This is a genomic window from Chromobacterium piscinae (assembly GCF_021129175.1).
GTDB lineage: Bacteria > Pseudomonadota > Gammaproteobacteria > Burkholderiales > Chromobacteriaceae > Chromobacterium > Chromobacterium piscinae.
The window spans coordinates 111,651-166,761 of the sequence record NZ_JAJOHV010000020.1 but is presented as its reverse complement, the minus strand read 5'-3'; the positions used below and the strand labels follow the sequence as shown (position 1 = coordinate 166,761).

Annotated in this window: 57 protein-coding genes and 1 tRNA gene (2 of these 58 only partly in view); 26 read left to right on the top strand and 32 right to left on the bottom strand. The window is 63.9% G+C overall.

Features of this window, described 5'->3' with window-relative positions; translation table 11 throughout:
- The 4 genes from gyrA to serC form a co-directional block, all read left to right on the top strand.
- On the top strand, positions 1-2,493 hold the 3' portion of the coding sequence (gyrA, locus tag LQR33_RS06885; RefSeq protein WP_221668933.1) for a DNA gyrase subunit A. 213 nt of this gene lie to the left of the window's left edge; the window shows 2,493 of its 2,706 coding nt (coding positions 214-2,706); the start codon falls outside the window, past its left edge; it ends in the stop codon at positions 2,491-2,493.
- A complete protein-coding gene (locus LQR33_RS06880; protein ID WP_021476766.1) occupies positions 2,493-2,960 on the top strand; it encodes a PaaI family thioesterase in 468 nt (155 codons plus the stop codon). The genes gyrA and LQR33_RS06880 overlap by 1 nt, the downstream gene beginning before the upstream one ends.
- Positions 2,957-3,397: a PaaI family thioesterase gene (locus LQR33_RS06875; protein ID WP_166439266.1), complete on the top strand. Its 441-nt coding sequence runs from the start codon at positions 2,957-2,959 to the stop codon at positions 3,395-3,397. Before LQR33_RS06880 ends, LQR33_RS06875 begins: the two co-directional genes overlap by 4 nt.
- 124 nt (positions 3,398-3,521) lie before the next feature.
- On the top strand, positions 3,522-4,616 hold the full coding sequence (gene serC, locus LQR33_RS06870) for a 3-phosphoserine/phosphohydroxythreonine transaminase (RefSeq protein ID WP_221665799.1): 1,095 nt from the start codon (positions 3,522-3,524) through the stop codon (positions 4,614-4,616).
- 115 nt (positions 4,617-4,731) lie between these two features.
- Here serC and LQR33_RS06865 read toward each other — a convergent pair whose 3' ends face one another.
- From LQR33_RS06865 to fliD, 4 genes are all read right to left on the bottom strand, one after another.
- Entirely contained in the window at positions 4,732-5,139 is a 408-nt protein-coding gene (locus LQR33_RS06865; RefSeq protein ID WP_166439264.1) for a hypothetical protein, read from the bottom strand.
- 308 nt (positions 5,140-5,447) lie between these two features.
- Positions 5,448-7,892, bottom strand: a complete 2,445-nt coding sequence (locus LQR33_RS06860) for a S9 family peptidase (RefSeq protein WP_231468090.1) — start codon at positions 7,890-7,892, stop codon at positions 5,448-5,450.
- Positions 7,893-7,978: 86 nt separating this feature from the next.
- Positions 7,979-8,962 (bottom strand): LD-carboxypeptidase, encoded by a 984-nt coding sequence (locus LQR33_RS06855; RefSeq protein ID WP_231468088.1) that lies wholly within the window; start codon positions 8,960-8,962, stop codon positions 7,979-7,981.
- A gap of 225 nt (positions 8,963-9,187) precedes the next feature.
- A complete protein-coding gene (gene fliD, locus LQR33_RS06850; protein ID WP_221665791.1) occupies positions 9,188-10,564 on the bottom strand; it encodes a flagellar filament capping protein FliD in 1,377 nt (458 codons plus the stop codon).
- A 345-nt stretch (positions 10,565-10,909) separates the two neighbouring features.
- On the opposite strand from fliD, the gene cysD reads away from it, so the two are divergent.
- Both cysD and cysN read left to right on the top strand, forming a co-directional pair.
- Entirely contained in the window at positions 10,910-11,836 is a 927-nt protein-coding gene (gene cysD / locus LQR33_RS06845) for a sulfate adenylyltransferase subunit CysD (protein ID WP_104947138.1), read from the top strand.
- Positions 11,836-13,269, top strand: coding sequence for a sulfate adenylyltransferase subunit CysN (gene cysN / locus LQR33_RS06840; RefSeq protein ID WP_231468086.1), 1,434 nt, complete (start codon positions 11,836-11,838; stop codon positions 13,267-13,269). Before cysD ends, cysN begins: the two co-directional genes overlap by 1 nt.
- A gap of 60 nt (positions 13,270-13,329) precedes the next feature.
- Here cysN and LQR33_RS06835 read toward each other — a convergent pair whose 3' ends face one another.
- Positions 13,330-15,450 (bottom strand): putative bifunctional diguanylate cyclase/phosphodiesterase, encoded by a 2,121-nt coding sequence (locus LQR33_RS06835; protein ID WP_231468084.1) that lies wholly within the window; start codon positions 15,448-15,450, stop codon positions 13,330-13,332.
- 215 nt (positions 15,451-15,665) lie between these two features.
- Here LQR33_RS06835 and LQR33_RS06830 point away from each other — a divergent pair, with 215 nt between their 5' ends.
- From LQR33_RS06830 to LQR33_RS06810, 5 genes are read left to right on the top strand one after another with little or no spacing between them, the layout of a single operon-like run.
- Complete coding sequence (locus LQR33_RS06830) at positions 15,666-16,697, top strand: PTS fructose transporter subunit IIC (RefSeq protein ID WP_221665788.1); 1,032 nt, start codon at positions 15,666-15,668, stop codon at positions 16,695-16,697.
- Positions 16,698-16,728: 31 nt separating this feature from the next.
- Positions 16,729-17,022 carry a PTS fructose transporter subunit IIB gene (locus tag LQR33_RS06825; RefSeq protein WP_021476778.1) on the top strand — a complete coding sequence of 98 codons (294 nt, stop codon included), beginning with the start codon at positions 16,729-16,731 and terminating at the stop codon, positions 17,020-17,022.
- A 44-nt stretch (positions 17,023-17,066) separates the two neighbouring features.
- The gene (gene ptsP, locus LQR33_RS06820) at positions 17,067-19,556 is read left to right on the top strand and encodes a phosphoenolpyruvate--protein phosphotransferase (RefSeq protein ID WP_231468082.1); all 2,490 of its coding nucleotides are present in this window, start codon (positions 17,067-17,069) and stop codon (positions 19,554-19,556) included.
- Positions 19,553-20,746, top strand: a complete 1,194-nt coding sequence (gene manA / locus LQR33_RS06815; RefSeq protein WP_166439256.1) for a mannose-6-phosphate isomerase, class I — start codon at positions 19,553-19,555, stop codon at positions 20,744-20,746. Before ptsP ends, manA begins: the two co-directional genes overlap by 4 nt.
- A 38-nt stretch (positions 20,747-20,784) precedes the next feature.
- Positions 20,785-21,603 (top strand): helix-turn-helix transcriptional regulator, encoded by an 819-nt coding sequence (locus LQR33_RS06810; RefSeq protein WP_231468080.1) that lies wholly within the window; start codon positions 20,785-20,787, stop codon positions 21,601-21,603.
- A 138-nt stretch (positions 21,604-21,741) separates the two neighbouring features.
- Here the strand turns inward: LQR33_RS06810 and LQR33_RS24190 are convergent, their stop codons facing one another.
- From LQR33_RS24190 to LQR33_RS06765, 10 genes are all read right to left on the bottom strand, one after another.
- Complete coding sequence (locus tag LQR33_RS24190) at positions 21,742-21,876, bottom strand: hypothetical protein (protein ID WP_269326213.1); 135 nt, start codon at positions 21,874-21,876, stop codon at positions 21,742-21,744.
- 316 nt (positions 21,877-22,192) lie between these two features.
- Positions 22,193-22,282 (bottom strand) — tRNA-Ser (locus LQR33_RS06805).
- Positions 22,283-22,328: 46 nt separating this feature from the next.
- Positions 22,329-23,999, bottom strand: coding sequence for a DNA repair protein RecN (gene recN, locus LQR33_RS06800; protein ID WP_231468078.1), 1,671 nt, complete (start codon positions 23,997-23,999; stop codon positions 22,329-22,331).
- A 19-nt stretch (positions 24,000-24,018) separates the two neighbouring features.
- Positions 24,019-24,894 (bottom strand): NAD kinase, encoded by an 876-nt coding sequence (locus LQR33_RS06795; protein WP_221665678.1) that lies wholly within the window; start codon positions 24,892-24,894, stop codon positions 24,019-24,021.
- Positions 24,895-24,903: 9 nt separating this feature from the next.
- Positions 24,904-25,578 carry a response regulator transcription factor gene (locus LQR33_RS06790; protein WP_021476785.1) on the bottom strand — a complete coding sequence of 225 codons (675 nt, stop codon included), beginning with the start codon at positions 25,576-25,578 and terminating at the stop codon, positions 24,904-24,906.
- Entirely contained in the window at positions 25,578-27,866 is a 2,289-nt protein-coding gene (locus LQR33_RS06785) for an ATP-binding protein (RefSeq protein WP_231468076.1), read from the bottom strand. Before LQR33_RS06785 ends, LQR33_RS06790 begins: the two co-directional genes overlap by 1 nt.
- A gap of 84 nt (positions 27,867-27,950) precedes the next feature.
- A complete protein-coding gene (gene msrA, locus LQR33_RS06780) occupies positions 27,951-28,481 on the bottom strand; it encodes a peptide-methionine (S)-S-oxide reductase MsrA (RefSeq protein ID WP_231468074.1) in 531 nt (176 codons plus the stop codon).
- A gap of 102 nt (positions 28,482-28,583) precedes the next feature.
- Positions 28,584-29,492, bottom strand: a complete 909-nt coding sequence (locus LQR33_RS06775; RefSeq protein WP_231468072.1) for a histone deacetylase family protein — start codon at positions 29,490-29,492, stop codon at positions 28,584-28,586.
- Positions 29,493-29,501: 9 nt separating this feature from the next.
- A complete protein-coding gene (locus tag LQR33_RS06770) occupies positions 29,502-29,717 on the bottom strand; it encodes a DUF1653 domain-containing protein (protein ID WP_166439191.1) in 216 nt (71 codons plus the stop codon).
- A gap of 61 nt (positions 29,718-29,778) precedes the next feature.
- Positions 29,779-30,234 (bottom strand): GNAT family N-acetyltransferase, encoded by a 456-nt coding sequence (locus tag LQR33_RS06765; protein WP_221665676.1) that lies wholly within the window; start codon positions 30,232-30,234, stop codon positions 29,779-29,781.
- A 66-nt stretch (positions 30,235-30,300) separates the two neighbouring features.
- Between LQR33_RS06765 and LQR33_RS06760 the strand changes: the two genes are divergently transcribed.
- Positions 30,301-31,248, top strand: coding sequence for a tRNA dihydrouridine synthase (locus LQR33_RS06760; protein ID WP_166439189.1), 948 nt, complete (start codon positions 30,301-30,303; stop codon positions 31,246-31,248).
- 203 nt (positions 31,249-31,451) lie between these two features.
- On the top strand, positions 31,452-32,984 hold the full coding sequence (locus LQR33_RS06755; protein ID WP_231468070.1) for a mechanosensitive ion channel family protein: 1,533 nt from the start codon (positions 31,452-31,454) through the stop codon (positions 32,982-32,984).
- A gap of 216 nt (positions 32,985-33,200) precedes the next feature.
- Here the strand turns inward: LQR33_RS06755 and LQR33_RS06750 are convergent, their stop codons facing one another.
- The 4 genes from LQR33_RS06750 to LQR33_RS06735 are packed head-to-tail and all read right to left on the bottom strand — an operon-like array spanning position 33,201 to position 34,718.
- Positions 33,201-33,347 (bottom strand): hypothetical protein, encoded by a 147-nt coding sequence (locus tag LQR33_RS06750; RefSeq protein WP_021476793.1) that lies wholly within the window; start codon positions 33,345-33,347, stop codon positions 33,201-33,203.
- A 16-nt stretch (positions 33,348-33,363) separates the two neighbouring features.
- Entirely contained in the window at positions 33,364-33,960 is a 597-nt protein-coding gene (locus LQR33_RS06745) for a LexA family protein (protein ID WP_166439187.1), read from the bottom strand.
- A gap of 38 nt (positions 33,961-33,998) precedes the next feature.
- Positions 33,999-34,220 carry a P-loop NTPase family protein gene (locus tag LQR33_RS06740; RefSeq protein WP_231468068.1) on the bottom strand — a complete coding sequence of 74 codons (222 nt, stop codon included), beginning with the start codon at positions 34,218-34,220 and terminating at the stop codon, positions 33,999-34,001.
- Complete coding sequence (locus LQR33_RS06735; RefSeq protein WP_231468065.1) at positions 34,221-34,718, bottom strand: ATP-binding cassette domain-containing protein; 498 nt, start codon at positions 34,716-34,718, stop codon at positions 34,221-34,223. It abuts the gene before it with no gap.
- Positions 34,719-34,900: 182 nt separating this feature from the next.
- On the opposite strand from LQR33_RS06735, the gene LQR33_RS06730 reads away from it, so the two are divergent.
- From LQR33_RS06730 to LQR33_RS06720, 3 genes are read left to right on the top strand one after another with little or no spacing between them, the layout of a single operon-like run.
- The gene (locus LQR33_RS06730) at positions 34,901-35,125 is read left to right on the top strand and encodes a ParD-like family protein (protein WP_021476798.1); all 225 of its coding nucleotides are present in this window, start codon (positions 34,901-34,903) and stop codon (positions 35,123-35,125) included.
- Positions 35,122-35,913: a type I methionyl aminopeptidase gene (map, locus tag LQR33_RS06725; protein ID WP_231468063.1), complete on the top strand. Its 792-nt coding sequence runs from the start codon at positions 35,122-35,124 to the stop codon at positions 35,911-35,913. The genes LQR33_RS06730 and map overlap by 4 nt, the downstream gene beginning before the upstream one ends.
- Before the next feature lie 3 nt (positions 35,914-35,916).
- The gene (locus tag LQR33_RS06720; protein ID WP_231468061.1) at positions 35,917-36,609 is read left to right on the top strand and encodes a helix-turn-helix transcriptional regulator; all 693 of its coding nucleotides are present in this window, start codon (positions 35,917-35,919) and stop codon (positions 36,607-36,609) included.
- Between the two features lie 10 nt (positions 36,610-36,619).
- Here the strand turns inward: LQR33_RS06720 and LQR33_RS06715 are convergent, their stop codons facing one another.
- The 7 genes from LQR33_RS06715 to LQR33_RS06685 all read right to left on the bottom strand — a co-directional run bounded on the left by LQR33_RS06715 (position 36,620) and on the right by LQR33_RS06685 (position 39,850).
- Positions 36,620-37,189, bottom strand: coding sequence for a type 1 glutamine amidotransferase family protein (locus LQR33_RS06715; RefSeq protein ID WP_221665669.1), 570 nt, complete (start codon positions 37,187-37,189; stop codon positions 36,620-36,622).
- Between the two features lie 151 nt (positions 37,190-37,340).
- Positions 37,341-37,904: a GrpB family protein gene (locus tag LQR33_RS06710; RefSeq protein ID WP_166439181.1), complete on the bottom strand. Its 564-nt coding sequence runs from the start codon at positions 37,902-37,904 to the stop codon at positions 37,341-37,343.
- Positions 37,897-38,322, bottom strand: a complete 426-nt coding sequence (locus LQR33_RS06705) for a GNAT family N-acetyltransferase (RefSeq protein WP_114072387.1) — start codon at positions 38,320-38,322, stop codon at positions 37,897-37,899. Before LQR33_RS06705 ends, LQR33_RS06710 begins: the two co-directional genes overlap by 8 nt.
- 9 nt (positions 38,323-38,331) lie before the next feature.
- On the bottom strand, positions 38,332-38,619 hold the full coding sequence (locus tag LQR33_RS06700) for a GNAT family N-acetyltransferase (RefSeq protein ID WP_231468166.1): 288 nt from the start codon (positions 38,617-38,619) through the stop codon (positions 38,332-38,334).
- Positions 38,567-38,851: a hypothetical protein gene (locus tag LQR33_RS06695; protein WP_231468172.1), complete on the bottom strand. Its 285-nt coding sequence runs from the start codon at positions 38,849-38,851 to the stop codon at positions 38,567-38,569. The genes LQR33_RS06700 and LQR33_RS06695 overlap by 53 nt, the downstream gene beginning before the upstream one ends.
- Before the next feature lie 4 nt (positions 38,852-38,855).
- Complete coding sequence (locus LQR33_RS06690; protein ID WP_231468059.1) at positions 38,856-39,617, bottom strand: alpha/beta fold hydrolase; 762 nt, start codon at positions 39,615-39,617, stop codon at positions 38,856-38,858.
- Between the two features lie 32 nt (positions 39,618-39,649).
- Entirely contained in the window at positions 39,650-39,850 is a 201-nt protein-coding gene (locus LQR33_RS06685; RefSeq protein WP_231468057.1) for a tautomerase family protein, read from the bottom strand.
- 295 nt (positions 39,851-40,145) lie between these two features.
- On the opposite strand from LQR33_RS06685, the gene LQR33_RS06680 reads away from it, so the two are divergent.
- Positions 40,146-40,514 carry a VOC family protein gene (locus LQR33_RS06680; protein ID WP_166439178.1) on the top strand — a complete coding sequence of 123 codons (369 nt, stop codon included), beginning with the start codon at positions 40,146-40,148 and terminating at the stop codon, positions 40,512-40,514.
- 48 nt (positions 40,515-40,562) lie between these two features.
- Here LQR33_RS06680 and LQR33_RS06675 read toward each other — a convergent pair whose 3' ends face one another.
- The 4 genes from LQR33_RS06675 to LQR33_RS06660 form a co-directional block, all read right to left on the bottom strand.
- Positions 40,563-41,117, bottom strand: coding sequence for a thymidine kinase (locus LQR33_RS06675; protein ID WP_031296276.1), 555 nt, complete (start codon positions 41,115-41,117; stop codon positions 40,563-40,565).
- Between the two features lie 56 nt (positions 41,118-41,173).
- Complete coding sequence (locus LQR33_RS06670) at positions 41,174-41,863, bottom strand: nitroreductase family protein (protein ID WP_221667152.1); 690 nt, start codon at positions 41,861-41,863, stop codon at positions 41,174-41,176.
- Positions 41,864-42,179: 316 nt separating this feature from the next.
- On the bottom strand, positions 42,180-43,028 hold the full coding sequence (locus LQR33_RS06665; RefSeq protein WP_221667151.1) for a 23S rRNA (adenine(2030)-N(6))-methyltransferase RlmJ: 849 nt from the start codon (positions 43,026-43,028) through the stop codon (positions 42,180-42,182).
- A gap of 12 nt (positions 43,029-43,040) precedes the next feature.
- Positions 43,041-43,790: a tRNA pseudouridine(65) synthase TruC gene (locus LQR33_RS06660; RefSeq protein WP_166439175.1), complete on the bottom strand. Its 750-nt coding sequence runs from the start codon at positions 43,788-43,790 to the stop codon at positions 43,041-43,043.
- 100 nt (positions 43,791-43,890) lie between these two features.
- On the opposite strand from LQR33_RS06660, the gene LQR33_RS06655 reads away from it, so the two are divergent.
- The 7 genes from LQR33_RS06655 (at position 43,891) to LQR33_RS06625 (ending at position 50,859) form a co-directional block, all read left to right on the top strand.
- Positions 43,891-44,496: a hypothetical protein gene (locus tag LQR33_RS06655; protein WP_231178216.1), complete on the top strand. Its 606-nt coding sequence runs from the start codon at positions 43,891-43,893 to the stop codon at positions 44,494-44,496.
- Positions 44,497-44,521: 25 nt separating this feature from the next.
- Entirely contained in the window at positions 44,522-45,526 is a 1,005-nt protein-coding gene (locus LQR33_RS06650; RefSeq protein WP_021476813.1) for a BMP family lipoprotein, read from the top strand.
- Between the two features lie 112 nt (positions 45,527-45,638).
- Positions 45,639-47,168, top strand: a complete 1,530-nt coding sequence (locus LQR33_RS06645) for an ABC transporter ATP-binding protein (RefSeq protein WP_221664444.1) — start codon at positions 45,639-45,641, stop codon at positions 47,166-47,168.
- Positions 47,165-48,256 (top strand): ABC transporter permease, encoded by a 1,092-nt coding sequence (locus LQR33_RS06640; protein WP_021476815.1) that lies wholly within the window; start codon positions 47,165-47,167, stop codon positions 48,254-48,256. The genes LQR33_RS06645 and LQR33_RS06640 overlap by 4 nt, the downstream gene beginning before the upstream one ends.
- Before the next feature lies 1 nt (position 48,257).
- Positions 48,258-49,223 (top strand): ABC transporter permease, encoded by a 966-nt coding sequence (locus LQR33_RS06635; protein WP_231468055.1) that lies wholly within the window; start codon positions 48,258-48,260, stop codon positions 49,221-49,223.
- A 128-nt stretch (positions 49,224-49,351) separates the two neighbouring features.
- The gene (locus LQR33_RS06630) at positions 49,352-50,527 is read left to right on the top strand and encodes a molybdopterin molybdotransferase MoeA (protein WP_231468053.1); all 1,176 of its coding nucleotides are present in this window, start codon (positions 49,352-49,354) and stop codon (positions 50,525-50,527) included.
- Positions 50,524-50,859 carry a 2Fe-2S iron-sulfur cluster-binding protein gene (locus tag LQR33_RS06625; protein ID WP_231468051.1) on the top strand — a complete coding sequence of 112 codons (336 nt, stop codon included), beginning with the start codon at positions 50,524-50,526 and terminating at the stop codon, positions 50,857-50,859. Before LQR33_RS06630 ends, LQR33_RS06625 begins: the two co-directional genes overlap by 4 nt.
- A gap of 73 nt (positions 50,860-50,932) precedes the next feature.
- Here the strand turns inward: LQR33_RS06625 and LQR33_RS06620 are convergent, their stop codons facing one another.
- Together LQR33_RS06620 and LQR33_RS06615 are read right to left on the bottom strand one after the other, a co-directional pair.
- Entirely contained in the window at positions 50,933-52,027 is a 1,095-nt protein-coding gene (locus LQR33_RS06620; RefSeq protein WP_221664440.1) for an AI-2E family transporter, read from the bottom strand.
- A 65-nt stretch (positions 52,028-52,092) separates the two neighbouring features.
- The gene (locus LQR33_RS06615; RefSeq protein WP_231468049.1) at positions 52,093-53,883 is read right to left on the bottom strand and encodes a protein-disulfide reductase DsbD; all 1,791 of its coding nucleotides are present in this window, start codon (positions 53,881-53,883) and stop codon (positions 52,093-52,095) included.
- Between the two features lie 221 nt (positions 53,884-54,104).
- Here LQR33_RS06615 and LQR33_RS06610 point away from each other — a divergent pair, with 221 nt between their 5' ends.
- Positions 54,105-54,908 carry an alpha/beta fold hydrolase gene (locus tag LQR33_RS06610; RefSeq protein ID WP_021476821.1) on the top strand — a complete coding sequence of 268 codons (804 nt, stop codon included), beginning with the start codon at positions 54,105-54,107 and terminating at the stop codon, positions 54,906-54,908.
- Positions 54,909-55,042: 134 nt separating this feature from the next.
- A protein-coding gene (pheA, locus tag LQR33_RS06605) for a prephenate dehydratase (RefSeq protein WP_221664438.1) crosses the window boundary here: on the top strand, positions 55,043-55,111 show its start. Its footprint extends 1,005 nt past the window's final position; 69 of the gene's 1,074 nt are visible here — the first part of the coding sequence; it begins with the start codon at positions 55,043-55,045; its stop codon lies beyond the right edge, outside the window.

Genomic DNA, 55,111 nt, shown 5'->3' with positions numbered 1-55,111 from the left:
GTTGGCGATGTGATCGGTAAATACCACCCGCACGGCGACACCGCCGTGTACGACACTATCGTGCGCCTGGCGCAGGATTTCTCGCTGCGCTACCCGCTGGTGGACGGCCAGGGCAACTTCGGCTCGGTGGACGGCGACAACGCCGCCGCCATGCGTTACACCGAAATCCGCATGGCGCGCATCGCGCACGAGCTCTTGGCCGACATCGAAAAAGAAACCGTGGATTTCGGCCCCAACTACGACGGCTCCGAGCATGAGCCGCTGATCCTGCCGGCCAAAGTCCCGAACCTGCTGGTCAACGGCTCCTCCGGCATCGCCGTGGGCATGGCCACCAACATCCCGCCGCACAACCTGAACGAGGTGGTGGACGCCTGCCTGGCCCTGCTGGCCAACAGCGATCTGACCATCGATGAGCTGATCGACATCATCCCGGCGCCGGACTTCCCGACCGCCGGCATCATCTACGGCACCGCCGGCGTCAAGGAAGGCTACCGCACCGGCCGCGGCCGCGTGATCATGCGCGCGCGCACCCACACCGAACCCATCGGCAAGGGCGACCGCGAAGCGATCATCGTCGACGAGATTCCGTACCAGGTGAACAAGGCCCGCCTGCTGGAGCGCATCAGCGAACTGGTGCGCGACAAGCAGATCGAGGGCATCTCCGACCTGCGCGACGAGTCCGACAAGTCCGGCATGCGCGTGGTGATCGAGCTCAAGCGCGGCGAAATGCCGGAAGTGGTGCTCAACCACCTGTACAAGATGACCCAGCTGCAGGACAGCTTCGGCATGAACATGGTGGCGCTGGTCGACGGCCAGCCGCGCCTGCTGAACCTGAAGCAGATTCTGGAAGAGTTCCTGCGCCACCGCCGCGAAGTGGTCACCCGCCGCACCATCTTCGAACTGAAGAAGGCCCGCGAACGCGGCCACGTGCTGGAAGGCCTGGCTGTCGCGCTGTCCAACGTCGACGAGATCATCGCGCTGATCAAGGCGTCCGAAGCGCCGCCGCAAGCCAAGGCCTCTCTGATGGCGCGCGCCTGGCGCTCGTCGCTGGTGGAGGACATGCTGTCCCGCGTCGAGGGCGACAAGGCGCGTCCGGAGAACATCGACCCGTCCTTCGGCATGAAGGACGACGGCTACCACCTGTCCGACACCCAGGCCCAGGCCATTCTGGACATGCGCCTGCAGCGCCTCACCGGCCTGGAGCAGGACAAGATCGTCGGCGAATACCGCGAGATCATGGACGTGATCCAGGACCTGCTGGACATCCTGGCCCGCCCGGAGCGCATCAGCCAGATCATCAGCGAAGAGCTGACCGCCATCCGCGCCCAGTTCGGCGACGCGCGCCGCTCGGAAATCGAGCCTTACGGCGGCGACATCAATATCGAAGACCTGATCACCCCGCAGGACATGGTGGTGACCATCTCGCATACCGGCTACATCAAGGCGCAGCCGATCGACGACTACAGCTCGCAGCGCCGCGGCGGCCGCGGCAAGCAGGCTGCGGCCACCAAGGACGACGACTTCATCGAGACGCTGTTCGTCGCCAACACCCACGACTACGTGCTGTGCTTCTCCAGCCGCGGCCGCTGCTACTGGCGCAAGGTGTACGACCTGCCGCAGGGCGGCCGCCAGAGCCGCGGCAAGCCCATGGTCAACGTGCTGCCGCTGGAAGAGGGCGAGAAGATCAACGCGCTGCTGCCGGTCAAGGAATTCCGCGACGATCAGTACGTATTCATGGCCACTGCCGACGGCACGGTGAAGAAGACGCCGCTGCGCGCCTTCTCCAAGCCGCGCGCGGCCGGCATCATCGCCATCAATCTGGATGAGGGCAACTATCTGGTGGGCGTGGCGCTGACCTGCGGCAAGAGCGTGGCGGGCCAGGGCGATGACGAAGATGAGGTGGCGTCCGAAGACGAAATCATCATCGAAGGCGAACTGATCGAAGACGCCCAGTCTGTCGAGGGCGATCAGGTGATGCTGTTCTCCGACGCCGGCAAGTCGGTGCGCTTCAGCGAAAGCCAAGTGCGTCCGATGGGCCGAACCTCCCGCGGCGTGCGCGGCATGAAGCTGGGCGAAGGCCAGAAGCTGATTTCCCTGCTGGTGACCAACTCCGAAGACCAGATGGTGCTGACCGCCAGCGACGGCGGTTACGGCAAGCGCACCTGCGTCGGCGATTTCCGCCGCACCAGCCGCGGCACCCAGGGCGTGATCGCGATGGACCTGACCGACAAGACCGGCTTCAAGCTGGTGGCGGCCAGCCTGGTGGAGGAAACCGACGACATCATGCTGATCACCACCGGCGGCGTGCTGATCCGCACCAAGGTGGCGGAAGTGCGCGAAACCGGCCGCTCTGCCCAGGGCGTGCGCCTGATCAACCTGGACGAGGGCGAGAAGCTGATCGGCCTGGAGATCGTGGCTGAATCCGAAGCCGAGTGCGCGGAAGGCGAGGGCGACGTTGACGGCGACGCCGCGGCGGAGCAGGGCGAGGCGTGATGATTCCGACTCCGGCCAATCCCCGGGTATTGGAGATGATGAGCCAGCTCTTCGTCTCTTTCCCGCACTGCGCGACCCTGGGTTTCGAATACGTCGGCACAGATGGGCGCAAGCCCACGCTGAAGCTGGCGTGGCGCGAGGATCTGGTCGGCAATCCGGCTACCGGCATCCTGCACGGCGGGGTGATCACCTCGCTGGTGGACACCTGCAGCGCCATCGCCGTCACCGCGCAGCTGGCGGAGGTGGAAACCATCGCCACGCTGGATCTGCGCATCGACTACCTGAAATCGGCGACGCCGGGCAAGGCCATCCACTGCACCGCCGAGTGCTACCGGCTGGCCAGCCAGATCGCCTTCACCCGCGCGGTGTGCTATCACGACGATCCGGCTGATCCGATCGCGCACGGCGTGGCCACTTTCATGCGCGAGTCCAGCCGCACGCCGATGGTGCAGGAGGGCGGGCAATGAGCGAATTCATGCAACGCTTCGCCGGGCTGCGCGACCGCAAGGCCTACGCAGAGGTCGTGGACGCGCTGCCCTACGTCAAACTGATGGGCACGGTGATGGCCGAGGACGAGCAGGGAGAGCTGCGCTTCGAGTTGCCGTTCCTCCCGCGCAATGTCGGCAACACCACGTTGCCGGCGCTGCACGGCGGCCTGATCGGCGGCTTCATGGAAAGCGCGGCGATGATACATCTGATGTGGAATCGCGAGTCGCTGGAAGCGCCGAAGATCGTGGACTTTTCCTTGGACTATCTGCGTCCCGGCCGGCCGCAGACGCTGTTCGCCCAGTGCGAGATCACCAAGCAGGGCAAGCGGGTGGCCCATGTGCTGATCGAAGCCTGGCAGGACGACCGCTCCAAGCCGGTGGCGGTGGCGCGAGCCCATTTCCTGCTGACCAATTGAACAGTTTGTTTGTACTGTCCGCAGACAAACCGGCGCATCCCTGGCGGGAGACGCCGGTTTTTTTATACACTCGTAGCGACGCAGCCCGGAGCAGGCTGACCCGATACACGCAAAGACACAGAGGATAGACATGGCCAAGGTGTACAACTTTTCCGCCGGTCCCGCCGTATTGCCGCACCAGGTGCTGGCCGAGGCGCAAAGCGAGTTGCTGGATTGGCACGGCTCCGGCATGAGCGTGATGGAGATGAGCCATCGCGGCAAGGAGTTCATGGAGATTATCCATGACGCCGAACAGGATCTGCGCCAGCTGATGGGCATTCCGGCCGGCTACAAGGTGTTGTTCCTGCAAGGCGGCGCGTCGCTGCAGTTCGCGATGGCGCCGTTGAACCTGTTGGGCGACAAGGACAGCATAGACATCGTCAATACCGGCCACTGGTCCAAGCTGGCCATCAAGGAGGCGAAGCGCTACGCCAAGGTCAATGTGGCCGCCAGCAGCGAAGACCGCAACTTCTGTTACATCCCGGAAGAGGCGAGCTGGCAGCGCGACCCGAACGCCGCCTACCTGCACTACACCTCCAACGAGACCATCGGCGGCCTGCAGTTTCCGTACATCCCGGCCGAACAGCACGGCGTACCGCTGGTCTGCGACATGTCGTCCGATTTCCTGTCGCGCGAGATCGACGTCAGCCGCTTCGGCATGATCTATGCCGGCGCGCAGAAAAACATCGGGCCGTCCGGCCTGACCGTGCTGATCATCCGCGAGGGCTTGCTGGGCAAGGCGCGAGCCGATATTCCGACCATGCTCAACTACCAGGTCCACGCCGACGCCGACTCGATGTACAACACGCCGGGCACCTATCCGATCTACATCGCCGGCCTGGTGTTCAAGTGGCTGAAGGAGCAGGGCGGGGTCAAGGGCATCGCCACCCGCAACGAGGAAAAAGCCGGCTTGCTGTACCACGTGATCGACAGCAGCGGCGGTTTCTACTCCACCCACATCGAGCAACCGTTCCGCTCCAAGATGAACGTGGTGTTCAAGCTGAAGGACGAGGCGCTGGACGAGATCTTCCTGCTGGAGGCGCGCAAGAATGGCCTGGCGCAGCTGAAGGGCCACCGCGCGGTGGGCGGCATGCGCGCGTCGATCTACAACGCGATGCCGATCGAGGGCGTGAAGTCGCTGGTCAACTTCATGCAGGATTTCGCGCGGCAATACGGCTGATCCGGCGCGGCCGAGGACGGGAGCTCTGGCTTGGCCGGGCTCCCGTTTTTTGCGTCTTAAAGAGGGGGAGTCGGCTGGCGCCATTGCGAGTCGCCGGGATTTTCGCTATTTGGCTTTAGGCTGCCGCCGGCTTGGGCAATTCGTCGCAGTCGGCGTCGGCGCGGACTCTCAGCGCCAGCCGTATGCCTTTGCTGATGTTTCCGCCTCCCAGCTCCATCGCGATATCGATGCTTTCGGCGTCGAGATAGACATTATGGCGCGCGCCGCCTTGCATTTTGGGAGGGGCTCCGGCATTAGTGCCGATGCCCAGCGCCATTTTCACCCGCCGCTGATCCAATGGCCGCAAGATGCCTGAATTGGCCATGCTGTAGATGCCGTTGCTGTATTTCCTGACCAAGGCGCCGCTTCGGCCGGCGAGAGTAATCACGCCTACCACTTCGTAACCGGGCAGGTCATCGAATTGATACAGCCTGGGACGGCCTGGCTGTTCGATGTGAAGGCGGTGGCCGCTGTCCTTGTGCATGGGATGTTCCGCTTTTACCGGCAAGCGTTATTAAAGCATTTCAATGCTCGCCATAATCAATTTTGTACACACAGAATCAAAGCGCAAGCTGAAATATGCATGGACGGCAGGGAAAACGCGGGCTGATCGATATTTTGCCGATTTCCAGGTTTGCCAAGACGGCAAAACAGGGTGGCGAATGAAAAGATAGCCAAAGTTCGCCGGTTTTGTTTGTAGAAAATCATAAAGCCCGGCAAGGCCGGGCTTCAGTTTTTTTGCCTTCGCGCCAGCCTGCCGGGTTCAAACCCATTGGCCCTGCGCCGATTGATTTACTGCGTTCCGGTTTCCTGAACGCGCGGTTTGGCGTGCTTGACGTATTGATCCAGCCAGCGGTCTTCTTCCCACAGCATGTGCAGGATGGATTCTCGGGCGCGGTAGCCATGGCTTTCCGCCGGCAGCATCGACAGCCGCACCGTGGCGCCCAGGCCTTGCAGGGCCTGGTACATCCGCTCGCTCTGGATCGGGAAGGTGCCGGGATTGTTGTCGGCTTCGCCATGAATCAATAATAGGGCGTCCTTGATCTGTTCCGCGTAGTTGAACGGGGACATGACTTGGTACACGTCCTTGGCTTGCCAGAAATTGCGCTCTTCCGACTGGAAGCCGAATGGCGTCAGCGTGCGATTATAGGCGCCGGAGCGGGCGATGCCGGCGCGGAACAGCCGGGTGTGGGCCAGCAGGTTGGCGGTCATGAAGGCGCCGTACGAGTGTCCGCCGATGGCGATGCGGTCGCGGTCGGCCACGCCCAGCCGCACGACTTCGTCCACCGCCGCCTGCGCGTCCATCTTCAGTTGAGGCAGGTAGCTGTCGTTGGGCTCCTGCTTGCCGGCGCCGACGATGGGCATGGATGGATTGTCCAGCACCGCGTAGCCGCGCGCCAGCAGCGCTTCAGGCCCCCAGTAGCCGACGCGGTTGAAGCGATACGGCGAGTCCGTCACCTGGCCGGCTGCGTCGGCGCTCTTGAACTCGGTGGGATAGGCCCACATCAGCATCGGCAGCGATCCGTCGCGCTTGGCGTCGTGGCCAGGCGGCAAATACAGCGTGGCGGTCAGGTCGATGCCATCTGCGCGCTTGTAGCGCAGCTGCCGCTTTTGCACATTCTTGAGCTGGGGCGTCGGATGCGGGAAGAAGGTCAGTTGCCTCAGCCCGCCGTCCTGGTCCAGGGCTTTCAGGTACAGATTGGGCGGCGCATCGGCCTGCTCGCGGCTGAGCAGCGCGCGTTCGCCGCCGTTCAGCACCGCCAGCGGGGTTTCGTACCATGGCGCTTGCGAGCGCCATAGCCGGGTGGTCTTGTTGTCGGCGAGACTCAGACGGTCGATGAAGGGGCGGTCGCCCTCGGGGCTTGCGCCGTCTCCCAGCAGGTACAGGCTGCCGCCATCCGGGCTAGTCTGCAGCACCGGCTGTCCATCGGCGTTACTCACCATCGCCGGATTGCCCAGATCGGCGTAGCGGTCCTCGGAGCTGCGCTGGCTCAGCAAGGCCGGCTCATGGCTCGGCTCGGCCGGACGCACGCGCCAGACTTTCAGGGCGCGCGTTTTCCACCAGTATTCGCTGACCAGCGCCAAGTCGCCGCGACCCCACTGGACATTGGAGAAACGGCTGGACAGCTCTTGCAGCTTCAGCGGCGGCTGCTTGAACGGCGCGGGCTGCAGGTATAGCGCGTCCCGCACTTTGGCGTTGACCGCAGGGTCGCCGCCGTCTTGCGCCTCTGCCCAGAACAAAGTGGCGGGCGCATCGGCGCGCCATTCCACTTCGCGTGGGCCGGTTTCCACCGCGTCGTTGCCGGACGGCATTCTTTCCAGCAGCGGGCGCTGGGCCACCAAGCTCACGCTGTGGCCTTGCAGATCCATCACCTCGATGCGCCGGGGAAAACGGTTGATCGGCACCAGCGTGGAATAGGGGCGCTGCAGCCGGGATGCCAGCAGATACTGGCGGTCCGGCGAGGGTTGGACTGTCAGGTAGCGGTCAGGCTTGCCGATCAGCTTCGATTTGCCGTTGATGTCCACCAGCGCCAGCTGGCTGCTCAGTTCATAGTCCAGCAAATCGGCGTCGTAAGGCGTTTTCAGCAGGTCGGGATAGGTCCGGGTTTGCGACAGCGCGCCGCCGGCGCTCTGCTGGATATTGGGGCCGGCCGGCGCGGCAGGCTTCTCCGGCGCCGGGCCTTGTCCGGCGGGGAGCCGTTTGACCAGCAGCTGTTGGCCCATCCAGGCGAAGCCGCGGCCGCTGGCGGCGTTCAGATGGAAATCGCCCAGCCGGCGCGCGCGGGCGCTGGCCGCGTCCAGCAGCCATAGCTCCACGCCGCGTTCTCCCCACAGGCTCAGCGCCACCTGCTTGCCATCCGGCGACCAGGCGTTGTCAGCGATCCGCGGCTTGGCCGGCAAGCCGGTGACGGCGCGGCTTTTGCCGCTTTTCACATCGAGCAGCGACAAGGCGTTGCCGAAGTCGAAGCGGCTGGCCGCGCGCATCTTGGGATTCAGCCTCAGCCCAGCCAGCTTCAGCTCAGGCTGGGCGACGTCGGCGATGCCGGGCAGGCCGGGGCGGTGCGTCTGCAGTACGGTATCGTTGCGGGGATTCAGCGACTGCAGCGGCGTGCGCGGGGTGTCGACCAGCGCGGCCAACTCGGGCGGCGGGGTCTGATAGCCTTCGGCCAGGGCGGTGAGCGGGACAAGCAGGCCGGCCAGCAAAGGGCCGGCCAGGAGATTCTGGCTGCGGATCATGCGATTTCCTGATCATTCATGCGATGGGCGGGACGCGGACAGCCAAATTGCACCAGCCTGGCTGTCCGGTCAAGCGGATGGCATTTTCAGATGGGGCGCTCGGCCAGCAATGCCGGAATCTGGATGGCGGAGGCGTCCACCGTGGGGTAGTCGAGGAACTGCAGCGTCACGCCGTCGCCTTCGGCCTGGAAACGAGCCGGGAAGCCCAGCGGCATGGTGGTTTTGGCGGCGATGTGGCCGAAGGGCAGCCCGGTGAACACCGGCACGCCGCTGATGCGCCGCAGCTCGGCCACCACGGCGTCGAAGTTGTAGTGCGGATCGTAGACGTCGACATGCCGCTGCATCGAGAAATCGCCAAGGAAGATGGCTTTCTGCTTGCCAAGCACGCCGGCCAGATGCAGCTGCTGCAGCATCCGCTCGACACGGTACGGCTGCTCGCCCACGTCCTCCAGGAATAGCAGGCCGCCCTTGATGTCGGGCAGGTAGGGGGTGCCGGCCAGGCTGGAGAGCACGCTGAGATTGCCGCCCCAGAAAATGCCCTCGCCGCGGGCTTGCGGCTGCGAGCCCGCGATGCGCAGGCTGCGCTGCGGCGTGGAGATGCCGGCGATGAATTCGTTGATCGCGTAGGCGTTGGGCGCGGCGCTGCCGAAATCGCCCAGCATCGGGCCGGCGAAGCTGCCGGCGCCGCTCTTGGCCAGCAGCGCCAGCTGGATCGCGCAGAAGTCGCTGTAGCCTATCAGCAGCGAGCGGGACTCCTTGAGCCGCGCGCCCAGCCGCGCTAGGTCCAGCCTGGGCAGCAGGCGCATCGCGCCGTATCCGCCGCGTCCGGCCATGATCAGCTGCGGCCATTGCGGCTGGTCCAACAGCGTTTGCAGATCGGACAGCCGTTCGGTATCGGTGCCGGAGAAGCGCTGGTAAACGCGGTTCAGCGCGGCGGCGTTTTCCAGGGAGAAGCCGGCGTGGGCCAGACGCGGCAACGCCAGCTGGCGTTGCTTCTCCGGCACGATGCCGGAGCAGGCGGTCAGATAGAGGCGGAGGCTGGCCTGGGAGGGCTGCGCTGGGGAGGACATGGAGCTGCATCCTTGCAATATGCCGGCGCCGGCGCCGAGGGCGAGCATCTGCAGCAGCTGGCGGCGGGATGGATTGATATCGGGAGTCATGGAAATCGGACGGATTGGCGGGGTTCAAGTTCCGGATGCCGCCCAAGGCGGTCCGGTTCGCACGAGTATACGCCAAAAGAAAAGGCGGCCTCCAGAAGGGATGCCGCCTGCAAGGTCCAGCATGGCCGGCCAGGATCAGCCGATCAGGTTGGCCATACTGGAGGAGGACTGTTCCATTGCGGCCAGCTCGCTGTTGAGGCTGGAGTACTCGGTCAGCAAGTTGGTCTGCTCGGTGCTCAGCTGGCTTTGCAGCTGCTGCTGCAACTGCTGTTCCGAAGTCACCTTGCTGTTGAGATTGTTCTGGTTGCTGGTGATCATGCCGCCTGGTCCAAGCAAGGAGTTGATAGTGCTGTTGAACACGTTGCCGATGCCGGTGTTCTGGGGGTTGCCGAACAGATTGCTTACCGCGGACGGATTGGCTGCCAGCGCGGCGTTGAAAGCGGTGGTGTTCAGCGACAGCGTGCCATCGGCGCCCTGGGTAATGCCCACCTGCGCCAGATAGGCGTAGGAGTTGACCGGGTCCACGCCCGCCACCGGCGTGCCGAGCAAGCCCGCCAGCCGCTCGTGCAGGCCGGTGAGGTCGGAGCTGATGTCGGTATTGGCCGGTTTGCTGCCCACGGTGGTGGAGCTGGTGGTGGCCGAGTTGGTGGTGCTGACTACCTGGTTGTAGGCGGAAATGAAGCTTTGCAGCGTCGACGCGATGCCCGATGTGTTCTGGCTCATGTTGATGGTGGTCTGGCCCAGCTTTTCCAGCGTGATGCTGGCGCCGTTGACCACGTTGGTCACGGTGTTGCTGCTGGACGAAACATTGACGCCGTTCACCGTCATCAGCGCGTTCTGGGCATTGGTCGACTCGCTGGCCGCGGTGCCGCTTTGCTGCAGGCCGGCAAGCGTATTGCCCGAAGTGTTGTTGCTGTCGGTGCCGCCGGACGTGATCGAAAAGCTGTTGCTGGTGCCGCCCTGGGCCGAGCTGAGCACCAGCGAATAGTTGTTGTTGTATTGCACGATGGAGGCATTGATGCCGATGCCGGCGCCATTGATGCTGCTGGCGATCGACGACAAGGAGGCGTTGCTGCCCAGTTGGACCGTGCTGCTGGTGCCGCCGACATTGAAAGTCAGAGAGGACGGCGCGCCGGCCAGGGTGGCGTTCTGGTCTGTGATGGAGGCGCCGCCGGAGGTCTGGTCGAATACCAACTGGCGCGACCGCGCCATCTGCGTCACGTTCAGCGCGTAAGTGCCTGCCGCGCCGCCTGATGTGGTGGTGACGGCGGCTACGGTGGTGTCGGACGAGGCGGCGGAGAATTGCTGCAGAAAGGTGCCGGACGATAGCGTCGAGGCCGCGCTCTGCAAGCTGGACAGCGCCGAGCTGACCTGGCCTATCGTACTGAGTTCGGACTGGAAGTTGCTGACGCGCTGCTGGCTTTGGGTAAGCGGCTGCGAGTCGGCCTGGATCAGCTGGCTGACAATGGATTGCACGTCCAAGGGACCTGCGCTGGCGCTGATGGATGACATGACGTCGTCTCCCGGGCCGCCTGATCTGCCGTCAGGCGGGCATGTTGCTATTTAGGGCGGGTTGCCAAGCTGTCATCACGGTTGCGGTCTTGCGCCGCGGTCTTTTGGGTATGGCAAGGTGTGGTAGCCACCACTTGCTGCTCTTATCGACATCGTCTGGGGAAACTTTAATCGACTGTCTGCATTGATCTTACACTGTTGTTTGATAACGGGCTTGTGCCAAATCCATATTCCAGCTTTGAAGTTTTTAAGATTTGCTAAGCTTATATTGATATATCCAATCGGTTTTGAATGCCTGCGAATATTTCCGGTAGATTGGCTGCAACCATAGAACAGGCTGCAAGCATGGATATCGATCAAGCAAGGCTGACCCACCTCCAGCAACTGGAGGCGGAGTCCATCCACATCATCCGCGAGGTGGCGGCGGAATTCGAGAACCCGGTGATGTTGTATTCCATCGGCAAAGACTCCGCGGTGATGCTGCACCTGGCGAAAAAGGCGTTCTATCCCGGCAAGCCGCCGTTCCCGTTGATGCATGTCGACACTACCTGGAAATTCCGCGAAATGATCGCGCTGCGGGACAAACAGGCCAAGGAAAACGGCTGGGACCTGATTGTCCACGTAAACCAGGATGGAGTGGACGCCGGTATCAACCCCTTCACCGCCGGCAGCGCCAAGCATACCGATGTGATGAAGACCGAGGGCCTGAAGCAGGCGCTGAACAAGCACAAATTCGACGCGGCCTTCGGCGGCGCGCGCCGCGACGAGGAAAAAAGCCGCGCCAAGGAGCGCGTGTACTCGTTCCGCGACAAGAACCATCGCTGGGATCCGAAAAGCCAGCGTCCGGAGCTGTGGAACATTTACAACGGCAAGATAGACAAGGGCGAGAGCATCCGCGTGTTCCCTTTGTCCAACTGGACCGAGCTGGACATCTGGCAATACATCTATCTGGAAGGCATCGAGATCGTGCCGCTGTATTTCGCCGCCGAGCGTCCGGTGGTGGAACGCGACGGCATGCTGATCATGATCGACGACGACCGCATCCTCGAATATCTGACGCCGGCCGAAAAGGCCAGCATCCAGACGCGCAAGGTGCGTTTCCGCACGCTGGGCTGCTACCCGCTGACCGGCGCGGTGGAGTCCGAGGCCGCCACGTTGCCGGAAATCATTCAGGAAATGCTGCTGACCAAAACCTCTGAGCGGCAAGGCCGACTGATCGACCATGACAGCGCCGGCTCGATGGAAAAGAAGAAAATGGAAGGGTATTTCTGATGTCTCACCAATCCGAACTGATCGCCGGGGATATCCTGGAATACCTGAGCCAGCATGAGAACAAGGACATGCTGCGCTTCATCACCTGTGGCAGCGTGGACGACGGCAAATCCACGCTGATCGGCCGGCTGCTGCACGATTCCAAGCTGATCTTCGAAGACCAGCTGGCGGCGATCGAGAGCGACTCGAAAAAGTACAACACCACCGACCAGGAGATCGACCTGGCGCTGCTGGTGGATGGCCTGCAGGCCGAGCGCGAGCAGGGCATCACCATCGATGTCGCCTACCGCTACTTCAGCACGGAGAAGCGCAAGTTCATCATCGCCGACTGTCCGGGCCACGAGCAGTACACCCGCAACATGGCCACCGGCGCGTCCACCAGCAACCTAGCCATCATCCTGATCGACGCGCGGCGCGGCGTGCAGACGCAGACCCGCCGCCACAGCTATATCGTCAGCCTGCTGGGCATCCGCCACGTGATCGTCGCGGTCAACAAGATGGATCTGGTGGATTACAGCGAGGACGTGTACAACCGCATCCGCGACGAATACCTGACCTTCGCCGAGCATCTGGACATCCCGGACATCCATTTCGTGCCGATCTCCGCGCTGCGCGGTGACAATGTGGTCAGCCGCACCGAGGCCGCGCCGTGGTACAAGGGCGCGACGCTGATGCACCTGCTGGAAACGATACAGATCGGCCACGACGCGCCGCTGTCCGCCTTCCGTCTGCCGGTGCAATACGTGAACCGGCCCAACCTGGATTTTCGCGGCTTCTGCGGCACCATCGCCAGCGGCGCCGTGCATCCGGGCGACGCGGTGGTTGCGCTGCCTTCAGGCAAGGAAAGCCGGGTCAAGGACATCGTCACCTTCGACGGCCGTCTGTCCCGCGCCTGCGCCGGCCAGGCTGTGACGCTGACGCTGGAAGACGAGATCGACATTTCCCGCGGCGACATGCTGGTGCGCGCCGACGAGGCGCGGCCGCAGGTGTCGCGCAGCTTCGACGCCCATCTGGTGGCGATGGGGGAAGAGCCGCTGCGGCCGGGCAAGGAGTATGGTTTCAAGTTGGCCGGCAAGTACGTGACCGGCCGCATCGAAGCCATCCTGCATCGCACTGACGTCAACACGCTGCAGGACAGCCCGGCCGGCGCGCTGGCGTTGAACGAGATCGGCCTGTGCCGGATTGCCCTCAATAGCCCGGCGGCGTTCGATCCGTACCGCGATTGCCGCGGCAGCGGCAGCCTGATCCTGATCGACAGGCTGAGCAACGGCACGGTGGCCGCCGGCATGATCGTCGCCCGCAGCGAGGAATCGTCTCCTGTCGCGCTGTCGCCGTGGCAGCTGTTCGAGCAGGAGCTGGACCAGCTGCTGCAGCGCCACTTCCCGCAGATGACGCGCGCCGAGCTGGCGCGGCGCTTGCAGGACGGACTTTGATCGGTTTCCGCGCCGGATGAAAAACAGCCCCGATTCGGGGCTGTTTTTTGGGGGCTGCGGCTACGGGTGGGCCGGTGTATGCAGCCGCTCGCGCCAGTCCGAGGCGAATGCCTCTTCCTGCAAGGGCCGGGAATAGAGGAAACCCTGGATCACATGGCAGCCGGCGGCGCGCAGGAACTCGAGTTGATACGGCTCTTCCACGCCTTCCGCCACGGTTTCCAGGCCCAGATTGGAGGACAGCGCCAGGATGGCGTGTACGATGGCTTCTCCCCCCTTGCCGATGCCGAGTATGAAGCTGCGGTCTATTTTCAGCACTTGCACCGGCAGCTGCCGCAGATAGGAGAGGGAAGAGTAGCCGGTGCCGAAATCGTCGATCGACAGACGGATGCCCAGCGCGCGCAGCTCGGCCAGGATGTTGACGGCGTTGTCCGCCTCCATGATGACGCTTTCGGTGATTTCCAGCTCCAGATCGCTGGGCTGCAACTGATAACGCTGCAGCAGCCTGGCGACATGCTGCGGAAAGTCTTGCCGCTCCAGCTGCCGGGTCGACAAGTTGACCGAAATCGATGGCAGTTCGAAGCCGTCCCGGCGCCAACTCTCCAACTGGCGCAGCGATTTCTCCAGGATCTGATCGCCCAGAGGCACGATGAGGCCGCATTCTTCGGCGATGGGAATGAAGCGCGACGGCGGCACCATGCCCAGGGTGGGATGCCGCCAGCGCGCCAGCGCTTCGGCGCCGACCAGTTTTCCCGTGGCTGCGTCCACCTGGGGCTGGTAGTGGGCCGTGATCTCGTCGTTTTCCAGCGCCTGGCGCAGCTGCCGCTCTAACACCACCCGCTGCTCGGCTTCGGCCGACATTTGCGGGGTGTAATGCTGGCAGCGGTTGCGGCCGGCGCTCTTTGCCGCGTACATCGCGATGTCTGCATGGCGCAGCAGGGTGTCCACATCGGCGCCGTCGTGGCTGGCGAAGCTGATGCCTATGCTCGCCGACAGATAAAGATCGTTGCCGTTGATGCAAAACGGCTGCTGGAACAGCGCCAGCAGCTTGCCCGCCACGTCGGCGGCCACGTCGCGGTTCGCGATGTTTTCCAGCACGCAGATGAATTCATCCCCGCCCAGGCGGGCCAGCATGTCTTCGGCGCGCATGCTGCTGGCCAGACGGGCGGCCACCGCGTTCAGCAACTGGTCGCCGATGTAGTGCCCCAGTGTGTCGTTCACGTCCTTGAAACGGTCCAGATCGATGAACAGCATGGCCAGCTTGTATGCGGGAAGGTCGGGAACGCTCAGCGCGCGGCTCAGCCGTTTCTGGAACAGCAGTCGGTTCGGCAGGCCGGTCAGGGGGTCGTGGTGGGCCAGATGGTCGAGTCTTTCCTCGGCACGGCGGCGCTCCTGGATTTCGCCCTCAAGATTGGCGTTGGCGTTGGCGAGCTCCCAGGTGCGGGCCGCCACGCGGTTGTCCAGCTCCCGGTTGGTTTCGGATAAGGCCGCCGCCTGGCGGTCTATGATGCGGCCGGCCAGGCGCACCACCAGCATCTGGGCGAGGAATAGCACCGCCATCAATGCGCAGATGGCCAGCGTCACCCAGCGCAGCTGGCGGTCGCTGTCGACGACGAAGGACGTGGCATCCAGGTAGATCTCCAGCACGCCTTCTATCTTGCCGGCCGGATCGTGCATCGGCACGTAGGTGGAGATGATGTCGCGGTCGGTCAGCGTGCGTTCAAAGGCATCGATGCTGTGATTGTGGGCCAGCTCGCTTGCCGGCGTGCCGACGGCGGCGGACCGGAAGCCATCGTCGTCGCTTTCGTCCTCCCCGATCTGCCCTGGGTCGGTGGAGAACAGCGTGATGCCATTGAGCGCGTACATCTTGACCCGTATCACGTCGGTGCCGCGCATCAGCCGTATCACCGCCTCGCGCAGGCGGGGCTGGCCGGCCACTTGCTTGAGCCTGGCTCGGTCGCGCGCCAGCGGGAGCAGCGGACGGAAGTCGGCCCACAGCGAGTTTTCGAAAATCTGCACCAGCGATGCCGCGCGGCTTTTCTCCAGCTTCAGTAGCTGCTCGCCGGAATAGTGCCGCAAGTTGCCAGCCATCAGGACGGTCGCTCCCGCCATCAGCAGCAGCGACAACAAGAAGAAGTAGGGCACCAGCCGGAACGGCCGGCCGGATGTGAACAGGTTGCGCATGGCGCGGGCTCTCTTTGGGTGTGGAGCTTATTCAGTTTAGAACCCTGAATCCCGATTCCGAGGCCGGCTTGCATGCCTGCGTGAACGCAGTCTGCGGACAGGCGGCCATTGATGTCTGCGATGTCACAAAAATCCAGTCGCGGCTGATCACGCCACTATATGGGCCAGGCGCGCCTGCTGTAGCCTTTCCCCAGACATCAAGAGGAGGAGAGGACATGCAGGCCCGTCTGGAACAATGGAAGCAGTATTTGCTCACCGGGGTATCGCATGTGATCCCCTTCATCGCCAGCGGCGGCATCCTGATCGCGCTGGCCATTTCACTGGCGCCGATGACCGGCAAGGGGCCGGATTTCAGCCACGCGCCCTTGCTCAAGCTGATCCTGGACATAGGCGGCAGCGCTTTTGCGCTGCTGCTGCCGGTGCTGGCCGGCTATATCGCCTATGCCCGCTCAGGCAAGCCCGCGCTGGTGGCCGGCATGGTGGGCGGCCAGATCGCCCATACCGTCAACGCAGGCTTCCTCGGCGCGCTGATCGCCGGTCTGCTGGCCGGCTGGGTGGTGGAACTGCTGAAGAAGATGCCAGTGGCCAAGGCGTTGAAACCGCTGATGCCCATCCTGATCATTCCCATCCTGTCGTCGTTTGCGATCGGAACCTTGATGTTCGAGGTGCTGGGGGTGCCGATCGCCGACCTGATGGTGACGATGGGCGCCTGGCTCAAATCCATGGGCGGCGCCAACGCGATGGCCTTGGGCGCCTTGCTGGGCGCGATGGTTGCCTTCGACATGGGCGGCCCGGTCAACAAGGTGGCTTTCTTTTTCGGCGCCAGCATGATCGCGGAGGGCCAGTACCAGGTGATGGGGGCGGTGGCCGCCGCAGTCAGCATTCCGCCGTTGGGCCTGGGCCTGGCCACCAAGCTGCGCAAGTCGCTGTGGAGCGAGCAGGAGCGGGAGGCCGGCTCCGCCGCGCTGGGCATGGGCATGATAGGCATTACCGAGGGCGCCATTCCGTTTGCCGCCGCCGACCCGCTGCGGGTGATCCCCACCATTGTCGCCGGCTCGGCGCTGGGCGGCATGATCGCGATGCTGGGCGGCGTGGGCGACCACGCGCCGCACGGCGGCCCCATCGTGCTGCCGGTGGTGGACAACCGGCTGATGTTCGGCCTGGCCATCGCCTGCGGCGTGCTGCTGGTCGCCATCGTCATCAATCTGCTCAAGGCCAGGAGCGGCGCATCCGCGCCGACCGCCTGAGCCGCCGCATCACAGCCAGAGGAAATCGATCATGAAAGTTGTCGCCATTACCGCTTGCCCGACCGGTATCGCCCACACCTATATGGCCGCGGAAAAACTGGAGAGCATAGGTCGCCAGCTGGGCCACGACGTCAAGGTGGAAACCCAGGGCGCGATAGGCATAGAGAACGAGCTGTCCAACCGGGACATCCTGGCTGCCGACGTGGTGTTGCTGGCGGTGGACATCGCCATCGAGGGCGAGGAGCGCTTCGAGGACAAGCGCGTTGTCCGGGTGCCGATTCAGAAGGTGTTGAAAGACGCCGCTGCGGTTTTCGCGCTTCTGTGAACCCGGCCGGGCCGCCGGGTCCGGCGCATCAGGAAAGCAGTCGTATGTCACATAGCCTTACTTTGATCTGTCCGTTGCCCAATGGCATCCATGCCCGCCCCGCCAGCCGGATCGCGGAGTTCTGCGCCGGTTTCGGCGCCGCCATCCGCTGGCGCAACCAGCGCAATGGCCAATGGGCCGACGCCAAGAGCGTGCTCAGCCTGATCGGCGGGGACATCCTGTTCAACGACGTCGTCGATATCGAAATTGACGGCGAGGGCGCTGCGCGGGTCGCGGACGAATTGGGCCGCTTCTTGAGGCAGACGCTGCCGTGCTGCGACGAGCCGGCTGCGGCGGCTCCCGTGGCCAGCCGGGCGTTGCCGCGAAGCCTGGCCGAACTCTCGCCGTCGCCATATTTCGGCCAGCCGGCGGGACAAGGCGTGGCGATTGGCGAGCTGTGCGTTCATCGCGGCTTCCGCATGCCGGAGCCGGCCGAGCTGCCCTTGTCCACGGACCGCGATGCCGATCTTGTCGCGCTGGCGGGGGCGCGCCGCGCGCTGGCTGAGCAACTGCGACAGCAGTCGGAGCGCCAGGGCAGCGAGGCGGCGGGGGTGTCGCGCGCCCACCTGGCCATTCTGAGCGATCCGGATTTCCGCGCCCGGCTGGATGCCGCCGTGGCTGATGGCGCGGGTCCCGCGCGGGCGGTGGCGGCGGTTGTCGTCCATTACCGCGCGCAGTTGTCCAAGTCGGCCAGCGAATACCTGCGCGAGCGGGAGATGGATATTCGCGATGTCGGACGCCGGTTGCTGGAGGCGCTCGCGCCGGAAATCGAGCGGGGGGGGGAGGTATTGCCGGAAGCCGCGCTGCTATGGGCGGAGGATCTGGCGCCCAGCGAACTGCTGGCGCTGGATCGGGATAAGGTCAAAGGCCTGCTGCTGGCGCGCGGCGGGCTGACCTCGCACACCATCATTCTGGCGCGGGGGTTTTCACTGCCGGTTTTGACCGGCGTGCAGCGGGTGGCCATCGCCGACGGCATCGGCCGGACCGCAGTCCTGGATGCGGGCTTGGGGGCTCTGTTCCAGAGTCCAGATACGGTCGTGCTCGATTACTATCGAGAAGAAGAGGCGCTGCTGGCTGCGCAGCGGCAACGATTGGCCAAGGCCAGCGGCGGCATCGCCGCCAGCGCCGACGGCCAGCGGCTGGAGCTGGCGGTGAACATCGCCTCCGCCGCCGAGGCGCAACTGGGCTTCGCCCAGGGCGCGGACGGGGTGGGGCTGTTTCGCACGGAAATGCTGTTCATGGATGCCGACGAGCCGCCGGGCGAGGATGAACAATTCCAATGCTACGCCGAGGTGGTGAGGCTGGCGGCCGGCCGGCCGGTGATCATCCGCACCTTCGACATCGGCGGCGACAAGCCCGCGCGTTGCCTTCCCGCGCCGCAGGAGAGCAACCCCTTTCTCGGCTACCGGGCCATTCGCATGTACCCGGACCAGGAGGCGGTGTTCCGCGCCCAGCTCCGGGCGATCTTGCGCGCCAGCGCGCTGGGGCCGGTCAAGGTCATGATCCCTATGGTCGCGACGCTGGGCGAAGCGCGCTGGGCCAGAAGCTTGCTGGAGGAGGAGCGCGCCGCGCTGGGGGTGGCGGAGCCGGTTCCGCTCGGCATCATGCTGGAGGTGCCGTCGGTGCTGTTCCAGCTGGACGCCTTCTGCCGCGAGGTGGACTTCTTCAGCGTGGGCAGCAACGACCTGACGCAGTATCTGTTCGCCGCCGATCGGGACAACGAACGGGTGGGCAATCTGTACGACAGCCTGCACCCGGCCTTTCTGGCGGCGCTGAGCCAGGCCGCGGTCACCGTCCATCGCCATGGGCGCTGGATAGGGCTGTGCGGCGAGGCCGCCGCCGCGCCGCACGCCTTGCCGTTGTTCCTGGGCATGGGGCTGGATGAATTGAGCATGAGCGCGCCTTCGCTGCAGGAATGCCGGCGGCGTCTGCGCGAACTGGACGCCGGCCGCTGCCGCGAACTGCTGGGGCGGGCGCTGGAGTGCGCGGATGGAGCCGAAGTGAGGGCGCTGGTGGCCGCAGAGGCCCGGCCGGCGTTGCCGATGCTGACCGCCGATTGCTTGATGCCCGATGCCGTTTGGGCCAGCAAGGCGGCGGCGATCAAGGGTCTGGTGGACAGGCTGTGGCTGCTGGAGCGTTGCGATGACCGCTACGGCATGGAGGAAGACCTGTGGCTGCGCGAGCAGGCTTACTCCACCGGCCTGGGGCATGGCTTCGCCATTCCTCATGCCAAGTCGGGACATGTGCTGCATCCCACGCTGTGCCTGGCCCGATTGGCGCAACCGGTGGACTGGGGCGCCAGCGACGGGCAGCCGGTGGATATGGTGTTGCTGCTGGCTTTCAACGCGGCCGACGCCGGCGCCGCGCATTTGAAATTCTTTTCTCGGCTGGCACGGCTGGTGATGCACGAGGATTTCCGCCAGGCGCTGCGCGCAGAGCGCGATCCCGAACGCTTGCTGGCGCTGCTGCGGGACAGGCTGGAGGGCGCGGCATGAGCGCGTTTCCCATGCACGGGCTGGCCCAGCACTATGCCTGGGGCGGGCGTCGATTCATTCCAGGCATGCTAGGCCTGGACAATGCCGGACAACAGCATTTCGCCGAGTGGTGGCTGGGCGCGCACGAAGAAGCGCCATCGGTGATCGCGACACCGCAAGGCCCGCAGCCGCTGCACTATGCCATTGCCCATCAGCCGCTAGCCTTTTTGGGCGAGGCGGTGATCCGCCGCCATGGCCCCCGATTGCCTTTCTTGATGAAGGTGCTTGATGTGGATGCGCCCTTGTCGATCCAGGCGCATCCGGACGAGGCGCAGGCGAGGGAGGGCTTCGCCCGCGACAATGCTGCCGGACTGGCCTTGGGCGATCCGCGCCGCAATTATCGCGACCCCTACCCCAAACCGGAGATGATGGTGGCGCTGTCTCCGTTCTGGCTGTTGCATGGATTGCGGCCGGATGCGCAGATCGACGGGCTGTTGGCGCGCCAGCCGGAGTGGCAACCATTGCGTGAGCGGTTGGCGCGGGAGGGTGGCGCGGGGCTGCATCGTCATCTGCTTAGATTGCCGCAAGAGGAGATCGCCGCCTTGTTGCGCCCGCTGTGGCGCAGGCTGGCGGCGGACGGCGATGCTGGGCCGGATGATCCGGATCATTGGGCGCGGCGGCTGGTTGGCATTCGGACCGAGGACCGGGGCGTATTCGGCTGCTACCTGCTCAATCTGGTGGGGTTGAGGCCGGGCGAGGCCATCTTTCAGCCGGCGCGCTTGCCGCACGCCTATCTGCATGGCCGCAATATCGAGCTGATGGCCAATTCCGACAATGTGCTGCGCGCCGGCCTCACCGACAAACCGGTGGATGTGGAAGCGCTGTTGGCGGTGATGGACGACGTGCCGGTCAGCCCTGTGGTGATGGCCGCGCCGGATGGCTGCGGGCTGAGAGCGTATCCGCGTTGCGGCGGGGATTATTTCGCGCTGGACCAGTTGCTGTTGGGCGAGGGCGAGGGCGCTGCGTGGCGCAGCGCGGGGCCGGAAGTGTTGCTGGTGGTGGACGGCAGCCTGAGCCTGCGGCATGCCGCTGGCGAGTTGGCGCTGGAACAGGGGCAGAGCGCTTTGCTGCAGCCCGGGCTGGCGTGCGAAGCGCGCGCCGGGCGGCTGGCATTGGCTTATCGGGCGTTTTGCCCGCTGGCCGGCGGGTGATAAGGTGGCGGATAGTTCAGATTGATACCGGATAAGACATGGCGCCGCATCCGTCCTTTCGCCTGAGCTGGCCGTCCACGTTGGCGCGCTTGAGCCATGCGCCGGCTGGAAAACATATGCCGGCAGGCGCTTACCAAGTGCATTTTCCGCGCCTGGATCTGGTGCTGTCCAACCGCTATCACTACAGCCATGAAGGCTGCGAGAACGCTTGCCTGTCGGCGCAGGAGGCGCTTTTCATCCCGGCGGAGCACTGGACCTTGCCTAACTGGTGCGCCAACGGCGAGGTGCTGCACATCCTGTTCGACTATGCGCGGATAGGTTTCAGCCTGGTTCGATCCGGCCCGCAGGGCGTGATAAGCACTCACAAGGAAAGCATGGTGCTGGCTCAGCGCGGCAGCCTGAACGGCATGCTGGATGTGATGGCCGGCCTGTGCCGGGACGGCGCAGCCCCTGAGGCGCTTCGGTTTCAAGGCCAGGCGCTGCTGGCCTTGCTGCAAGCGCTATACGATGAGGCGCGCGACAGCCAGTGGCAGCAGGGCGGCAACCAGTTTCGCGCCATCTGCCTGTATATCAGCGAGCATCTGTACGCGCCGCTGACGCGCGAGGACGTGTCGCTGCGTTTCGGCATCTCCACTACCCACCTATCCCGGCTGTTTCGCCAGCATCTGGGACACGGTTTCTGCGAATTTTTGGCTCACGCCCGGCTGGACCTGGCCAAAGCCCTGCTGCGGCAGGGCCAGTTGCCGCTCAGCGCCGTCGCCGCCCGCTGCGGCTACGTCGACGTCAATTATTTTCATCGAGTCTTCAAGCAGCGTTTCGCGATAACGCCCTGCGCGTATCGGCGGGAATTCACCTGATGTAGTTCGATGGAAGTGGAAGCGGCTGGGATTGGTTGAGGAGGCATTGGTGCGATATCGGGGTCAAGCATCCGGCACTGCTACGGCTTCAGCGCGCACTGCGTAAGAGAGCGCGGATGATCGATTTGATAAGCAGGCTTACTTGGCCAGCTGGTCGCCTGTCTCTTCGGCAGGTTCGCTGGCCGCAGGCGAGGCCTGGGCTTGTTGCTCGCTCTTGGCTTCTTCGCCTTGCCGCTCGCTCTTGAACTGTTCAGTAAATGGTCTTGTCGGCATTGGCCGCATCTGCATGCGGACCGTGTCATCCACTGCGCGATGCGCCGCACTCAGAGCTGAGTTGGGGAGTGAGAATGGATTGGCGGCTAGGTTTGCGCTGACAAGCGCCAAGGGAAGGAGCATGGTGATTCGCATTGTGTTCCTGCGGTTTGATATCGCGCGATGGGGGTAAGGGCGATTGATGAACTGCTTGGCTGGTGCGCTCCATTGTCAGAGTCGCATGGCTGAGTAGGGGGAGGCGAGGCCGTCTTGAAATGTAAGACAGCTACATGGCCAAAATTAAAACCCATTGAAAGCAATGGGTTTTAATTGATTCTGGCGGAAGCGGTGAGATTCGAACTCACGGTGGGCTCGCACCCACGACGGTTTTCAAGACCGTTGCATTAAACCGCTCTGCCACGCTTCCGTATTCAGTATGAGGCGGCAATTCTATCGGGAATCGCCGCGCTTGGCTAGAGGGCGGCCGCGTTGGAGGCCAACATTTCCGCCGCGTGCTCGCGCGTGGTCTGGGTGAGCTCGACGCCGCCCAGCATGCGGGCGATTTCCAGAACCCGCTGCTCCGCGTCCAGCGGCGCGATGCTGCTGAGTACTTGGCCCTTGCGCTCGCGTTTGCTGACCTGCCAGTGATGCTTGCCGCAGGAGGCCACCTGGGGCAGGTGGGTGATGCACAAGACTTGATAGCGCTGGCCCAGGTCGCGCAGCATGTGGCCGATCACTTCGGCCACGCGGCCGCCTATGCCCACGTCCACTTCGTCGAAGATCAGCGTGGGCACGCTGGCCACCTGGCTGATGACCACCTGCATCGCCAGGCTGATGCGGGACAGCTCGCCGCCAGAAGCCACTTTGGCCAGCGGGCGCAAGCTGGTGCCGGCATTGGCGGCCACCAGGTATTCGATCGACTCCATGCCGTGCGCGCCGGGTTCGGCCAGTGCGGACAGTTCGATGGCGAAGCGGGCGCCGCCCATCGCCAGGCGGCCCATTTCGCCGGAGATGCGTTCGGACAGTTCGCTGGCGGCCTGGCGGCGCTTGCCTGACAGGGCTTCCGCCAGCGCGCGGTAGCGGGCCAGACTGGCGGCTTCGGCCACGCTCAGCGCCTCCACGTCCACGCTGGCTTCCAGCGCGGCCAGCTGCTGCTGCCAGTCGGCCAGTTTGTCGGCCAGGTCGGCCGGCTGCACGCGATATTTGCGCGCCGTGCTCATCAAGAGATCCAGCCGGCGTTCCATTTCCACCAGCTGGTTCGCGTCCTGGTCTATGTCGCTGGCGTAGTCGCGTAGGCTGTACACCACCTCGCGCAGCTCGGCGTCCACCGAGTCCAGTAGCGACAGAGTATCGGCCAAGCGCGGGTCCAGGTTGGATAGCTTGGACAGGCGGGTTTGCACATGGGCGAGCTGGGACAGGCAGCTGTCGTCGTTCTCGGACAGCACGTCTACGGCCTGCTGCGCGCTCTGCACCAACTCGGCGGAGTTGGCCAGCCGGGTGTGGCTCTGGCTCAGCGTGGTCCATTCGTCGGGCAACAGATTGAGTTCGGTCAATTCGCCGATTTGCCAGGTGAGCCGCTCGCGCTCCACTTCGGATTCGCGAGACATCCGCTCGGCGTCCTGCCGCGCTTGGCGAGCCGCTTGCCACTCCTGCCAGGCTTTGTTCGCATCGCGCGCCAATGTGGTGGAGCCAGCGTAGGCGTCCAGCAGCTGGCGTTGGGTCTCGCTCTTCATCAGCGATTGATGGGCGTGCTGGCCATGGATGTCCACCAGGAATTCGCCCAGCGATTTCAGCTGGGCCAGCGTGGCGGCCTGGCCGTTGACGAAGCTCTTGGAACGGCCGCCGCGGTCTATCAGCCGACGCAGCAGCAGCACGCCTTCGTCGCCGGACAGTTCGTTATCCGCCAGCCAGGCGTCTACTTCGGGACGGTTGGCGGTGGCGAACTCGGCGGTGATCTCGGCGCGCTCGGCGCCTTCGCGCACCTGGGCGCCGTCGGCGCGGTCGCCCAGCAGCAGTCCCAGCGCGTCCAGCATGATGGATTTGCCGGCGCCGGTCTCTCCGGTGAGCACGGTGAAACCGGCGGAAAAGTCCAGCGCGATGCTGTCGACGATGACGAAATCTTTGACGGTCAGCGAGAGAAGCATGGTGTGTGGTCGTTTCCGGTTAGATCAGGCGCTCGCCCCAGTGCAGCTTGTGGCGCAGCATGTCGTAGTAGTTGTAGCCTTCGGGATGCAGGATGCGCAGCGGGTTGCGGTAGCGGCGGATCAGCACCCGGTCCATTTCCATCAAATCGCAGTGCAGCTGGCCGTCGAAGTGCACGCGCGCGTCCAGCCCGCGGGTCAGCATGAATTCCACCTCGCAGGAGTCGTTGACGGCGATCGGCCGATTGGACAGCGACTGCGGGCAGATCGGCACCAGGGCGATGGCCTGCAGCGTGGGGTGCAGGATGGGGCCGCCGGAGGCCAGCGCGTAGGCGGTGGAACCGGTGGGGGTGGACACGATCAGGCCGTCCGAGCGCTGGCTGTAGACGAACTGGTTGTCGATGAAGATTTCGAATTCGATCATCGAACCCACCGCGCCGCGGCTGAACACCACGTCGTTGAAGGCCAGCGCGCCGGCGACTTCGGCGTCTTCGCGGACGACGGAGGCTTGCAGCAGAATGCGGTCTTCCGGCACGAATTTGCCGTGCAGGATGGCGTCCACCGAATCCAGCATCTCATGCAGCGGAATATCGGTCATGAAGCCCAGCCGGCCCTGATTGATGCCGACCAGCGGCACCCGGTACGGCGCCAGTAGGCGGGCGATGGAGAGCATGGTGCCGTCGCCGCCCAGGACGATGCAGAGATCGGCAAGCTTGCCCATGTCGGTGCGGTCTATCAGCGGATAGCCGTTGGCTTCGGCCGGCGTGACGCTTTCCTTGTCGATCAGCACCGTGGCACCGCCGCTGGCCAGGTGGTCGGCCAACTGCATCAGCGCGGGAGTGATGCCGGGCTTGCTGTGGCGCGCCACCAGGCAGATGTGTTTGAACAATCTTTCCATGCGGCGATTCTACTGGTTTGGCGGGAATTCGTTGAGCAAAATCTCTTCGTCTATCCGTTGCTTCTTGCCGGTGGCTTCCAGCGCCTTCAAATAGAAGCGGACCAGGTCGGCCAGCGAGTCCACGCCCAGTTTGCTGAACAGATTGGCTCGGTGCACTTCGATGGTGCGCGGCGACAGGTCGAGCTCGCGCGCGATTTCCTTGCTGGACAGGCCGTCGGCCACCAGTTCCAGCACTTCGCGCTCGCGGCCGCTGATGCGGGCCAGCTGGCTCATCACCTCCTGGGTTTCCTCTTCCTGCTGATGCTGCTGGATGCTGATGCGTATGCCGCGGCGCAGGCTGGCGATCAGGCGGTTCTGGTCGATGGGCTTGGTCAGGAAATCGATGGCGCCGGTCTGGAACGCGCGCCGGCACTGCTCGATGTCGCCATGGCCGGTGATGAACACGATGGGGATGTTGATGTCGCGCTCCATCAGCTGTTCTTGCAACGCGAGGCCGGTGATCTGCGGCATGCGGATATCCAGCACCAGGCAGCAGATCTGGTTGCCCTGATAGCCGTCCAGAAACTCCATCGCATTGGGAAAGGCGACGGTTTTCATGCCCTGGGCGGTGATCAGCATGGCCAGAGAGTCGAGTACGGCCGGGTCATCGTCGACGATGAATACGGTAGGGGTCGTGTTTTGCATCAGGCTTCCACTCCGGATGTTACGGCCATGTCGCGCGGGGCGCATGGCAGGTCAATGATGAACTCCGCTCCCGAGCCGGGCTTGTTGCCGGCTATCAACTTGCCGCCGAAGGCTTCGACCGCGGTCTGGCAGATGGCCAGTCCCAGCCCCATGCCGTTGGGCTTGGTGCTGAAGAAGGGGTCGAAAATCCGGTCCAGCTTGTCCGAGGGGATGCCGCAGCCGTTGTCGCTGATGATGAGCTGCACGCGCTCGCCCTGGCGGCGGGTGGTGATGCTCAGACGTCCCCAGGGCCGGGTTTGCTCCATGGCCTCCACCGCGTTGCGCGCCAAGTTCAGCACCACCTGTTCCAACTGGATAGTGTCAGCGTATACCAACGGCAACTCAGGCGCGAAGTTTTGCTCGATGTGAATGTCGTGATCGTGCAATTCGTAATCCAGCAGCGACAATGCGTTATGCACAGCCTGGTTCAACTGTACTGGCGTCAGTTGCTGGTTCTTCTGGGTGACGAATTCCCGCAGCCTGCGGATGATGCGGCCGGCGCGGTCGGCCTGGTTGACCGACGAGGTCAGCGCGCGGCGCAGCATGGCGATGTCCAGCTCGTCGTCCTCCAGCAGGCTGAGGCCGGCCTGGCAATAGCTCATGATGGCGGATAGCGGCTGATTGATCTCATGGGCGATGCCGGAGGCCATTTCGCCCATGGTGTTGATGCGGGTGACGCGGGCCAGCTCAAGCTCATGCTGGCGCAACCGGCTTTCGCTGGCCTCCAGCGCCGCCAGCATGCGGCGGCGGATGGGCGCGGTATCGCGGAAGGTCAGCACGCTGCCGATCAGCTGGCCGTTGCGCCCGAGCAACGGCGCCACCGCTCCCTCCACCAGCAGTTTTTCGCCGCTGTGCCGCTTCAAGTAGCAGTTTTGCGCCAGATGAACCACTTGCAGCGTCGAAACGGCCTGTTCTATCGGGTCCAGCACCGGCTGGCGCGAAAATTCGTAGTGCAGCGGCGCCACCTGTTTCAGCCGCCGCTGCAGCAACTGGGCGGCGGGAAGGCCCAGCAGCGTTTCAGCCGCCGGGTTCAAGTACTGGATCACCTGCTCGTTGTCTATGCTGATCACCGCGTCGCTGATGCCGCGCAGGGCGACGCTGGCGTATTCTCGCTCGCGGAAAATGTCGTCCTGTATCTGTTCCCGCGATTGGCGGTTGTGCTCCAGCAGCGCCAGCACCACCCAGAGCAGATAGGATGGCAGCAATGCGATCAGCAGGCACAGCGCGACCTCCGCCGCCGTGGTGCGCTCCAGGCGGAGCTGGCGGCTGAGTCTCATGTCGTAAGGCAGGGCGGACAGGTTGAGATTGGCGCGGTAGCTGAGCTGGGGCAGCAGCCAGTCCAGCCGGGAGCCCGCCCGGTCTGATTTCTGATTCTGCAATTGAATAATGCCGGGGTCGTTGGCATTGTCGCGGCGCAGCAACTGCAAGGTGTAACGGCCCTCGAGAGAGGGAGGCAGGGCCAGCAGCGGCCGCAGGCACAGCACCTGCATCACCACGCCGGCGGCTTGCTCGATGCGCACCATGGGAACGGGCGAGGGTGGGGCGATGCGGTAGACGGTCTGAAACAGGGCTAATCCCCACTCGCCGTTGCGCAGCAGCAGCGTCGGCGACGAAGCTTGCAGGTGCCCCAGCGCGCGGTTGACTGCCGCGGACAGCACGGAGTCGTCCAGCAGATCCAACCCCATTTCCCGCCAGTCGGGCGAGGCGAGGCCCGGTTCGGCCATGCTGAGCGGCAGATAGCGCGACCGCTGCGGCGCGGTGCGCCAGGCCGCCCGATCGCGCCAGGTATTGAGCTGGTTGTGCAGGTAATCGCGAATCGCGTAGGGCTGGCCCAGCCGTTGGGCCTGCTCGCGCTCGAAGCGGATCCGCTCGGCTTGCTCCACCAGCGGCTGGTAGCCGATGAAGTACAGCTGAGGCTGGGTCTGCGTGGCGATCTGCACCAGCTCCCGTATCCGCGTCCGCCCGCCCGGGGGATCGTTGGAGGCGATGTCGCCCACTTCATCCTGCAGCAGCTCGCTGCTGCGCAAGCGACTGTTGACGTTCTGCAGCAGCAGTTCCACCGTCTGGCGAAATTCATGGCGTTGCTGGCGGATATCCAGCAGCAGCGCGTGAGCCATCAGCAGGCTGAAGGCCAGCAGCAGGCAAAGCCCGCTCAGTCCCTTGCTGCGGGCGGAGGCGTGGCGCAACAGATGCAGGTGGGTGCGGAGCGCGTTGAATGGGGAGGGGCGGGGCACTTCGACATCGGACATGCTTCGGACTTTGGTGGATGCAAGGTTTGGAACACGTGCCGCGGGGCGCGTGCCATTATACCGGCCGCGCCCCGGATCCGCCCGTTAGTTTTGCAACAAATGAGAGAATCGACTGCGGATTTTTGCCAGTTTGGGAGAAATCACCAGCTGGCAGTAATTCTGCTGCTGGTTTTGCGCGTAGTAGTTCTGGTGGTGGTTCTCGGCCGGGTGAAAGCGGGGAGCCGGCTCCACCCGGGTGACGATGGGGGCATCGAACACCTGTTCGCGGACCAACTCGCCGATGACGCGCTCCGCGCATTCGCGTTGAGCCTCGCCCCGGTAGAAGATCGCCGACGCGTATTGGGTGCCGACGTCGTGGCCCTGGCGATTCAGCGTGGTGGGGTCGTGCACGGCGAAAAACACCTGCAGCAGCGTGGCGTAGTCGATGCGGGACGGATCGTAATCGATTTCCACCACTTCCACGTGGCCGGAATCGCCGGAGCAGACCTGGCGATAGTCCGGATTGTCGGTGTGGCCGCCGCAGTAGCCGGAAACCACCCGCTCCACGCCTTTCAGCCGGGAGAAGGCCGCTTCCAGGCACCAGAAGCAGCCGCCGCCCAGAATTGCTTTTTCCATGATGAACTCCTGTGTCAACTGGGTATGGGAATGCGGCGCGGCTGACGCCGGCCGGCCACGCGATCGGAAACGGCTTCGGGCTGGCGGCATGATCAGCGGCGCTCAGCGGTTGGTCGGGCCAGCGCCGAAAATCTCACACGCGAGTCTGACCGTTTCGGCCTGTATTGTCACGGTGTCTGTGATCGGTACTGCATAGCCTCCCGCCATGGTTACGACCAGCGCCGCGTCGCGGCGGCGGCAGGCGTCCATCACCATGCGGTCGCGCTCGGCCAGGCCTTGCGGGCTTAGCGCCAGTCGGCCCAGGCGGTCGCCGCGATAGGGATCGGCGCCGGCCAGATAGCACACCAGGTCGGGCCTGGCGCGAGCGAACAGGTCCGGCAGTGCGCGCTCCAGCGCGCCAAGATAATCGCCGTCTTCCGTTCCGTCCGGCAGGTCGATGTCCCAGTCGCTGTCTACGCGGCTGAAGGGGAAATTGCGCGCGCCATGCATGGAAAAGGTGAAGATGCGGGGCTCGCCGGCGGCGATGGCGGCGGTGCCGTCGCCCTGATGGACGTCAAGATCCAGGATCAGGACGCGGCGGACGCGGCCTTCCGCCAGCATCAGCATCGACGCCACCGCGATGTCGTTGAATACGCAAAAACCGCTGCCTCGGTCCGGACCGGCATGGTGGGTGCCGCCGGCCAGGTTGACGCCGCAGCCTTCCAGCAGCGCCGCGCGACTGGCCGCCACGGTGGCGCCGACCGAGCGTTGGCTGCGTTCGGCCAGCTCCGTAGACCAGGGCAAGCCGATTTCCCGTTGGCCGGCCGCATCCAGCGCGCCGTTCAGCACCGCGTCGACATAGTCCGGATGATGAGCGTGCAGCAGCTCTCCGCGGGTCGCCGCCGGCGCCGTTTCCATTCGGTCGGCGGCGAAGGCCGATACCCGTTCGGCCAGCAGCCGGTATTTCTCCGCGGGAAAACGGTGGCCTGCAGGCAGGGGCAGCGCAAACTGGTCGGTCCGGTAGATGCGCATCGCGCCGGCCTACAGCGCCTTCACCAGGCTGAAACGGGGCACCTGGCGGCCTTCATGCTCCACCACTTCCTCAAACATCCCGGCAGGGCGGGCCCACAGGCCGTAGTCGCCGTACAGCGCGCGGTACATCACCAGCGGCTCTCGGGTTTCCGAGTGCTCGGCGGTGCCAAGAACCTGGTAAAGCTGGCGGTTGCGGTAATGCTGATAGATTCCTGGCGCTGTCATGCGGGCTCCTCTGGTGTATTGACCTGCGGGTGGGCGAGGATGCCGCAGCGCGGGAGGAGCGTCAAGAATCGCCGCTGCTCCAGCTGTACACGCGAAAGTCGTTGTCCGGAGCGAAGCCCAGGCTTTCGTACAAGCGCTGAGCGTTCAGGTTGTCATGCGCGGTCTGGAGCGTGATCTCTCCGCCGCCCATGTCCCGCGCGTATTGCTGGCAACGCAGGATCAGCAGCTTGCCGATGCCATGCCGGCGCGCGCTGGCGGCGACGTAAAGGTCGTGCAGCATCCAGCAGGGGCGCAGCGACAGCGAGGAAAATCCAACATACATCAGCGCAAAACCTACGGCTGCCCCATCGCGCTTGGCTAGAAAGGCTATGGCCTGGCGGCGGCGCAGCCGTTCGCTCAGGTATTCCCGGCATTGTCCCGGCGATTGATGGACCTGGTAGAAATCCAGATAGGCGGCGAATAGCGGCAGCCAGTCGGAGACCGACTCCGGGGTGGCGATGCTCAATTGTATGTCCATCTACAATCTCCGTGATGGCTGGGCGGCGCTGGGGTACAATAACGCCCTTTTTCAGCAGGTTAGACAATGAAGCTGGTGCTTGCCCCGATGGAGGGCCTGGTTGACGATGTGATGCGCGACGTGCTGACCCGCGTGGGCGGCATCGATCTATGCGTGACCGAGTTCGTGCGCGTCACCTCCGTGCTGCTGCCCACGCGCACCTTCATGCGTCTGGCGCCGGAGCTCGACAATCAAGGCAATACCCAGGCCGGAGTGCCGGTGCGGGTGCAGTTGCTGGGCTCCGACGTTTCTTGTCTGGCCGAGAACGGCGCCAAAGCGGCAAGCCTGGGGGCGCCCGGCGTAGACCTGAATTTCGGCTGTCCTGCGCCCACGGTCAACCGCCACCGCGGCGGGGCGGTTTTGCTCAAGGAGCCGGAGCTGCTGCACCAGATTGTAGCCGCGGTTCGCCGCGCGGTGCCGTCTGCGGTGCCGGTGACGGCCAAGATGCGGCTGGGATTCGAGGACAAGAGCCTGGCGCTCGAGTGCGCGCAGGCGATAGCCGGCGCCGGCGCCGACGAGTTGACTGTCCACGGCCGCACCAAGGTGGAAGGATACAAGCCGCCAGCCCACTGGGACTGGATCGCGCGAATCCGCGAAAGCGTGGACATCCCGGTGACGGCAAATGGCGAAGTCTGGACGATGGCGGACTACCGCGCGATACGGGAAGAGAGCGGCTGCGACACGGTGATGATAGGCCGCGGGCTGGTGGCCTGTCCGGATCTGGCGCGGCGCATCGCGGCCGGTGGTTCGGCCGAACCCATGCCCTGGAGCGAGATGATGCCGTGGGTGCTTGAATTCTTCCGGATGTGCCGGCAGAAATCTGGGGAAGAGCGTTATCCGGCTGCCAGGCTCAAGCAGTGGCTGGGCTTGCTCAAGCGCACTTGGCCGGAGGCCGAACAGTTGTTTGAAGCGGTAAGGCGCGAGCAAGAGTCTGAAAAGATTGAGAATATTCTGATTGCAAGGCAAGTTAAGTAAATATACTCATACCGCAATGCGGAAACAGTTGCTAACATCAAAACGCATGCTGCTTTGGTAAAGCAGCGCGCTGTAACATCTGCCGGCCTGCCTGGCTGCAGATCTTACACTTCCCCGATACCTTGCACCCCTCCCTCACGGGAGGGATTTTTTTTATCCGCGATCATGAACTAATAATTAAAAAAAATCATGGCGGAGCGAGCATGGATACCCCACCCGCTGTCAGTTGGCTGGAAAAACTGATTCCCGCCGTCTGGTATGGCTCCTTGACGGTCTTTGTCGCTATTGCCGCGGCCCTTTCCATTTTGTTGTACATCACCCATGCCGACAGCCGAAAACGCGTGCTGAGCACATTGCTGATCGCGCTGATCGGCTTGCTGGTGGTCAATGTCAGCCCTCCGACCGAGTCTGGGCAGTGGGTAAGGCAGGCCGCGGTGATCGTGCTGGGTCTAGCCATGATCCGGCTATGGGCGATGCTGCTGTTCCGCCTGTTGCTGCCGGTGCTGCGAATCCATCCGCCCCGCATCCTGGAAGAAATCCTGGTGGTGCTGGGCTATATCGCCTGGGGTTTGGTGCTGCTGAGGCTTGCAGGCCTGGATTTGAGCCATATCGTCACGACATCGGCCGTCATCACCGCCGTGCTGGCTTTCGCGATGCAGGACACGCTGGGCAATATTCTGGCGGGCTTGTCCCTGCAAATAGACAATTCTGTGGAGATCGGCGACTGGATCAAGAGCGGAGACCTGGTGGGCAGGGTGGTGGAGATCAACTGGCGCGCCACCTCCGTGGAAACGCGCAATTGGGAGACGGTGGTGGTTCCCAACAGCGTGTTGATGAAGAACCACTTCTCCATCTTGGGCAAGCGGCGCGGCAATCCTCAGCAGTGGCGGCGCTGGGTCTGGTTCAATATCAATTGGGACACGCTGCCGACGCAGATCATCGGCGTGGTGGAGAAATCGCTGCGCGAGGCGCAATTGCCCGGCGTGGCGGCGACGCCTGCGCCCAATTGCATACTGATGGGTTTCGAGAATGGCTATACCCGCTACGCGGTAAGATACTGGCTGACCGATCTTGCCGCCGACGACTATACCGACTCCATTGTCCGCACCCATATCGACGCCGCGTTGCGGCGCCATAATCTGCGCATGGCCTCGCCTTACTACAATGTGCTGACCATCAAGGAAAACGAGAAATACATCGAGGCGCGGATGAAGCGGCACCTGGAGGAACGGGTGCTGGCGCTGAGAAAAGTGGAGCTGCTGTCTAGCTTGAACGACGAGGAAATGGTGGTGCTGGCCGACCAGCTCAAATTCACCCCCTTCGTCACCGGCGACATCATCATGCACCAGGGGGCGGTGGCGCATTGGCTTTACATCATGCTGTCGGGCGAGGTCGAGGTGTGGGTGGAACTGCCGGACAGCGGCCGCAAACTGGTGGATGTGCTGAAGTCTGGCAGTTTTTTCGGCGAAATGGGATTGATGACCGGCGAGTCGCGCACCAGCACGGTGATCGCGCGTTCCAATGTCGAATGCCTGAGGCTGGACAAGGACGCGTTTCAATCCATCCTGGTGTCGCGCAAGGAACTGGCTGAAACCATTTCCGCCATCTTGGCGCAACGATTGGAAGAGCAGCGCAACCGCGCGCCGGACTCGGCGCTGGATGCGGAAGGCGATGCGCCAAGGCGGGCCGAGCTGGTGGATCGCATCCGCAGCTTTTTCGGGCTGAACAAGCATTGAAGCGCGCCGCATGGGGAAGTTCTGACCGACGCGGTTTCTCCAGCCTGTGGCAAATGATTCCGCCGTTGCCGGCAGCCCTGGCGAGAGAGTTTGCCGTTGGCTTGTCAGGCAGCCTTGTGCGGGGCGTCCAGAGTTTGCGTCACGCAGGCCTGATAAGCAGATGAGAGCGTAGCGAGCCGAGCGCCGAGCCATGGCGCGGCTCGGCGAGGTATGTCATCAGACAAACTGGACCGGCACGAAAAAGTCCCGTCCGGTGCGGCTGATCAGCACCTGAGGCTGGCCGGCGATCATCGCGCGGTAAGGACGGGGCAGGCGCTTCCAGTCGTTGAACTTCATCTTGATGCTGTCGTTGAGCTTTCCCATTGCAGTCTCCTTCGCGCTAGTCCACTTTGTGGATGACATTGGTCACCACGCCCCAGATATGAAACGATGCGTCTTCCGGCACTTCGATCGGTTGGTAGGCCGGGTTCTCCGGCAACAGGCGGATGCCTTGCGGGCCGCGTTCCAGCCGCTTGACCGTCAGCTCGCCGTTGAGGACGGCCACCACCACCTTGCCGTTGCGCGGCTCGCGGCCACGCTCCACCAGCAGCAGGTCGCCGTCGTGTATGCCGGCGCCCTGCATGGAGTCGCCCTTGACTTTGACCATGAAGGTGTCGCCGGGGCGGCTGACCAGATGGGTGTTGAGGTCGATATCGGCTTCTTTCAGATCGTCCGCCGCCACCGGAGAGCCGGCGGGTACGCTGCCGGCGAACAGCGGCAAAGATAGTTCGCTCAGCTGAGCGCCCAGCGTGCGAAAGTCGAATGCCTGCGCGCTGTTGGCGGTGCGCCAGCTGCGGTAGTCGTCCAGCCATTGCTGCAGGATGGGCTTGAGCGGCTCCGGCACGCGCAAGGCGACGGTCTTGTCGCCGCCGAAGACGGATTTGCGGCCGGCGCCTGAGCGTTTTCCGCCGTGCTGTTTGGGCTTGTCGGTATCCATGATTTGATTCTGTACAATATCAACTTGAATTGCAAGAATTACCATCCAAGAGTCGCGAGCATTTCTTGCGGAACGCCGTCAAACCTTGCGTGCGGGCTGTCGGTTTTCAGCCACAGCCATCGATTAGGCCGCAACTTCGCCAGGAAGTCCAGATCATGGGAGACCGCCAGCAGCGCACAGCGATATGGCGCCAACATGGCCAGCAGGGCGTGGCGGCTGTCTCGGTCCAGATGAATGTCTGGCTCGTCAAGCAGCAGCAATTACGGCGCAGGCGTGGCGCAAAGCCTGGCGGCCAGCGCCACGCGCATCGCTTCGCCGCCGCTGAGCGCCGCGCTGGGAGTATCCGGACTTATTCCATTTAGGCCGGCGTCGGGCAGCAATTGTTGAAACGATGATTCGCAATCCCAATGGTCTTGAAGCAATTGGTAGTCGCGCTCATCCAGCGAGCCGTCGCGAACACTCCGCAACGCCGCCAGCGTTTCCGCCATTCCCGCCAGATGCGCGACGGTGGGATGAGTGTCGGGATCGAGTTCTTGCGGCAGGAGATGGATGCCGCCCCCGCGCAGCACGTGTCTGGCATGAGGGGCGATCTGGCCTGCCAGTAGCTGCCCCAGCAGCGATTTGCCGCAACCGTGCGGCCGACCAGGCCGGTGCGGCGAAAGGGGAAGGCGTGGCCCAGGGCCGGAAAGGGCTGACAGCCGTCCGGCAGCGCGTATTGCAGCTGTTGTATCTGTAGCAAGGGCATGCGGATGCTCCATGTGGCCATGGCTTGGGGTCCGAAGGACTTCAAGGCCGTGCGCGGCACGGCGGCATCAATTGCGCATGGGAGGAGGGCTCCTGAGTGGGTGCGGCATTCTAGTCGACCCGCCAGCATGGTTGCAACGCAGGCTCAAGGTTATTAATATACGTTTCATATATTAATCGTTTATTAGGGGCGACCATGGGCATCGTCAAGATTTCAGAGCGGATGCACGACAATCTGCGCACCGCGAGCGAGGCGCTGAGCCGTTCGATCAACTCCCAGGCCGAGCACTGGCTGCGCATCGGCATGCTGGCCGAACTGAATCCGGATTTGCGTTACAGCGAGATTTGCCAGTTGCTGCTGCAGGCCGGGCAGGATGGCGGCGGCCTGGATCTGCGCCGACAGGCGGAGGCGGCGAGATGAGCAAGGTGACGATCAAATCCCCGGCCGAGGTGGTCAAGGCGCGCGAGGCGGGCAAACTGGTGGCGGAACTGCTGGCGATGATAGGCGAGCACGTGAAACCCGGCGTCAGCACCGAGGAGCTGGACGCGCGCTGCCACGAATACATCGTCAAAGTGCAGAAGGCCAAGCCGGCCAATGTCGGCTATTACGGCTATCCCAAGACCATCTGCTCATCGGTCAACCAGGTGGTATGCCATGGCATACCATCGGAGAAGCAGATCCTGCGCGACGGCGACATCGTCAACATCGATGTCGCGGTGATCAAAAACGGCTGGCATGGCGACAGCAGCCGGATGTTCTATGTGGGTAAGCCGAGCGCGGAGGCCAGGCGCTTGGTGGAAACCTGCTACGACGCCACCCGCGCCGGCATCCTCGCGGTGCGCCCGGGCGCCACGCTGGGCGATGTGGGGCACGCGATCCAAATCATCACCGAAGCGGCCGGCTTCAGCGTGGTGCGCGAGTATTGCGGCCATGGCATCGGCCGGGTCTACCACGAGGAGCCGGAGGTGCTGCATTACGGCAAGCCCGGCGCGGGGCTGAAACTGAGGCCGGGCATGGTCTTCACCATCGAGCCCATGATCAACGCCGGCAAGGCCGGCACCCGGCAGCTGGGCGACGGCTGGACCGTGGTGACGCAGGATGGCTCGTGGTCGGCGCAATGGGAGCACATGGTGGCGGTGACCGATCACGGTTTCGAAGTGCTGACGCCCTGGCCGGACGGCTTGGGTGGCTATCCGGCGATCGCCTGACCCATGGCGCGTTCCGATCGTCTGCTGGAACTGCTGCAGTCGCTGCGCCGCTATCGCTGCCCGGTGACGGCGCAGACGCTGGCCGAGGAGCTGGGCGTCAGCGTGCGCACCGTCTACCGCGACATCGCCAGCCTGCAGCTGCAAGGGGCGGACATCGCCGGCGAGGCGGGCATCGGCTATCAACTGCGGCCGGGCTTCCTGCTGCCGCCTCTGATGTTCGCCGAGGAGGAGATCGAGGCATTGGTGCTAGGCATGCGCTGGGTGGAGAAGCGGGCCGATTCCCGGCTCGGCCGCGCCGCCGGCAATGCGCTGGCCAAGGTGGCGGCTGTGTTGCCGGACGATCTGAGGCGGCGGCTGGAGGATGAGACGCTGCTGGTGGGGCCGGCCGCTGCGCCGGCCATCACGGTGGACATGGGCGCGCTGCGCGACGCCATCCGCCGCCAGAGCAAGCTGGAGCTGCTGTATCGGGATGCGGACGGCGGCGACAGCCGGCGGGTGGTGTGGCCGTTCGCGCTGGGCTTCTTCGAGAAGACCCAGGTGCTGGCGGCCTGGTGCGAGCTGCGCGAGGACTTCCGCCATTTCCGTTGCGACAGGATACGGCGGTGCGACAGCCTGGACGAGCGCTACCCGCGCCGCCGCCAGGCATTGCTGAAAGAATGGCGGCTGCAGCTGGGTATCGCCGTCGGCGCGGCTTGACGCGAGGCGCTCAGCGCCCGCCGTGCTCGGCGGCGTGCTGGGCGAGGTAGGCGTCCAGATCGGCGCCGCCGATGCCCAGGGCCGCCAGGATTTCCGCCATGAAGCTGACCGGGGCGGTGCCCGGCGCTGTGACGACGCCCTGGTCTCCGACGGCATGGGGCACATCCTGGTAGAGGCTGGCGCCGGCATAGCCGGGCAGCGCCAGGTTCGCCGCAGAATTGGAAGTGTGGCGCACGCGGTTCAGCACGCCGGCCTGCGCCAAGACGCGGGTGCCGTCGCAAATCCCTGCGACGACGGCGCCTTGGGCCCGGGCGGCGGCGACTAGGCCGGTGATATTCGGCGCCTGCGCGGTTTGCCAGATGGTGCCGCCGCAAACGATTAGCAGGTCCAGCCGCTCAAGCTGGATGGCCTCCACCGCCAGATGGGGCGTGACCATCAGGCCGCTGGAGGAAATGACGGGTTTGCCGCCGGGGGCGGCGAAGCTGACGTCGAAGCCGTAATAGCCGCGGGCTGAGGAGTTGATCAGCGCGGTTTCCCAGTCGGAAAAATTGTCGGTGATGATGGTGATGGCGCGTTTCATCGGATTGCCTTGGTAAGTTTGGAAACGAATCCCGGACCCAGCGGGTCTTGCGGATGGCCCAAAGGTAATCGATGCCGCTGCCAGTTTCTGTCAGTAGTCTTTTCCGCCCGGCTGGCAGCCCCGGAATGGCGGCTGCGCGGGCATTTTCAGGCTATGCGGCTGGTTGCCAGCCGGTCTGAGCCGCCCATTGCTCGGCCGCGAGGTAGATCAGGTCCACTGCGGGGTCCTTCACGTCCGGATAACTGTCTGGATCGGCAAGTCCGGCCGCCAGCCGTTGTTTTAGCTCGCCGTAGGCTGCCGACATGGCCGGATGGGCGCGCAAATAGTCGCGGAACAGCAGGGCGTAGCGCTGATTGGCCGCGCCCACCCGTCGCACATGGATGTGGGCGCGGCGTTCGCCCTCCTGCTCGCGGAAGAAGAACTTGCGCCATGGCTCGCCGACATCGTCGAATCCGGGCGGCAAGTGATCGCGGTTGAATGGTTTGAGGGCAAAGCCGGCGTCGCTCAGGCTTCGGAGCACGTTCTCGTCTAGTTCCGCCACCGTGATCTGAACGTCGATCACATCCTTTGCTGCCAGACCGGGCACCGAGGTGGAACCGATGTGGTCGATGCGCAGGGCCAGGCTGCCCAGCGCAGCGCCCAGCCGCGCAGCGACGGCTTCGAACTCGTTGGTCCAGCGGGCTTGATGCGGGATGATGGTCACCGTTTCAGTCATGTTTGAGCAATTCAGAGAAATGATGAGCGACGATGTCCATATTGCGGTTCAGGTAGAAACGGTGGGCGCGGTGGCGCTGCACGCCGGAGTCCAGGTGGATTTCGCCGCAGCCTTCGGCCACGGCCAGCTGGCGCAGCCAATCCATCATTGCCGCGCCGTGGCCGCGTGAACGTATGGTTTCATCGGTGGCGAGGTCGTCGATATACAAGCTCTTGCCGGCGATGAGCGTGCGTTGAAGGCGAAAACCGGCCACGCAGGCGACGGCGTCGCCGTCCCGCAGGTAGGCCAGTTGATAGCCTTCGGCCATTTGGGCGCGCACGGTTGCGACGAAAGCGTCAGCCTGCAGATGCGGCCGCAGTTGCCGCATCACGGCGAAGCAATGCTCTATGTCCTGATCTTGCCGGGCGAGTTGGATCATCGTTTCTTCCTATCCGATATGGCTGTACATCCAAAAATCGCGCGAGGGGCCGCGCACCTTGCGGTAGCTGCGCAGCAAACCTTCGCGCTGAAAGCCGACACGTTCCAGCACGCGGATGGAGCGCGTGTTTTCCGGCAGGGCCGTCGCCTGGACGCGGGCCAGGCCGATCTGGCTGTGTCCCCATTTCAGCAGGCTGGCGCAAGCGGCTGTGGCGATGCCGCGGCCCCAGGCAGCGGGGGACAGATCATACGCCATTTCCGCGCTGGCATTGACCGAGGCAACGGTATGAAAGCCGATGGTCCCGAGCAGGCGATCGTTGTCGCGTCTGGCGCAGCGCGCTGGCCTCGGTGAATTGTTCCGGCGGCCAGGCATAGTGCTCCAGCTCGGATTGGGCCTGCACGTTCCAGCTGGTGTGCTCGAACACCTGCGGCAGGGTCAGGTAGTCGTACCAGGCCAGGACATCATCCGGATACAGCGGGCGCAGGATGGCATCAGGGTGGTCCAGCACGGGCATTTCGGTGAACAACATGGTTTTACCTTTGAGATGCGGATCGATGGCGGCAATGCTCGGCGATGAAGCCGGCGATTGCGTCCCGCGTGGCTTGCGGCGCTTCCAGGTGCGGGCTGTGGCCGCAGTTCGGCAGCGTCAGCTGGCGGCCGTTCTGCGTTTTGCCGGCAATGGCGTCAAGCTGAGCCGCGCTGCCGTACTGGTCATGCTCGCCCTGCAAGGCCAGCGTCGGGCAAGATATCGAGGGCAGCGCGTATTCGATGTTCCAGTGGACGAAACCCGGGCTGAGCCAGGCGTCGGCCCAGGCATGAAACAGCGTTCCCGTTTTGTCGCCGTGAAATCGGGCCAAACCGGCCAGTTTGCCGGCATTCCAGGCTTCCCGAGCTCGTCGGATGCCGGCAAGCGTGACGTTCTCGACGAAGACATGGGCGGCCAGGGTGACGACGGCCTTGAGCCTTGGACTCTGTTCGGCTGCATGCAGCAGTGCGATGCTGCCGCCGTCGGAGTGGCCGATCAGAATGTAATCCCGCCCCGGCAGCAACGCCTCCAATACGGATGGCAGCTCGTTCAATGCGTATTCATGGAGGTAGTGGACGGTGCGCGGGCGATCCAATGGCGCGGACCGGCCATAGCCTTGGCGGTCGTAGACCAGGCCGGCGAGGCCGGTCGCCTCGCACAGCTGGTCGGGGAAGCTTCCCCACATTGCGTCGCAGCCCAGTCCCTCATGCAGGAAGACCAGGCTGGGTTGCGTCGTATCGCCTGTTATTTGGCGGTGATGATGCCGCATGCGGACTTCCTTTGGCCAAGCGCCGGAGGGGCTCAACTCTGGTTGCGTTTCCAATCGTCGGTCAACTGGCCGGCGTAACCCCAATCTTCTTCCGCGATCTCTTGGATCACGATGTGGGTGAGCTCGGGCTTCTTGCCCAGATGGCGGACCAGCGAATCGGTGATGTCTTTCACCAGCGCGGTTTTCTGTTCACGTGTAGCGCCGACGGTGATCTGCACATTGACGTAAGGCATATTCAGTCCTCGGGTTTGGTGTTCAGGTCGATGGCGTAGAAATATTCGGTTGAGCCATCCTTGTTGACGCCGGCCAGCTTGGCGACTTTACGCCAAGCATGGCTTTGGCGGGAGGTCTCTGGGGCGATGGCTGGCGGAATTGGGGCAGCATGGTTATCGCGGTGGCAGATGATGCGGTTTGAAAAGCATATTGTCATATTGGCGATGAAGTGACTACTGACAAAAACTGACAGTAAGTTGGCTTAGCATGACTGCATGCCGAAGCGATTTCGGCGCTCACCCAAGGAGAACAGCCATGAAACACCCCAACTTCGTCATTCTGTATGTGGATCAGCCGGAACAAAGCGCCCGTTTCTATTCCCGGCTGTTCGATCTGCAGCCTATCGAGCAATCGCCCACCTTCGCGATGTTCAAGTTCGCCTCTGGCATGCGGCTGGGCTTGTGGTCGCGCCATACTGTCGAGCCGGCCTCGGATGTTTTGGGCGGCGGCGGCGAGTTGGTGGTTCAGATTGAGGATTTCGCGGCGCTGGATGCCTGCCTCGCCGATTGGCGCGCGCAGGGGCTGCGCATTCTGCAACCCATCACGGACATGGACTTTGGCCGCACCTTCGTAGCGCTGGACCCGGATGGCCACCGCTTGCGGGCCTATGTGCGGGTGGAATGAAAACGGGCCGGTCTTGGCCAGCCCGAGAATGTTGACTGCCGCGTGGGCTTAGTCCTTGTGGAAGCAACGGCCGCACACGGCGCGGTAACGCGCCTCGCCGCCGATTTCCACTTGCGGGCCTTCCTTCACCCGTTTGCCGGCGCCGTCGATGCGGATATGCATCGTCGCTTTGCGGCCGCAGTGGCAGATGGTCTTGATTTCTTCCACATCGTCGGCCAGCGACAGCAGCCAGGCCGAGCCAGGGAAGGGATGGCCCTGGAAGTCGGTGCGCAGGCCGAAGCAGATCACCGGAATGTTGCGGGAGTGGGCGAGGCGGTGCAGCTGCTGCGCCTGCTCCGGCGTCATGAACTGCGCTTCGTCGATCAGGACGCAGGCGGTGTCGCCGTAATCGTGAGCCAGGAAATCGAAACCGGCGTCGAAGGTGTTGGATTCGCGCTGGATGTTGAGCCGCGAGGTGATCATGCCCACGCCGTAGCGGTCGTCGATGGCGCTGGTGTACAAGGCCACCTTTTTATCCATCGATTCGTAGTTGTTGGCGATCTGCAGCAGCTGGGTGCTCTTGCCGCTGTTCATCGCGGCGTATCGGAAAAACAGTTTGGCCATGGTGCTGGGCGCGGGGGAACGTTGCCGGGGCGCGCAGCATACCATGGCCGGCGCGCTCAGTAGAAGCTGGCGATTTCCTCCAGAGACTTCTTGCCGATATTGGGCACCATGCAATCGTCCGCCGGATAGCCGACTACTAGCAGGATGTAGGGCTTCTCATGCGAGGGGCGGTCCAGTAACTGATTGAGGAAGTTCATCGGGCTGGGCGTATGGGTGAGGGTGGCGAGGCCGGCGTGGTGCAGCGCCGCGATCAGGAAGCCGGCGGCGATGGAGATGGACTCCGGCACATAGTAGTTCTTGATCTCGCTGCCGTCGTCCAGCACGGTCTTTTTCTGGCCGAAGATGGCGATCAGGTACGGCGCGGTTTCCAGGAAAGGCTTGTCGGAATCCGTGCCCAGCGGCGCCAGCGCGTCCTTCCATTCCTGCGGGGCCCTGTGTGTATAGAATTCGCGCTCCTCTGTTTCCGCGCCTTCCCGTATTTTCCGTTTCAATTCCGGGTCGCTGACGACGGCGAAATGCCAGGGCTGGTGGTTGGCGCCGGACGGCGCGGTGCCGGCGGCGCGCAGCGCGTTCTCGATCACTTCGCGCGGGACGGGCTGGCTGGTGAATTCGCGCACCGTCTTGCGGCGGCGGATGTCGGCGTAGAAGGCGCGGGAGCGCTCCACCATCTCCGCTTCCGGGTAGCGTTGGAAGGTGCTCAGCGGGATGAAGGCCGGCTGGCCCTGGTTGAACGGCAATCTGCTCATGACGGCTCCTCTGGGTGGGCGTAGCGTTGCCGGGGCTCGAACCGGCGGTTTAGGTGGCGGCGCGGTTTTCCATGCCGCAGCGCAATCGGCAAACAGACGATTCCGCCGTCTTTGACGAACATCATGGCAGCGGCTTTCACTGAAATGCAATTGGCATTATGCATTTTAAAAGCCATTTGTCATGTAGTTTTATTTCAAATAAAGATACTTTATATGGAGTAATATTCGCGGAGTAATGCCAGGCAGGCATGCATCCGGCGATGCACGTAAAAAAAGCGCCGGGGAGGGCGCTTGTCGTTGCACGGAGGGGGAAGCTTTACAGATCGCCGCCGGTTTCCAGAATGAAGCTGGCCTTGGCATCGAGGCCCAGGTGCTGCACCAGGTAGGGCAGCGTTTCGTTCAGGGTTTGCGGCAGCGTCCATGGCGCGTTGAGGATGAACATGCCGCTGCCGTGCATGCCGAAGCCGTCGGTTGACGGGCCTTGCACGTGCAGCTCCGCCCGTAGCCAACTCTTGGCGGGCAGCTTTTTCAGCTCGGGAATCATCTCTTTCATTTCCGCGCGCTGCAGGCAGGGATACCACACCGCGTAAACACCGGTAGCGAAGCGTTTCAGGCCTTCTTTCAAGCCGGTGACCACGTTGTGGTAGTCGCGCTTGTCCTCGTAAGGCGGATCGATCAGCACCAGCGCCCGGCGCGGCGGCGGCGGCAGCACGGCCTTGATGCCGTCGAAGCCGTTGGCCTGCTGGATCTGCACCCGGCGGCCTGAGCCCGCGAAGTTTTCCTGCAGAATCTGGGCGTCGCTGGGGTGCAATTCGAACAGGCGCAGCTTGTCGCTTTCCGGCATCACATCGGCCGCGCACCACGGCGAGCCGGGGTAGAACTTCAGCTCGCCGTCCGGGTTCATCCGCTTGACCACGTCCACGTAATTGCGCACGGCTTCCGGCAGGTCGTCGCGCTGCCACAGGCGGGCGATGCCGGTTTCGAACTCGGCGTTCTTGGTGGCGTAACCTTCGGTCAGCGAATAGGCGCCGGCGCCGGCGTGGGTGTCGATATACCAGTAGGGCTTGTCTTTCTGGCCCAGGTAATTCAGCAGCTCGATCTCGATCAGATGCTTGAGCACATCGGCGTGGTTGCCGGCGTGGAAGGCGTGGCGGTAGCTGAGCATTATTGTTGTCTTTCAGATGGTTAGTTCGATGCCGGCGGCGCGCGCGGCGTCAGCCCAGCCCAGGCGCGTCAGCAGCGCGGAGAAGTTCTCTTCCAGCGGGCAGTCCAGCCGCAGCGGCTGGCTAGTGACTGGGTGGGTCAGACGCATTTCCACGCAGGCCAGCAGCATGCGCGCGCAGTCCAGCTCGTCGGCGAACATCCGGTTGTGGCGGCCCTTGCCATGGGTGGAGTCGCCGATGATGGGGTGGGCGATGTGCTTCAGATGGCGGCGCAGTTGATGGCGGCGGCCAGTCAGCGGAGCCAGTTCCACCAGGCTGTAGCGGCTGGTGGGGTAGCGTTCCACCGCTATCGGCAGCTCGATCCGTGCCAGCGTGCGGTAATCGGTCTGGGCTGGCTGCGGCGCGGTTTCCACCTTTTCGCCTATCCATTCCAGGTCGTCCGGGCGGCGGCTGAGCGGGTGGTCGATATGGCCGGCGTCGTCGGCGTGGCCGCGCACCACTGCCAGGTAGCGCTTGGCTACTTGCTGGCGTTCGAACTGCCAGCTCATCTCGCGGCTGGCGTCTTTGTCCAGCGCGAACAGCAGTACGCCCGAGGTGCCTTTGTCCAGCCGGTGCACCGGGTAGACGCGTTGGCCTATCTGGTCGCGCAGCAGCTGGATGGCGAAGCGGGTTTCGTTGCGGTCAAGCACGGTGCGGTGCACCAGCAGGCCGGCGGGTTTCTGGATGGCGATCAGTTGATCGTCCCGATACAGTATTTGCAGCATGGATACAAAGGTTTTGAGCAGGGCGGAATTGTAGGGCTTGCGCGCTGCTTTGGATATAGCCGTTAAGTTTTGTGTTGGGTCAATCCAATTAAAGACAGTCATGACAAGTGCGGAATGCTGTTTGCGTAATCCAGGCCTGGCGCGGCTTGTGGGCAAGTCAATATTTTTAGATGAAGAAATGTTTGCGACATGGTATTTCAAAGTCGAGAGGAAATTGTTTACAGCCAGGTTAACGCTCATTACAATTCGCCGCGCTCAGAAGAACGACAAAGTGGTGTCTGCAGCCGTTTTTTGCATTGCGCAGGAGGCGGTCCAGGCCCTTGGAGCCTGTTCAAAGGATTTTTGTGGCATCGGCCATTTTTTGCCGGATGCAGGACGCGAAAAACGATCCGTCGCAGCGTCATTCACTGCAAGGGGCGTTTGGCAACGTCATGCGCCGACAGAAAGTGGCTCTGGAGGGCGACCCTGCCAGCAAGCGATCTGCGGCGTTGTCAGGCTAGGTCTTGGAATCGCCAAGACCTACGCCCTCCGCCTTGCATCTGGCCTGCTGGTCGGACTGCGTTGCTCGCAAAAAGCCTTTGAACAGGCTCTTAAGCACAGCTTGAGCTGTAGTCGGCAGGTTACATGCCAACCGCAATTTTCGCTGTCACCATTCATAGTCCGCGCTGTTGCAATCGCCGCGCCTGCATGGAGCCTGGCGCGTTGACCAACTCAATCCAAGAGTTATAGAGATGACCATCCAACTGAAACGTATCAGCTTCGCTGTCGCCGCCGCAGTTCTGTCCGCTGCCGCGTGCGCCAAAGACTTCACTCCCGCCGTGATCTACGATTCGGCCGGCAAGTTCGACAAGAGCTTCAGCGAAGCCGCCTACAATGGCGCGGAACGTTTCAAGAAGGACTTCAAGGTCAACTACCGCGAAGGCCAGATCTCCTCCGACGCGCAGAAGGAGCAGCTGTTGCGCAAGATGGCCAGCCGCGACACCGACATCGTGGTCGCCGTCGGCTTCAACTTCTCCCAGGCCGTGGAAACCGTGGCCAAGGAATTCCCCAAGGTCAAGTTCGCGCTGATCGACGCCGTGGCCAAGGGCCCGAACGTGCAGAGCATCGTGTTCAAGGAACAGGAAGGCTCCTTCCTGGTGGGCATGGCCGCCGCGCTGAAATCCAAGACCGGCAAGGTAGGCTACATCGGCGGCATGGACATCCCGATGATCCGCGCCTTCGGTTGCGGCTATGCGCAAGGCGCCAAGTACGCCAACAAGAACGTCACCGTATTGCAGAACATGACCGGCACCACTCCGCAGGCTTTCAATGACCCGGCGCGCGGCACCGAGCTGGCCAAGAGCCAATTCGACCGCGGCGCGGACGTGATCTTCGTCGCCGCCGGCGGCACCGGCATGGGCGTGCTGCAGGCCGCCAAGAACGCCGGCAAGTTCTCCATCGGCGTGGACAGCAACCAGAACTATCTGTTCCCGGGCTCGGTGCTGACTTCCATGGTTAAAAAAGTGGATGTCGCCGTCTACAACACCTTCAAGGAAGCCAAGGACGGCTCCTGGAAGTCCGGCGTGAAAGTGCTGGGCCTGAAGGAGCAAGCCGTGGATTGGGCGCTGGACAAGAACAACCGTCCGCAGATCACGCCGGACATGGAAAAGAAGATCGCCGCCGCCAAGGCCGAGATCATCAGCGGCAAGATCAAGGTGGTGGATTACCGCGCCAACAACAGCTGCCCGGCGCAATAACGAAGGCAGCGACTTCCCTGAAAGCGGGGCGCAGCCGCGGTGATTCATCATCGCGGCTGTTTGTTCGTGCCGCCGGGGAAACAAGAATCGAAGAATCGGGAACATATCAAGCATGACCGAGTTTGCCATTGAACTGACAGGCATCAACAAGAGCTTTGGTGCCGTCAAGGCCAATCGCGACGTGACGATGAGCGTGCCGAAGGGAAGCATCCACGGCATCATCGGCGAGAACGGCGCCGGCAAGTCCACGCTGATGAGCATTCTGTACGGCTATTACCATGCCGACAGCGGCACCATCCGCGTGAACGGCAAGGATGTCCGCATCCGCAACAGCCAGGAAGCCATCCGACTGGGAATCGGCATGGTCCACCAGCACTTCATGCTGGTGGAAACCTTCACTGTGCTGGAAAACATCGTGCTGGGCGCCGAAGGCGGCCGGCTGCTCAAGGGCGGCATGGACGAGGCCCGCGAGCATCTGAAGGAACTGAACAAGAACTACTCGCTGGAAGTGGATCCAGACGCGCTGGTCGGCGACCTGGGCGTAGGCCTGCAGCAGCGGGTGGAAATCCTGAAGGCGCTGTACCGCGGCGCCGACGTGCTGATCCTGGACGAGCCGACCGCGGTGCTGACGCCGCAGGAGGCCGACCACCTGTTCCACATCCTGCGCTCGCTGAAAGCGCAGGGCAAGACCGTGATCCTGATCACCCACAAGCTGCGCGAGGTGATGGACATCACCGACAACGTCAGCGTGATGCGCGCCGGCACCGTGGTGGACAACGTCCGCACCTGCGACGTGGACAAGGAAAAGCTGGCCGACCTGATGGTGGGCCGCAAGGTGTCGCTGAAGGTGGACAAGGCCGATAGCCAGGCCGGCGCCGCCGTGCTGGATGTCAAAGGCCTGACCCTGATCGACGAGCGCAAGGTCAAGCTGCTGGACAACCTGAACTTCCAGGTCCGGGCGGGAGAGATCGTCGGCATCGCCGGCGTGTCCGGCAATGGCCAGTCCGAATTGCTGGAAGTGCTGGCCGGCATGCGCGATCCGAGCGCGGGCGCTGTGATCTACAAGGGCGAAGATCTGCTCAAGCTGCCGTGCCGCCGCAAGCCGCGCGCCGCCGTCTACCGCCAGCGCGGCATCGGCCACATTCCGGAGGACCGCTCGCGCGAGGGCCTGGTCAAGGCGTTCTCTACCTATGAGAACGCCATCCTCGGTTATCACGACGACAAGACGCTGAACAGCGGCCCGCTGTACTCGCGCAAGAAGCTGGTGGAGCGCACCCGCGACTTCATCGCCCAGTTCGACATCCGTCCGGGCAACCCGCTGCTGCGCGTGGGCCTGCTGTCCGGCGGCAACCAGCAGAAAGTGGTGCTGGCGCGGGAAATCCACGCCAATCCGGACCTGCTCTTGATCGGCCAGCCGACGCGCGGCGTCGACATCGGCGCGATCGAATTCATCCACAAGCGGCTGATCGAGCTGCGCGACGAAGGCAAGGCCATCTTGCTGGTCTCGGTGGAACTTGAGGAAATCCTGGCCTTGTCCGACCGCATCCTGGTGATGGCCGGCGGCCAGATCACTGGCGAAGTGGCGGCCAAGGACGCCGACACCATTTCCCTCGGCTTGCTCATGGGGGGGCACAAGCATTGAAATTCGGACAACCATCCACTCTGCCGCGTTGGGCGCAGCTGACCATCCTGCCGGCGCTCAATCTGCTGGCCGCCTTGCTGGTGACGGGCCTCGTCACCTGGATGATTGGCGAGAACCCCTGGGAATGCTTGCAACTGCTGATCCACGGCGCTTTCGGCTACGGTGAGGGCATAGGCTACACGCTGTTCTACACCACCAGCTTCATCTTCGCCGGCCTGTCGGTGGCCACCGCCTTCCACGCCGGCCTGTTCAACATCGGCGGCGAAGGCCAGGCCTATCTGGCCGGCCTGGGCGTGACGCTGGTGATGCTGGGCTTCGACCACACGCTGCCGCCCTATGTGCTGATTCCGCTGGCCATGCTGGCGGCGATGGGCTTCGGCGCGGCCTGGGCATATATCCCCGCCTATCTGCAGGCCAAGCGCGGCAGCCACATCGTGGTGACCACGATCATGTTCAACTTCATCGCCTACTCGCTGATGTTGTACCTGATCAGCCACCAGTTGATCGAAGCCGGCTCGCAGAACCCGACCACCCGCCTGTTCGCCGAGAACGGCTGGATTCCGCAGATGCACGAGGTGTTCGCCTCCCTGCCGAATTCGCCGCTGAACCTGTCCTTCGTGTTCGCGCTGCTGGCGGCCGGCCTGTTCTATCTGATCGTCTGGCATAGCCGCTGGGGCTTCACGCTGCGCACTGTCGGCACCAATGAGCACGCCGCGGGCTACGCCGGCATGAGCGTCAGCCGCACCATCATCGTGGCGATGTGCGTGTCCGGCGCGCTGGTGGGGCTGGCCTCGGTCAACGACCTGCTGGGCTCTTCGCACCGGATGAACGTACTGTTCACCAACGGTGTTGGCTTCGTCGGCATCGCCGTGGCGCTGATGGGCCGCAACCACCCAGTGGGCATCGTCCTGTCCGCGCTGCTGTTCGGCGCGCTGACCCAGGGCGGCTCCGACCTGTCGTTCGAAAAACCGATGATCACCCGCGAGATGATCCTGTTCATCCAGGGCCTGATCATCCTGTTTTGCGGCGCGCTGGAAAACCTGTTCGAGCCGTTCATCGCCGGCCTGTTCAAGCGCAAGGACAAGTAATATGGAAATGTTTTTCAGTCTCCTCGATTCCACCGTGCGCGTGGCCACCCCGCTGGTGCTGGCCGCCTTGGCCGGCATGTTCTCCGAGCGCTCCGGCGTGGTGGACATCAGCCTGGAAGGCAAGATGCTGGCGGCGGCCTTCGCCTCCGCCGCCGCGGCCTATGTCACCCACAACCCGTGGATCGGCCTGTTGGCCGGCATGATGGCCGCCGTGTCGCTGGCCATGGTGCACGCCTTCGTCTCCGTCACCTACAACGGCAACCAGCTGATCTCCGGCATGGCGATCAACACCATCGCCTCCGGCATCACGCCGGTGCTGGCGCTGGCCTGGTTCCAGCAGGGCGGCAACTCGCCGCAACTGCCCGACGACGGCCGCTTCCATGAGATAACGCTGCCGTTCGCCGACGCCTTGCGCGACGTGCCGGTAGTGGGCCTGGTGTACAGCAAGCTGATATCCGGCCACAGCATTCTGGTGTATCTGACGGTGTTCATCGTCATTCCGCTGGTGACTTGGATGCTGTACAAGACCCGCTTCGGCCTGCGGCTGCGCGCGGTGGGCGAGAACCCGCACGCCGCCGACACCGCCGGCATCTCGGTGGCCAAGGTGCGCTACACCGCGTTGTTCTGGGGCGGCATGCTGTGCGGCATGGCCGGCACCTATCTGTCCGTCTACCAGACCGGCAGCTTCATCAAGGAAATGACCGCGGGCAAGGGTTTCCTGGCGCTGGCCGCGCTGATCTTCGGCAAGTGGCGTCCGGTGCCGGCGGTGATCGGCTGCCTGCTGTTCGCCTTCGCCGACGCGATCCAGATCCGTCTGGAAGGCGTGGCGCTGCCGGTGGTGGGCCAGATCCCGTCGCAGGCGATCGCCGTGATTCCCTACGTGCTGACCGTGCTGCTGCTGGCCGGCTTCGTCGGCCGCGCCCTGGCGCCGAAGGCGATCGGCGTGCCTTTCGTCAAGTCGCGCTGATGCGTTTTCAGTTTCGTTCCAAGCCCGCCCGCTCAACGCCGGCGGGCTTTTTACATGATTGCGCGTGCTATGATGGGGGCTTGTGAAGGATGGGCCGGGCCCATCGCAAGACAGGATTGGAACATCGCATGCTGAGCTATCAACAGGCGCGGGATTGGCTGCTGGAACGCGCCAAGCCGCTGAACACCCATCAAGAACTGCCGCTGATGCAAGCGCTGGGCCGCGTGCTGGCCGAGCCGGTGGCGGCCGGCGTGGATGTGCCGCCGCACGATAACAGCGCGATGGACGGCTACGCGCTGCGCTGCGCCGATCTGGCGCCGGCGATGGCGGTGTCGCAGCGGGTGCCCGCTGGCAGCGTGCCTGAGCCTCTTGCGGCAGGCACCGCAGTCCGCATTTTCACTGGCGCGCCGATTCCACCTGGAGCGGACGCGGTGATCATGCAGGAACAGGCGGAGGTGGACGACGCTGGGCGCGTGACTTTCAGCGCCGAGCCTGGCTTGGGGCAGAACATCCGCCGCCGCGGCGAGGACATCGCTTGCGGCCAGCGCATCCTGGAAGCCGGGCGAGAGCTCTCCGCCGCCGATCTGGGCCTGGCGGCCTCCATCGGCCTGGCGCGGCTGCCCGTGCTGCCGCGATTGCGGGTGGCGGCCTTCTTCACCGGCGACGAGCTGGTGGAGCCTGGCCAGCCGCTGGGCGAAGGGCAGATCTACAACTCCAATCGCTATTGGCTGTTGCCGGCCTTGCAGCAGCTGGGTTGCGAAGTGATAGACCTAGGCCATGTCGGCGATGCGCTGGAGCCCACCCGCCAGCTGCTGTGCGACGCGGCGGCGGTGGCCGACGTGGTAATCACTTGCGGCGGCGTGTCGGTCGGCGAGGAGGACCACGTCAAGGCCGCGGTGGAAGCCGAGGGCGAACTGACGCTGTGGAAAGTGGCGATCAAGCCGGGCAAGCCGCTGGCCTACGGCAAGTTGGGCGAGGCCGATTTCATCGGTTTGCCGGGCAACCCGGTGTCCGGCTACGTGACGCTGCAAACGCTGATCAAGCCCTTCTTGTTGAAACGCATGGGCCTGGAGGCGCCGCCGCCGGAGGCGCAGCGGCTGCCGGCGGCGTTTGTCTGGGACAGGCCCGATCCGCGGCGCAGCGAGTTCCTGCGGGTGCGCAAAGTCGGGGGGGCGTTGCAGCTGTATCCGCAGCAGGGCTCCGGCGTGCTGATGTCCTGCGCCTGGGCCGATGGCCTGGTCTGGCTGCAGCCGGGCCAGCAGGTGAAGCCGGGCGACGAGCTGGCTTACCTGGAGCTGACGTGACGCGAATACGCTTCGTCAGCGAGAGCGGAGTCTTGCTGAACGAGTCGGAAGCGATGGCGGGCGACAATCTGCTCGACATCGCCCGGCTGGCCGATGTGCCGCTGCATTGGCGTTGCGGCCAGGGAACCTGCGGCACCTGCAAGGTCAGGATCGCCGGCATGGCCGCGCCGCAGCGGCTTGGCGGCAAGGAGCGCAACGTGCTGCTGCGCGCCGGCGCGATCGGCGCCGAGCTGGCGGCCAGCAAGGAGTGGAATGAGCCTGAGCCATGGAGGCTGGCCTGCCATCTAGAGGTGACGGAGGAGGACTGGATAGTCTGTTGTCCGGACTATTGAGCGGCGAGGTCGAAAACAAAACGGCGCGGCATCCATATCAGGATGCCGCGCCGCTTTTTTTTGGAGAGCGGCTTCAGCCCTGCTCGCCCTCGCAGGCCAGTTCCTCGTTGTCCTCACGCTGCAGCCAGTGGCGCAGCATGGTCAGGCCCACCGCCAGCAGGGTGGGGCCGATGAACAGGCCGATCACCCCCCAGGCGATCAGGCCACCGATCACGCCCAGGAAAATCACCGACAGCGGCATCTGCGCGCCCTGGCTGATCAACAGCGGCTTCAGAATGTTGTCTATGGTGTTGATCAGCAGGAAGCCCCAGATCAGCAGGAATATGCCCAGGCCGGTGTGGCCGGTGTAGAACACCCAGGCGGCGGCCGGCAGCCAGACGACCAGCGTCGGCATCTGCGCCACCGCGACGATGAAGCACAGGAAGCCCAGCACCAGCGCGCCGGGCACGCCGGCGATCAACAAGCCGATCACGCACAGAATGGTTTGCGCCAGCGCGGTGCCGACCACGCCGGTGGTGACGCTGCGTATGGTGCGGGCGATCACTTCAGGCAGGTCGCTGGCGGTTTCGCCGCCCAGCTTGACCACGATGCGCTCCACCAGATCCCACAGCTTGTCGCCGTTGATCAGCAACAGGCCGGCGACGGCTATCGCCAGCACTATCTCCAGCAGGCTCAAGCCCAGATTGGCACCGCCGGACAGCAGCCACAGCGCCGCCTGGTTGATCGCGGGGCGGACTTTCTCGAAGAAGCCCGGCAGGTCGGCCTGAGTGCTTTGCCACAGCTTCTGCAGGCTGTCGCCGACCACGGGCAGGTTCACCAGCCAAGCCGGCGCGTCGGGCAGCCGGAAACTGGTCAGATCATGCGCCAGATTGGCTAGGTGCGGCAGCGTGTCGGCCAGCGTCAGCGCCATCAGCCCGATCGGGATGGCCAGCGCGGCGGACAGCGCCAGTACGATCAGCAGCGCGGCCAGCTTGTGGCGGCCGCGCAGCCGCAGCTTCAATCGGCTGTATAGCGGCCAGGCGGAAATGGCGATGATGGCGGCCCAGGTCAGCGCGCCGAGAAAGGGTTGCAGCACTTTCAGGCAGGCGACCACCAACAAGGCCAGTATGGCGACTCGGAACGCGCCTAGGATGCTGACATTGGGAAAAGCGTTGGACAGGGGAGGCATGAAGGCATCCGTTCTAGGTGGCGGAAATGGAGGCCGGCGCGCGATGGCGCCGGCCGGATACGGCGCTAGTTTGCCACCTTGCCCAGCTCGCCGGCAAATGCGTCGTCGGGGGTGTAGCCGACTACTCGGTTGCTTTCGCGGGACTGGCTATCGAACAGGATGATGCCCGGCGGGCCGAACAGGCCGAAGCGCTTGAGCAGCGCCTGGTGCTCGGGGCTGTTGGCGGTGACGTCGGCGCGCAGCAAGACAAAACGCTGCATCTGCGCCGCCACCTGCGGTTGCGGGAAGACATCCGCCTCCATTTCCTTGCAAGCCACGCACCAGTCGGCGTAGAAATCGAGCAACAGCGGCTTGCCGGCGGCCTTGGCCTCGGCCAGCTTGGCGTCGAGCTCAGCGATGGATACTACCGGCTGGAAGTGTTGCTGCGCGGCGCCCTCGGCGCTGCTGGCGGTGATCAGCTTCAGCGGATAGCGCGGATTATCTGCGCCGGACAGCAGGCCGACCAGCTGGGCGCCGCCCAGCAGGAACAGCAGCAGCCCAAGCGCCTTGCCCAGGCGCGCGCTGGCCTTGGTTGTGTTGGACAGGCTGTCGAAAGCGCCCAAGAAGACTGCGGAGCCGATCAGCAGTGCAGCCCATAGCAGCATCACCAGCGAGGCCGGCAGGAAAGGCGTGGCCAGCCAGATGGCCAGGCCCAGCATCACCACGCCGAACGCGGACTTCACCGCCTTCATCCAGTGGCCGGCGCGCGGCAATACCTGGCCGCCGAAGGTGCCGATGGCGATCAGCGGCAAGCCCAGGCCCATGGCCATCGCGTACAGCGCCGCGCCGCCGAGCAGCGCGTCGCCGGTGCTGCCGATATAGCCCAGTGCCAGCGCCAGCGGGGGGGCCACGCAGGGGCCGATGATCAAGGCCGACAGCGCGCCCATCAGGAATACGGTGACGGCCTTGCCGCCGCTCAGGCGGTTGGAGGTGTCGGCAAGCCGGGATTGCAGCGCGTTCGGCAGCTGGATGGTGAACAGATCGAACATCGACAGCGCGAACACCACCATCAGCGCGCTGGCGGACAGCACCACCGCCGGCTGCTGCAGCCATACCGTCAGCAGCGAGCCAGTCAGTCCGGCGACGACGCCGACCGCGGTATAGGTGAGCGCCAGGCCTTGCACGTAGAGCAGGGACAGCAGGAAGCCGCGGCCACGGCTGAGGGTTGCGCCTTGGCCGGCAATCAGCGATGAAACGATGGGCAGCAGCGGGTACATGCAGGCGGTGAACGCCATGCCCAGACCCGCCAGCAGAAAGGTGCCCAGTGTGGCCAGCCAACCCTGGGCGGCCAACTCGCTGTTACCGGCCGACGCTTTTCCCGACGGGTCGACCTCCGTCCAGGCGCTGAGCTTGTTGCTCGAGCCGCCCGCCTGGCCCACCTTCAGCTTGTGGGTGTAGGGTGGATAGCAGACGCCGGCTTCCGCGCAGCCTTGCAGCTTCACGTTCAGCTGGAAGTCGGCCGGCGCGCCGGCGGCCAGCGGGATGGTGATCAGCTGCTTGCCATGGTAAATCTGCTGCTTGCCGAAGTAAGGATCGTTCTTTTCCTGGGCGGTGGGCAGCGTCGGCTTGCCGGCCAGATCAGCCGGCGTGGTGCTGATGCTGATGCGGTCGCGGTACAGATAGTAGCCGGGCGCGACGTCCAGCGTCAGCTGCAACTGATCGCCGCTGCGGCTGACCTGGGCGGCGAAGGCCTGCTCCGGCGGGAGCAGGTCTTCCTGGTTGACCGCGTGGGCGGGCAGGGCGAGGCCAAGACAGGCGATCACGGACGCCAGCCATAGCCAGGCCGATCGATAAAAGGAATGGAGGTATGCTTGCACGTGCAGACTCTTTTTGCGGTTGGCGATGGAACTGTGACGATGTAAACGGTTTGCGGTTCCGTTTTTACGATGCGTGATGCAATATGCATCAAATCGCATCGCCCGGCAAACGGAGGCCGCCGCGTCCCTGATGTTCGGGAAGCGGCTAGTATAGCTGGGCAGACGGGGCGCAGACAGCGTTCCGCTTATGAAAAATAAGAACGAGGATATCAAGAGGGGTTATGCGAGAAGCCATTCATTTCGCTCATGCAAACAGCTTTCCCGCGTCGGTGTACGGCAAGATGCTGGGCAAGCTGGCCGGAAGCCGCGACGTCGGCTATCTGGATACGATAGGCCACGATCCGGATTTTCCCATCACCGATTGCTGGCCGCATCTGGTGGACGAGAGCATCCGCTTCATCGAAGCGCGCTATCGCGGCCCCGTGGTGGGCGTCGGCCATTCGCTCGGCGGCTTCCTGATGTTCTACGCGGCGCTGAAGCGGCCGGATCTGTTCCGCGCCATCATCATTCTGGATTCGCCGCTGATGGGTCCGTCGCGCTCCTTCGGCATCTGGCTGGCCAAGCGGCTGGGCTTCATCCAGCGCGTGACGCCGGGCGGCAATACGCTGGCGCGCCGCGACAACTGGGCCACGGTGGAGATGGCGCACGACTATTTCGCGCGCAAGCCCAAGTTCGCCCGCTTCGATCCCGACTGTCTGGCCGATTACGCGCTGCATGGCACGCAGGACGACGGCAAGGGCGGCCGCCGGCTCAAATTCCGCCCGCAGGTGGAGCACGATATCTACGCGACGCTGCCGCACGACTTTCCCCGGCATCGCGGGCGGCTGAAGGTGCCGGCGGCCTTGCTGGCCGGCTCGGCGTCGGATGTGCTGCGCGACAGCGACCTGGCTTTCATGCGCAAGCATTTCGCGGTCATGGTGGACAAGCAGCCGGGCAGCCACCTGTTTCCGCTGGAAAAACCGCTGGAAACGGCGGAGCGCATCGAGCAATTGCTGGCCAGGCTGGAGGAGGGCGGCTGGAGTTGAGGGCATCTGGCGCGCCGGGCCGGCTCGGCATTTGGCCCGCATCCGGCGCATGGCGCTTGCGAGCGGCGGCTATCTCGCGGAAACTGTAAGATATAGAAAAAGCCAGTTCGCCATCGTCAGAGAGTCAGAAACCAGTGTCTGAAGAACGTCTCAAGCAACACCGCAACGCCATCGACGCCATCGACGTCGAAGTCCTCAAGCTG

Excerpts from the sequence above, each read along its gene's own strand:
- LQR33_RS06670 (WP_221667152.1), bottom strand. The coding sequence starts at position 41,863 with ATGAGCAGATTGCCGTTCAACCAGGGCCAGCCGGCCTTCATCCCGCTG.
- LQR33_RS06830 (WP_221665788.1), top strand. The coding sequence starts at position 15,666 with ATGCAGGCCCGTCTGGAACAATGGAAGCAGTATTTGCTCACCGGGGTA.
- ptsP (WP_231468082.1), top strand. The coding sequence starts at position 17,067 with ATGTCACATAGCCTTACTTTGATCTGTCCGTTGCCCAATGGCATCCAT.
- cysD (WP_104947138.1), top strand. The coding sequence starts at position 10,910 with ATGGATATCGATCAAGCAAGGCTGACCCACCTCCAGCAACTGGAGGCG.
- LQR33_RS06790 (WP_021476785.1), bottom strand. The coding sequence starts at position 25,578 with ATGCAAAACACGACCCCTACCGTATTCATCGTCGACGATGACCCGGCC.
- LQR33_RS06695 (WP_231468172.1), bottom strand. The coding sequence starts at position 38,851 with ATGTTGTTCACCGAAATGCCCGTGCTGGACCACCCTGATGCCATCCTG.
- LQR33_RS06855 (WP_231468088.1), bottom strand. The coding sequence starts at position 8,962 with ATGTCCTCCCCAGCGCAGCCCTCCCAGGCCAGCCTCCGCCTCTATCTG.
- LQR33_RS06690 (WP_231468059.1), bottom strand. The coding sequence starts at position 39,617 with ATGCGGCATCATCACCGCCAAATAACAGGCGATACGACGCAACCCAGC.
- LQR33_RS06735 (WP_231468065.1), bottom strand. The coding sequence starts at position 34,718 with ATGGAGCATCCGCATGCCCTTGCTACAGATACAACAGCTGCAATACGC.
- LQR33_RS06765 (WP_221665676.1), bottom strand. The coding sequence starts at position 30,234 with ATGGACATACAATTGAGCATCGCCACCCCGGAGTCGGTCTCCGACTGG.
- LQR33_RS06775 (WP_231468072.1), bottom strand. The coding sequence starts at position 29,492 with ATGCGCATCTACCGGACCGACCAGTTTGCGCTGCCCCTGCCTGCAGGC.
- LQR33_RS06720 (WP_231468061.1), top strand. The coding sequence starts at position 35,917 with ATGGCGCGTTCCGATCGTCTGCTGGAACTGCTGCAGTCGCTGCGCCGC.
- LQR33_RS06865 (WP_166439264.1), bottom strand. The coding sequence starts at position 5,139 with ATGCACAAGGACAGCGGCCACCGCCTTCACATCGAACAGCCAGGCCGT.
- cysN (WP_231468086.1), top strand. The coding sequence starts at position 11,836 with ATGTCTCACCAATCCGAACTGATCGCCGGGGATATCCTGGAATACCTG.
- LQR33_RS24190 (WP_269326213.1), bottom strand. The coding sequence starts at position 21,876 with ATGCCGACAAGACCATTTACTGAACAGTTCAAGAGCGAGCGGCAAGGC.
- LQR33_RS06685 (WP_231468057.1), bottom strand. The coding sequence starts at position 39,850 with ATGCCTTACGTCAATGTGCAGATCACCGTCGGCGCTACACGTGAACAG.
- manA (WP_166439256.1), top strand. The coding sequence starts at position 19,553 with ATGAGCGCGTTTCCCATGCACGGGCTGGCCCAGCACTATGCCTGGGGC.
- LQR33_RS06705 (WP_114072387.1), bottom strand. The coding sequence starts at position 38,322 with ATGATCCAACTCGCCCGGCAAGATCAGGACATAGAGCATTGCTTCGCC.
- LQR33_RS06680 (WP_166439178.1), top strand. The coding sequence starts at position 40,146 with ATGAAACACCCCAACTTCGTCATTCTGTATGTGGATCAGCCGGAACAA.
- LQR33_RS06630 (WP_231468053.1), top strand. The coding sequence starts at position 49,352 with ATGCTGAGCTATCAACAGGCGCGGGATTGGCTGCTGGAACGCGCCAAG.
- LQR33_RS06825 (WP_021476778.1), top strand. The coding sequence starts at position 16,729 with ATGAAAGTTGTCGCCATTACCGCTTGCCCGACCGGTATCGCCCACACC.
- LQR33_RS06635 (WP_231468055.1), top strand. The coding sequence starts at position 48,258 with ATGGAAATGTTTTTCAGTCTCCTCGATTCCACCGTGCGCGTGGCCACC.
- LQR33_RS06745 (WP_166439187.1), bottom strand. The coding sequence starts at position 33,960 with ATGGATACCGACAAGCCCAAACAGCACGGCGGAAAACGCTCAGGCGCC.
- LQR33_RS06645 (WP_221664444.1), top strand. The coding sequence starts at position 45,639 with ATGACCGAGTTTGCCATTGAACTGACAGGCATCAACAAGAGCTTTGGT.
- LQR33_RS06785 (WP_231468076.1), bottom strand. The coding sequence starts at position 27,866 with ATGTCCGATGTCGAAGTGCCCCGCCCCTCCCCATTCAACGCGCTCCGC.
- LQR33_RS06810 (WP_231468080.1), top strand. The coding sequence starts at position 20,785 with ATGGCGCCGCATCCGTCCTTTCGCCTGAGCTGGCCGTCCACGTTGGCG.
- LQR33_RS06620 (WP_221664440.1), bottom strand. The coding sequence starts at position 52,027 with ATGCCTCCCCTGTCCAACGCTTTTCCCAATGTCAGCATCCTAGGCGCG.
- LQR33_RS06755 (WP_231468070.1), top strand. The coding sequence starts at position 31,452 with ATGGATACCCCACCCGCTGTCAGTTGGCTGGAAAAACTGATTCCCGCC.
- LQR33_RS06760 (WP_166439189.1), top strand. The coding sequence starts at position 30,301 with ATGAAGCTGGTGCTTGCCCCGATGGAGGGCCTGGTTGACGATGTGATG.
- LQR33_RS06610 (WP_021476821.1), top strand. The coding sequence starts at position 54,105 with ATGCGAGAAGCCATTCATTTCGCTCATGCAAACAGCTTTCCCGCGTCG.
- LQR33_RS06665 (WP_221667151.1), bottom strand. The coding sequence starts at position 43,028 with ATGCTCAGCTACCGCCACGCCTTCCACGCCGGCAACCACGCCGATGTG.
- recN (WP_231468078.1), bottom strand. The coding sequence starts at position 23,999 with ATGCTTCTCTCGCTGACCGTCAAAGATTTCGTCATCGTCGACAGCATC.
- LQR33_RS06655 (WP_231178216.1), top strand. The coding sequence starts at position 43,891 with ATGACAAGTGCGGAATGCTGTTTGCGTAATCCAGGCCTGGCGCGGCTT.
- msrA (WP_231468074.1), bottom strand. The coding sequence starts at position 28,481 with ATGGAAAAAGCAATTCTGGGCGGCGGCTGCTTCTGGTGCCTGGAAGCG.
- LQR33_RS06650 (WP_021476813.1), top strand. The coding sequence starts at position 44,522 with ATGACCATCCAACTGAAACGTATCAGCTTCGCTGTCGCCGCCGCAGTT.
- map (WP_231468063.1), top strand. The coding sequence starts at position 35,122 with ATGAGCAAGGTGACGATCAAATCCCCGGCCGAGGTGGTCAAGGCGCGC.
- LQR33_RS06715 (WP_221665669.1), bottom strand. The coding sequence starts at position 37,189 with ATGAAACGCGCCATCACCATCATCACCGACAATTTTTCCGACTGGGAA.
- fliD (WP_221665791.1), bottom strand. The coding sequence starts at position 10,564 with ATGTCATCCATCAGCGCCAGCGCAGGTCCCTTGGACGTGCAATCCATT.
- LQR33_RS06710 (WP_166439181.1), bottom strand. The coding sequence starts at position 37,904 with ATGACTGAAACGGTGACCATCATCCCGCATCAAGCCCGCTGGACCAAC.
- LQR33_RS06730 (WP_021476798.1), top strand. The coding sequence starts at position 34,901 with ATGGGCATCGTCAAGATTTCAGAGCGGATGCACGACAATCTGCGCACC.
- LQR33_RS06660 (WP_166439175.1), bottom strand. The coding sequence starts at position 43,790 with ATGCTGCAAATACTGTATCGGGACGATCAACTGATCGCCATCCAGAAA.
- LQR33_RS06880 (WP_021476766.1), top strand. The coding sequence starts at position 2,493 with ATGATTCCGACTCCGGCCAATCCCCGGGTATTGGAGATGATGAGCCAG.
- LQR33_RS06875 (WP_166439266.1), top strand. The coding sequence starts at position 2,957 with ATGAGCGAATTCATGCAACGCTTCGCCGGGCTGCGCGACCGCAAGGCC.
- LQR33_RS06770 (WP_166439191.1), bottom strand. The coding sequence starts at position 29,717 with ATGACAGCGCCAGGAATCTATCAGCATTACCGCAACCGCCAGCTTTAC.
- LQR33_RS06750 (WP_021476793.1), bottom strand. The coding sequence starts at position 33,347 with ATGGGAAAGCTCAACGACAGCATCAAGATGAAGTTCAACGACTGGAAG.
- LQR33_RS06675 (WP_031296276.1), bottom strand. The coding sequence starts at position 41,117 with ATGGCCAAACTGTTTTTCCGATACGCCGCGATGAACAGCGGCAAGAGC.
- LQR33_RS06835 (WP_231468084.1), bottom strand. The coding sequence starts at position 15,450 with ATGCGCAACCTGTTCACATCCGGCCGGCCGTTCCGGCTGGTGCCCTAC.
- LQR33_RS06795 (WP_221665678.1), bottom strand. The coding sequence starts at position 24,894 with ATGGAAAGATTGTTCAAACACATCTGCCTGGTGGCGCGCCACAGCAAG.
- LQR33_RS06860 (WP_231468090.1), bottom strand. The coding sequence starts at position 7,892 with ATGATCCGCAGCCAGAATCTCCTGGCCGGCCCTTTGCTGGCCGGCCTG.